This window comes from Brucella pecoris (genome assembly GCF_006376675.1).
Taxonomy (GTDB): Bacteria; Pseudomonadota; Alphaproteobacteria; order Rhizobiales; family Rhizobiaceae; genus Brucella; species Brucella pecoris.
In genome coordinates this window covers 1-42,281 of the sequence record NZ_VEWK01000018.1, presented here as the reverse complement: position 1 = coordinate 42,281, position 42,281 = coordinate 1, and the positions used below count along the sequence as shown (strand labels likewise).

Here is a 42,281-nt window from a genome sequence, read left to right as displayed (position 1 = left end):
TAAATCAACCCCTAAACCGAGCCGGAAACTCCAATCTTCAAAAGCACAAATAGTCTCAAATCATTCGACGACGGACAATCGACCCTTCGCTGCTGCCAACCCGTGCAACCGTGGGCGTTGCCGACTTAGGTGGGGATACCCTGATCGAAATCGTGATTTCCGCATATAAGTAGTCGATATTGAAACCACTCGTAGGGTTTTAGAAATGATGCCGTCGGCCGCATGACGGTCGGCGGCTTTTCTCGTCCCCAGTATCTTGCCTTTGCCCTTCCGCAGACCCGGGAGACCGATAAGACGCTCTGTTGCGGTGTGCTGCCGAATACGCAAGTATTCTCTCCCAGATCTCATCGGGCAAGCGATTTCATTGGTATTAGGATCAGTATCTGCAATTGCAAAGCTTGAAGTGCGGCTGCTTGAATGATTCCGGAATCTGTCTCGTTATTCAATCGCATCGCTCAAGTAAAACTGTCTAGTTTCCTAAAAGGAGAGACTGGTTTCGGGAGCGTGTGAACGTTGCTCCAATGACCGAATTGAAAGCGCAAAACAGTCCAGAGATCAGTCGCCCCTTCTCGCATTACTACTTGGCCACTTCCAATTCCCCCTGAGACAAAGAAAGGCTCGGACGACTAGGGGGAACTACCGCTGCTGGGCAAGAACGATGTGTAAACAGACAGGTTATATGAAGCCCTGATTTGGGAGTTATTTCACCAAGAGCTTCATACCCGCTTACCAAACAACATCGCTAACCCAAATAACGCCCCCGAAGCAGCGACGATGGCGAGTGCAATTGAAGGTTCACGCAGATTCACTGCCATTATGGCCGCGATAGCCCCCAAGGCCACAATCAGTGCACCTATTACGCGGGCACCCGTCGATCCGTAGAAATGAGTTCGGTGTACTGGTTTGTTAGCGTGCTGTTGCTTCTTTTGCCATTCTTGGAGCGCATTTCGAAACTCGCTGAACAGTCGTTTCCGGTTAGGCAAATCCAGCGGACTTACGAGCAGGGTTGGATAACCCGAGCGGACCAGCTTGAGGAGATTGTCATCACCCCAACTCGTCAAGTCAGAAAATGCAATTGGTGCACGGTGTGAAAACTCCAAACCATCGGAGGTGACCTTAATCAGATTGCGGGTTGGAAAGACTTTGAAGGTTATAAGCAATGGTACCAACAGGCCCAGCAGAGCAACTACTCCCGCGATGACCAGCGAACCACGATTGAAAATCACGAACAGAAAACTTCCCGCACTCAGCGCAAAGGCAACAGGCACCGCCAATTGATGCCATCGTGTATACACCGATACGCTAATTCCGTCCGCGCTATTCATGTTCAGGACCTTTCAGAAACGACTTTCGTAAAATTTCGGCACCTTAGATACCAAAAGCAACAATCATCAGGAGGAACACCTGCGCGCCAGTACCAGTCGTATATTTACGATGCCTATCGTTGGTTAGGGCCATCAATTCGCTTATTCATGTTTCAGCAACAGGTCGGGCCGCCGTCATACAACATGACAAGCACACCGACTATCGCTAGTAACTGAAATTAACCGTCTCAGACGAATTCAAACCAGTTCAAACTGGGCACTAGGTTTCTGTGAGATTGATCTGGATCATAGGTCTGTCATCGGGGTTTGGATCCACCACAGCTTGCACGGATTTCGTCCAGCCGACCAATGATCACTGCAATGCCGAAACAAACGGATCCAAGCCCAAATGATATCGTACCAAGTATCAGTCGTTGTACTGACGACGCTTCAACAATGAACAATAACCCAATCAGAATCTGAGCTACTCCGAGAATGAACACGACCATCTTCATTCTTTTTCATCCGGCCATGCTGGTTGGATACTGAACAATAACGGTACGACGGCTGCAAACAGCTCCATGCCCATCATTTAACAGCGGCGCAATCGAATTTAATGGCATCAATCTCTCCCGAAGCAACATTATATTCACTTACCTGAAGAAATGAGCACATATAAATCTTTTCTTCGTTCTGCAGAAACACATAGTTTCCAGTTGACGTTTTGATTTCATAGCCTTTCTCAACAAGATCAAGAATGGTTGGCTTTCGTTCAGCGATGGCTGTGGAAGTTATCGCAAGGACAACACCGAGTGTGGTGAACAAGATTCTCATTTTATTCCCATAGTAATACATTCGGAATGAACGGTCTTCAAAATTGACCCATAAAATACTTAAAGCCTGTCTTGATTCTGCACAACAGAAAAACAACCGTGCAACTCGAGTTCCAAACGCCGCATCCGCAAAACCAGCCCTGTTGGGCTGCCTTGCATGTTTGTAACGTACTTACGGATACCGAAAACAGCTATCCGATGGTTCGCCTGATATCGGATCGACAGCTTCCGGCTCCATTATTTCCGAGATCTGGACGAACGGCGTTGCGGTCAAATCCAGTTAATTGACTGACAATCCATCGCTCAGATGAGGTCGACCTCTCGGGCGATGGGTTCGTGTCAGAATAGCGGCGTTGACCCCATCAGACCCGTTCCATTGCCCATCAATTATAGCACCGTCCGACCCAAAGCACCTGAGAAGGAGAAGTTAGTGAAAATCTCGGCTGATGGGGAGAAATATGCCAATGCCAAAACCGCCCCCCACAACGCTGCTGACAATTGCAACATGGCCGTTCCGAAGCCGGACGAGAGCGACGGGCCCAGGAATGGTACGGCAACGAGCATGACGATGGTCGTACAGCCCCCCAGCCATCGCCCCCATTTCTTGAAAAAGAATAGAGATACTGGCGGGATGAGGATTGCAGCAAACGACACTGCTGCCAGAGCCAGGAAAACGGCGGGACTCAATACAAACGGAGGCAAAGCCTACTTGGCATATGTCGCTGCCAGTTCTTCCGAAACCTGCGCTGGAAAATACACTGCATCAACTGCTGTAGCCACAAGCGTCGCAATGTAGGAAAATATCAAAATGCGGAAACGCGTTTTTGTCATAACATAATCCATTGCAATCATCCTCATACCCTTGCAGGCATGCGTTTATGAGCCGGTTTTTTAAGTGAAAAATCCCTTTTGAACCAACGGCCTACCATCAGTCTGAAGTTGTAACCGAGGGAAAAGATCTTGCCGCTTTTATGAGCCTGCGATGTAAACGATCATCGACTGACTTCTCGTCCAATGCCGCTTTTATGGCTCCCTGGCCGGTCGTTCGCATCATCACGAGACCAAAGATTGCAGCCTCGCTTACCTTTTCGTCGTCAGTCCGCTTCAGGATGGCTATATAGGCGGAGGACAACCGTGGATCATTGTGAAAGCTACTGTTCGTGAGCCTCATTATATCAGTGATCTCTTCGGGATCGTTGGAAGCCTGCAGAACGGCAAATAACTGTTTTTCACCGGGCTCGCCGGTCGCCAGCAGTGCAGATACAAGTTCGGCTCTCTCCTCAATCCTATGTGCCCGGTTGAATGCATTGGCAAGCGCACTGGCGACGCGATCGCTGCCGTCGGTCTGTTTCCTGACTTTACCGGCGGCGAGGCTCAATTCGACTTCTGTTCGGGCGGAAGCGAGATCTTTCACGGCAGATTCCAGCAAAGCGTCATTTTTTAAGCCCGCCTTCCCGAGTGTTCGCGCAGCCGATTGACGTGCGCCGGCATTGTCGGATTTAAGCAAGTCCTTCATTTTGGCTATCGACCGTTCATTGAGTTCCGTATCGGCGAGCAAATGCGCGAGGTCACCGCTGAACCGGTCATTGGTGCTGGCGTAGAACGCGTTGTGTACAAGAGGTAGAACGTCTTCCCCCTGATAGACGATTGCTGCCGAAGTGGTGGCTCGCAAGGCTTCGTTTTCCGTTCGCTCCAGCAGGGTGAGTAATCCCGGACCGAATTCGGCGGGATGAGGAGCTACAACGGTGAAATTGGCAAGATTGGCTTCAAGTTGCAGATTTCTCGTTTCAAAAAGAAGTCTTCCGATAAGAGAGACTAGTTCAGGCGGCAACTCGATCGGCTCTCGCTTGAATTTCATCGGACCAACAATTCCGGCAAGGAGATAGGTGACCTCGATACGCTCATCGTCGTCCTTGGCTGCAGCTAGACGTTTTGTCAGACTCGGCAGAGCGTTAGGGCCAAGTGCAATAATGCTGCGCGTTGCAGCAAAGTATGCTTCTTCGCTTTGGGCAGACGCCATCGCTTCAAAAGCGTTCCGAACAGACGTTTCAACAGTGTCAGCCCAGGACGGAGCGCTCGCCGATAGAAATATCGCAATCAGACAGGCGGTTGAGAAGGGGGTCTTCATAGTTTTTCGGCGTTCCTAAATTTGAGTTTCCGAGAGCGGCTATGTGTAGCAAAAATCTCCGCATTCAATTCTGTAGTCCTGGCGGTAGAACTTTACGCTCATGGCGCTGCCACAAGGCGATAATCCAAAACAACCCCGCTACAACTGTGCCGTGGGTCGCCAGGAGAGCAAAGCCAAGGATTACTGAAAGCTGGCGGCCATGAAACCCATCGAAAGCAAGCATGAGCCCAGCGAGTATCCCAAGCCCCGCACCGCCTGAAAGTACAGCCTTCAAACTCAGCCAACCAAGATATCGAGCGATGAAGAATGCAGGTATTCCGAGAATTAATGCGACCGGGTAGCTGTACATGATGATTGGGAAGCCTCGAAAGCCTCCCATGACAAAGATTTGTAGTATTCCCGATGCAAGAGGTGACAAAGCAAATCCCAAAACGATCCTTGGGATAGCCATCATGTCCCTACCAGCGAACGCCCGCCAAGTGACCATCTGAGAGCCAGCATGACAGTAACGCAAACGATCAGCATCCCGCCGCTGGGAATGAACGAAAAAGATGTAGCCTGTTTCAGAATACCCATTCCTATGCATACCAGGATCTGAACGCCGGCGACCACCACTAGGATCGATCTGATTTCTCCACACGCTATCTCAGGCTGGACGATCGAAATGAGCCTATAATAGCCGTAGACGAAAAGCGGGACGAGGATGGTGGACAGTGCCAGAGCCGCCAGGTTCAGCAGCCAAGGCGTGTCGGAAAACAATTCCGGGGCGAAGACTAGCGGGACGATGAACAGATAGCCGGCAACGGTACTGGCGAGAAATGGTGGCCAGAGCAGAACCGTCAGCGAAAGTGTTGGCGCTGCTTCACCACCCTTTCCTGATAACAGTGCGTTGGCAACAACGATCATCCAAACGGCCAGAAGGATGACAGGGGTGGCGATCAGCCAGTCCATGGCGGGAACGGCGCCAAAGCGCGCCAGTTCGATTGATGTGACGAAATCAAGCGGTAACGCGCCGAGAAGTGGGATCGCCAGAAGCAACCAGACGCCATTGCCCAAATTGGGGAAGCGCGCCATGTCGTTTAGCCAGATCAACACTGCGGTAGTGCCGACGAATGAAACGATTCCGACACTTGTGGCTCCAGGAGATCCATCCACGACGTCCATGGCCGCCAGCGCGCTCATCATGCCGTATCCCTGGATGGCAGTAAGAAGGAGGACAATGAACTTGATGACTACGCTAATCCGAAAAGCATTTCCCGAAGAGGCAATCTGACAACGCGCCAAAGAGGGGAAGATCAGTTTCGCAATTTCCACATGGGCAAGCACAGTGAAGAGCGGCATGACCCCAAGCGCGAAGATGGAGAAACGCGCCAGCGCTCCGTTAGGAGAGTAAATCGCCTGCTCGGACAGTACAGACGTATCGATACCAGGCAAGGGGATTTGCGAGGCGACAAGAACGACGATGACTGCTGCTGTGACCGGTACAACTGATTGCCATAACAAGGTCGCCGATCTATCTGGCGGTAGAGAATCAATACTCATACAGATTATCTTACTCAATACTCGCCACATCTCAAAATGGGCCAGAATGTGTGAAGAGCCAGACGATCATTCTAGGCCGATATCTGCTTTGTCGCCCTATATTTGCTGGATTATTGTTGAATGCCGTTAACATCGTTCGGCAGAAATTGGCGTTTGTTTTTTCCAGTTCCCCATCTTACTTTGCAGATCAGCCAGTTTCGTCATGGATAGCGATTCAGGATATTGGAAGGCTGTGCAATATTGGTCGCTTCAAAATGAAGGATGGGACAATTGATGGAAGGAAATGAATGTCGAAACTATTGAGACCTTTCGTTTCTCTCGCAGTTTTTGGCGTTCTCACTGTCACTCCAGTTTTGGCCCAGGAACATCAGGAAAGCATCGTCTTATCCGTTTCACCGAAAATAGTACGGTGGGCCGACGTCTATAAAGTACGACCGGAGCGAGCAGATGATCCTTATTATCATGTACGGGTCATTGAGCGGCTAACGGACTGGAAAGTCTGGCAGTTCAATGAGCTGGCCTTTCATATGGCTGTAACCCCGAGAGCATTGGAAGCGAGCCGCATCGACAAGAAGGCGAAAATCTACAGTTATAAGGACGTGGAGATTCGTAGCGCGTATCATCGGTGGCTGGATGAGCCAGCAACGCGATCCGAAGTTCCCGTTTGCGATACGGACATTTTGAGCTGCATTAAAAAATTACCACCGCAATAAACGAGGAGCCGTCCATGCAAGGTTTGATCTATGGCACAGTTCTTTCCGCATTGCTCTGCAATGCGGCCACCGCCGCAGATACTGGCGGCGTTGCCTTTCAAAATGAACTGGCGGCATGCGTGACGGTCAAAGCCTCAGAAACTGAGACGAAAACGAACCTCGTTTCAGTCAAAACCAATTTTCAATTATCCAAGCCAATTGGTGACTGCGGGTGCTTTTCGGCGCGGGCAGCATATATGAGCAGCGTCAATATAGGAGGCGTGCGAGAAGTATTGCAGCAAGGCGTTATCGTGATCAGTAAGAATGCAACAAAGTCTCTCGTTCTTGCGAGCGAACCTGGACTGGCCGCCAATCGGGAAATCCAGATCCAGTTGACTTGCGCAAGTCCAACATAGGTCATCATTTCGATATCGACTATACGTCAGCACCGTACCGAAAGGGCCCACAGTGCTTAGAAAATTTTTTTGGCGATTTTACTTGCAACAACGTTCGGCGTTAGTGGGATGATTAACGGCTGGCCCATAACAGCAATAACTTGCGGCATCATCGTGTTAATATTGATTGTATTCTTCTTTATTTTCGAGAATATGGCGAAAGAGCATTATACCAACAGCGATAAATGAAGGGACAGGTCGTAATTACTTCAAACTATTTTGGCCGGATTTGCGATGTCTTCACATCTGACGGTGGAGGCGACGAACACATCAAATTTGCCACGCTTAGGCGCCAAGTTTGTCGGTGAAAGTCCATTCAAGACCAAAGCCATAGCACTTCATTAGCTCCGCCAGCATCCGCTTTGTCGCCTTCCATCCTCGTGCTATTAAAAACTCCTGACATAATAGTGGCGTTGCGCCAATGGCTCAATTCCGCTCCAGTGTACCGCGACCCCATGTGAATGGAAGTAACTCACGCTCATACCCTAATGGTTGAGGTGGTATGCGAATATAGCGTTCCAATCAGAATGGAAGGTGAGAACAATGGCGCGACATATTCGGGAAAACAGTTTTCCCAGGGCCAATTCTGGATGAATACGGTTGTGCGAACTGAAAAGCGAGATAAAAAGGCTCTGACCGATCGAGCTCAAGCTGCCGCGCAGAACGCGGGGTTTGGAGTTTGGGATCGTAGTTTGCGTGTCAATCGTCACCATGATCGCGTCTGGATGATTACCGGTCTGGTCGCCGTGTTCGTTGCCCCCTTGCCTTTTCTGGCTGCTGGTTTCTGTTTGTCTGGTCCCTGGTGGGGCAAGCTTTTGAGCCTGAGTGTCGGCCTTGCTGTACTGGCGTTCGGACTGTTCGTATCCGCAGGTGTCGCTGCTCAGATCATGTCAGGCACTGGGCTTGCGCATTTCTTTGAGACCGGCCTCGTGTTGGAGCGCACGAAAGGGGAAATGCATGCTTCCCACTATGACGAAGTGAGCGTGGATTATGTAACCTGGACAGAGAGCACAAATGATGCGCCGCGAAAGCAGATCCGACTTTGGGTTAAAATGGCAGAGAGTCGGGTGGTCATGCTCGATGCAGGAAATGCAGCTGAGCACGCGAATGCGTCATGGATCGCGATGAGATTGGGGCTTTCTCCAACACCGCAGACCATTGAAGAACCGCGCCACATGCACCCAATGTGGTGAACAGGAAAGCTTATTGTTGCGCGTGACAGCTGTGTTGGACAGTGTCTGGCCATCGGCAGCAATTTGAACTGAGTTCTCAAACCTGCCGGTCTGGCCCCTTCCCCGACAGTTAGCCAACTTGTGTCAAAAAGGCTGCTTTGAGGCGAGCGTCCAATCGAACGACAGAAATACAAGCCGCTCAGCTGCCACAGTTTGGTCCCAGCCAAAGATAACTTCCCGACGCAACCGCCCGAAGTTTGCTAGTCTGCTTCCTATGCGAGATAGTAATACGCCCGGATCCTGGGTTGGAAAAGGATTGAGGGAGACGGCGCTCGTTCAAGGAGATTCACGTTAGAAAAGGCATGATATCTACGCCGTCGCCCGGAAACACAGTGATGTGCGGATGGTCTTGAAACATCCTTGCGGCGGCATCAGCCGTTTCCGCTTCCACGACTAGATAGCCGCAGTACGGATTCACCGCTTCGGTGACACCGTCCTTTGTCACACGCGTCGTCTTGCCCACCATACCGCCGCGATCAAGGATGAAAGCGGCATTGCGTTCTTCCCATGCCACCCATTGTGGTATGCCGGCCGCATCGACAGCATCCTGCTCGGCTTTGGACAGGCTTCGAAACGAAGCGAGGTCTTCGGGCTTCATAGTGTAAACAGCGAGAAATCGGGGCACCGGCGTTTCCTCCCTCTCCATTGAACGCTGTCAGTTTACATACTGCGCGTTGAAAAGCACACCTGTTGTTCGGAGGTGGACGTATGATCACGGTTGCACGGCCGCAATGCGGACTTCGTATCAGTCATGAGGACGATCAGAATGGCCCATCGGCTGACATTTCCCGCATGAGAAAGCAGCGGATGATTGGAAGCAAGCAATTCTTCGAAATGTGCCTCCAGCAACTAATGGCCTGTCTCTTCCAGGTGCGGATCGCTCAATTGTGTCTGGACTGGATACGAACCGCAAAACATCTCCACGTGCCCGCGGGGGCTCCCGAAATTTCCGGGTCGAGAATGATCTTGCTACGCGTATGGTCTGGAATCTCAAAATTCCTCAATCAATCCTTCGTATGTCTTGTTTATCTCTTTCACATCCCGCCGATATTCATCTACGATCCAGTCGCAAATATCGTCAATGATGAATTCGTTCGATTTAACCGAAGTCACCAAATCACAACGTCTTCCGGTTGAAACCACAACTGAATGAGACGGAACCAGCGAACCATTAGCTAGCAACGTCGACACGACACTTAGCCAGCCGATAGCATTGCCTTGTCCCATAAGTGCGGCCTGGACAACGACATTGTAATCGGAGAACTGAAGCTCCCGCGCTATCTCTTTGAGTGCATCTCCAGAATACAAATCAGCCCATCTGAACTGCGACCCACTGAGAGTAATCACCTGATTCAAACCCGACCGGGATTGTGTAGAATTTAAGTCGAACGCAGGAGATCGCACAGGCATCAGAAGCTCAGGCATGAGAGGGTAAACTCGATGCCGATCATCCACTTTCGGATCGAACCGCATCGCGATATCGGCGTCGCTAACCGGACAATCGAGTGGACCAATGATCAATTGCCACTGAATCTCTACATCTGGAAATGCTACCTGAAACTTATTCATTCTCGGCATAAACCAATGCGTAGCGAAAGCTCCTGAGACCGATATTCGCACCGTCAGTCGCTTCGTTTGTGCGATTTGCCTTATCCCGGTTAAGACACGTTCTATATTGGAAAAGCTTTTAGAGACTTCAGCAAAGAGATCACCCCCATGTTCCGTTAGTTCTGCTCCCGTTGGAGTTCGCTTGAAAAGTTGCATACCTAGATGCAGCTCCAATCGTCCGATAGTCCGGCTAACGGCGGGACTTGTTACTCCGAGCTCGCGGGCTGCGTTTGCAAATGTTCCGCACCGGACCGCTGCCTCGAAAGCTACAAGTGCGTTGAGGGATGGAAGAAGCCTTCGAATGTGTGACATTACAAAATGTAACCTCCGAGATGACTATTATTAGAATTGATGAAGTTGTCCCCGGCATCCCAAAGTGGCCAGACAGCTGGCTTTTGCCCGGAACAGGAGAGACAATTTTCATGGCCTTCGAAAATTTTAAAGTTCTGACTTTTGATATTGTGGGAACGTGTATCGACTTCGAGAAAGGTATTCTGGACGGTTTCCGCTCCGCAGGAGGAGATGCAGCAAAGACACTGACTGACGAGCAGATTTTCCAGCCCTATCTCAAAGCAAGAGAAAGATTTCCGGGACGTGCAAGTGAAGTCATGCGCGACGTTTATCTCTGCGCTGCAAAGGAACTCGGACTGTCGGATGACAGCGCTGCGGGTGACAAGTTCCATAGCCATTTCTTTGACTTCCCCGCATTCGAGGATTCTGCTGAAGCGCTCAGACGATTGCGCAGACACTTCAGACTGGTTGCCATGACTAATTATGATCGCGTCGGCTTCAGCGCAAACGCGAACAAACTTGGCAATCCCTTTCATGACAGCGTCACTGCTGACGACGCCCAGTATCCGAAACCAGATCCGCGTTTCTTTTCCTACAACCTTGGGCGCCAATCGGCTTTCGGGTTTAAGCAGGATGAAATTCTGCATGTGGCCCAAAGCCAGTATCACGATATTGGCGTCGCTAAAGAGCTTGGGTACAAGGTTTGCTGGATCGAGCGTCGACAGGGCCTCGAGGGCTTTGGCGGAACACCAGTTCCCAAGGTTGTGACGAAGCCGGATTTCCATTTTTCGACTTTGAGGGAACTCGCAGATGCAGTCGAAGGTGAGAGACAATAACTTGTAAGCAAGCTCAGGGTTTTTCCAAATGCGAAAATTCGCCCCCCCTAGATCATTGTGGCGTGAGACTGCAACGCCACCCCTCGACTGCAATACACTGGAGGCGGATATTGCGGCCGATGTGGTCATCATCGGAGGTGGATATACCGGGTTATCTGCAGCGATAAGAGCAATCGAACGTGGGTTGAAGCCTGTCGTCCTTGAAGCACAAGAAGTCGGCTTCGGCGCCTCTGGAAGAAACGGCGGGGTGGTATCGACGAAGTATCGTGTATCGTTAAACACCATGGCGCAAGCTCACGGTAAGCAAGTCGCTCAACGCATGAACGCGCTGGGTCATGCGGCGATGGATTGCGTTGAAAATTATGTCGAGCAGTTTCAGATCCGAAAGGCAAATCTTTCCAAAACCGGAAACATTCGCTGTGCGCATAACGAGACCGCATTCGCGATGCTCGTGGAAGAAGCAAAGACGACCCGGGGCGTATTCGGCGATACGAGTATCACCGTACTTAATGCTAATGAAGTTGCGAATGAGACGGGAAGCACGCGCTTCTTCGGAGGTGTTTTGAACTCCCATGCCGGCATCATTCATCCTCTCAATTACTGCCGAGGTTTGGCCAATGCAGTGCTCTTGGGCGGAGGCCTGATTTACGAGAACAGTCCTGCTCTTCGTATCATCGAAGAAGGTTCGGAAAGACGTATTTATACGAAAGATGGATCGGTCAAATGCAAACAGCTTCTGATCGCAACCAATGCCTATTCTGACATCACCTCTGTTACCAATGAGGTGCGAAAGACCATCATTCCGTTCAGGAGCGCAATCATCTCGACCGAAGCGCTGCCTACCTCTGTTTTTGACGACATTCTTTGCAACAATCGGAGCTACAGCGAGACGCGCCGAATGATGCGCTGGTTCCGACGCAGCGGAGACTGCATTCTTTTTGGTGGGAGAGGCGCATTCGGCAAAAATGACTCTGCTGCCGCTTATTCCACCCTTGCCAAAGCAATGTATGACACCTTCCCGCAGTTGAACGGATACAGGGTCACCAATCGTTGGTCGGGGCTTGTAGCTATGACTATGGACAGCCTTCCTCAAACTGGACTGATCAACAAGAATGTTGCGTTTTCGCTCGGCTACAACGGAACCGGCATTGCAATGTCGAGTCTTCTTGGGCGCTACGCGATTGACCTGCTGCAAGGCGAAAAGCCCGATCTGGCGCTGGTGCAGCGCCAGAAGCCAGAAGACATTCCTTTTTTCTCGATGAGAGCGCCAGCCGTTCGGACAGTAGCAGCATGGTATCAGCTGCTGGATAAAATCGGACGCTAAACACGCTCTCCAAATTCTCAAAGCGGACTGCATATTCTTATTGCATCCAACATCGCAGAGTGAACGTTCCGACTGGCCAGAGCATCTCCTATCCGATGAAGCTCAAAACCGGGTCTGTCGCGGACAGGTTGAGGCTTTACGTCAACCATGGCACGCAGATCGGTCACACCGTTGTTTGAAGAACTGGATCGAAGAGCCTCAAAAACCTCGTTGGATGGCACGCTCCCCTGCTCCACAACAACATGATCAACCACAACCGTTTCTGTATCCCGGTTAATGTCGTTCACAAGCGTTGCGACCAAGCGGTTGTCCTGGCGATGGACTGCCGTCAAACGCGTTTCAGTTTTGGGATATAGACCGAATTTTAGGAAGAGCTTTTTCCAGCGAACCCGCTCGGCATAAGTCAGCTCTTCGCAAATTTGGGCATCAATCGTGATAAATTGGACCTTGGCTCCAAGACCAATCGCCTTCTCAGCTGCCAAGGGAGCTGGATGTCGTCCGGTACCATCGATGACCAGTACTTCACCCGATAACTTCGACTGACCAGCAAGGATATCCCAGGTCGAAACGCACAGATCGCTTCCATGCAGAAGATCGATTTGAGGCATGCCGCCCGTTGCCAACAAAACAACATCTGGATTCAGCGATCGAATCTCATTTTCATCGAGATAGGCGTTTGTTTGAAGCGACACACCAAGACGATGGAGTTCGGCTACCCGCCACTCCACGATGCCCATGAGGTCACCGCGCCACGATCCTTTCGCCCCAAGAAGAAGCTGACCGCCGAAATCGGACGCCGCTTCAAACAACGAGACCTCATGGCCACGTTCGGCGCATATTCTGGCAGCCTCAAGGCCTGCGGGCCCGCCGCCAACTACGACGATTTTACGTTTGCCATTCTCTGTTTTCGCAAAAACTTGAGACAGGACCGTCTCTCTTCCTGTTGCCGGATTATGAAGGCAAGCAGGACGATGCGGCGACTGGCAATGCGTGGCCCCTACGCATGGCCGGATTTCGCTTTCACGTCCCGACGCGATTTTACTAGCAAGGTATGGATCAGCGATCTGTGCTCTTGTCATGCCTGCCATATCCATTTTGCCTTCACGGATAGCGTACCGCGCGGAAGCCGCATCCGAAATGCGCGCAGCATGGAATACCGGAATGTCGAGTTCTTGGCGGAAGCGCCCAACCGGCTCGACCCACGGTGCGAGTGGCGACCCCATTCCAGGCATAGCATCTTCGGCAAGTCCACGGGTCGTGTCCATCATGCCGTAGATTGCATTGAAGAAATCAATCCCGCCAATATCGCGAAGTGCCTGAGCAACTTTCAGGGATTCCTCAAAACCCATCCCGCCATCGGGCCCCTCATCGACGGCCATGCGAATACCAACGACGAAATCATCACCTACGGCCTTCCTGATCGCCTCATGCACCATCAGCGGAAAGCGCATTCGGTTTTCAAGCGATCCACCGAAGCGATCGGTTCTGCGGTTTGAAATCGGTGACAGGAATTGTCCGATCATGTGACCACCGGCATGGGTCTCGATGCCGTCCAATCCCCCCTCCTTACATCGCAGTGCCGCCGTGGCAAATGCCTTCACAACACGATTAATATCGTTCTCATCCATTTCTCTGGGTATACTGCGATGAAGTGTCTCCCGGAGGGGGGATGGCGCAATCATCGCCAACCTGTCGCCTCCATAGCTTTCACCGCGTCGGCCCAGATGGGTGATCTGACACATGAGCGCTGCACCGTGGCGGTGCATACGCTCGGCAAATTGCTGAAAATGAGGAATGATGTCGTCTGTTCCCACATTCAATTGTCGAAAAACATTCGGTGAATCGATATCAATATTGGACGATCCACCGAACATCGACAGCGCAATTCCACCTTTGGCCTTTTCTTCATGATATCGTTGATAAGCTTCAAGCGGCATTCCATTGACTTCCAGTCCACACGCATGGCTGGTGCTCATGATGCGATTGCGAAGTTCAAGGTGCTTGAGTTTCAGCGGCTGTAACAGTGGGTCATTTTTGACACTGTTGGAGGCTTGCTGGTACATCGCTTTTCCCTTTAGCTAATAGAAACCCGTTCACACCAAGCGGCCGGCTTGGTATGTTCCAGATGCTACTGATGATTGTCGTGTCGTTTTAAGTTTAGAATATCTGACTTAAGAACTGCTGGGTCCGAGGATCCTTTGCTGAGGTAAAGAACTCTTTCGGCGGAGCATGTTCTACGATAACGCCTCGATCTGTGAAGTAGATGTGATCGGCTACTTCGCGCGCAAAGCCCATTTCATGGGTAACCAGGATACAAGTCATCCCATCGGATGCGAGTTCCTTTATAGTCGCCAACACTTCCTTTACAGTCTCGGGATCAAGCGCAGCGGTAACTTCGTCGAAAAGCATAACGTCCGGACGCATGGCCAGACTTCGCGCGATGGCCACACGTTGCTGCTGGCCACCTGACAACTGACCCGGATATTGGTTTTCCTTGCCGGTAAGTCGAACTTTTGCGATCAAGGAGCGCGCTCGTTCCTCAACTTCCTGTTTTGGTTCGCGCAGAACCTTGATCGGTGCCATCATTACGTTCTGCAAGACTGTCTTATGCGGAAACAGATTGTACTGCTGAAAGACTATTCCAACTTTTCGCCGCAATGCGAGTTTGTCGAGCTTCGGATCATTCACCTCCTGTCCGTCAACGATTATCGATCCCTTTTGCACTGAGCTTAGACCATTGATGCAACGAATAAGAGTGGATTTACCCGAACCAGACGGGCCTATGATGCAGATCACCTCACCTTTGCGAACGTCAAGGCTGATCCCCTTGATAACTTCCAGATCGCCATATGCCTTGTGCACGTCCTTTAAAGAAACCAGAGGGCGCGCATCGATGTTGTTTTTAGACAGCATATCTTTTCTCCAGTTTCCTTGTCAGGAGCGCGATTGGATAGATGTACGCGAAGAACAAACAGAGTAAGAACAGGTAGAACGGAAAGAGAAACTCCGGCCGTCCGCCAGACGCTTCCATTGCAGCCTGCGCATTGGCAACTGACTCTCTTACGCTGAAAATCGATGCCATCGGAGTAGAGAGCGTGAGAAGCGCATACCAGTTCATCCAAGGCGGAATTGAACGCCGGAAACTCTGCGGCAGAATGATATTCCAAAGCGTTTGAACACGGGTAAACCCAAGACTTTCGGCCGATTCCCATTGTCCTGACGGAATGGAACGAACCGCGCCGCGGACGATCTCGCTTATGTTACCCATTACTGGAAGTGCGAAAGCGACCGTTGCTTTCATCCAACCCGGGAACGGTATTACAATCCCGCCCGGTAGACGAAAATCCTCAGGCATCATGTACATGGTGATAAAGAGAATGACGAGCCAAGGCGAGTTTCTAAGCAGATGCGTTACCAGACGGGCAACGGCGCTTACCGGCCTTAACAAACTGATCTGCATAAGACCCAGAAAGATTCCGAGAACTGTCGCCAAGGCCATCGCTAGAAAACTCATATAGAGGTTCAGAAAAAAGCCACGCAAGATAAAGGGAATCCAACCGAAAAGTATCTCGACTGCTGTTGGCGTTTCGGCATTCGTTGTTTGTGCATAAGCGATGCACAGCGACCCAAAAAACACGGCGAAGAGAATAATTCCGTATCGCAAAGAGAACGCGGTAGAAAATGCCGCTACTCCAAATTGCGAAGGAACGATTGTGAAAGCGCGCCTATTCATGTTCATACCCCGGAAGGGCCAAACGGCGTTCGAGTGCATGCAGGAACCAGGCAAGAATACTCACAACGGCCACATAGAAAAGGAAAAGCACCAGAATCATCTCAGGAACGTTGATGTTGTCCGACCAAACCTGATTAAGGACATAGGTCATCTCTGGAACGGCGATAACATAGGCGAGCGAGGTTGTTTTGGCCAAGCTCACCAGATTATTCGTCAACGCTGGTAGGCTAATCCGAAAAGCCAGTGGGAGTGTTACATACATATAGATTTGCCAGTTCGAAAAGCTGAGGCTTTCAGCGGCCTCTTTTGTTGTTTCAGGAACGGCTTCCAGGCCTGCCCGGAATATCTCGACGTTGAATGCCCCGCCAAAGATACCGAGCGAGATTACTGCCCACCCAAAGGAAGAAATGATAGGCTCATAATATCCCCCCATGTCCACGGCCGGTGTGAACGCACCCAGACCGAAATAGAAGAACAAAAGCTGGATCATCGGAGGTGTATTTCGAAACGCCTGGATATAGGCATCGACCGCCACGCGAATAATTGCGCTTTTTGACGTTTGTGCCCAAGCCCCTAAAACGCCGATCACTAGCGACAACAAGATGGAAAACGCCATGAGCCGCAGTGAAATCAACGCTCCTTCGAGAAAGCGGCTGAACTCGTAGTCGTCATAGAAGACAATAAAGTTCAAGCCCGCAGTCTCGTTCAGATTGCGGAAGAAACTTGATATATATTCGATCATCATCACTCCGAGCTACTGCTGATCAGAAACTACGAGCCTCACTCTTTTGGCTCGAGGTAAGCGGTATCCCAATGGAGTTTCTTATTTTGCTCAGTGAACCATTCAGACGGTGCAACTTTCCATTTCTTGGCAAGTTCAATCAGCGTACCATCAGCTTGCCAACGGTATGCCATGCCGGCCATGAATACGCCCCAGCCCTTATCTCGTTCTTCAAGAGGGACAGCTGCAGCCCAAGGGTTGTTATAGAGTGCTTGAACTGGCATCTCGTAATCCTGCCACTCCGGTGTCTCCAGATCAGCCATAATGCTGACGTCATCGTAGACCCAGGCAATGCAACGTCCGGCGCGCAGAGCTTCCTTACCCTCGGCATTTCCGGTAAATGCAATCAGCTTAGCTTTCAATTGCCGCTCGACTTGTTGGTTATAATAGTTTCCCTGCTTTCCGCACACTGGCTTTCCGGCAATATCGTCCCAACTTTTGATGACACCTTTCTTGGCAAGCAAGGTTGGTCCCGACGCCCAGTAGGCAGGTTCAATGATGCCGATGACTTTGCGACGTTCCGCGGTATCGTACATACCACCGACAATCAGATCGATCCGGTTCTGTTGGAGGAACTGCATGCGGTTCGCAGATGTAATAATCACAGGCTCGAGTTTGACACCTAGTGCATCCGAGACGCTTTTGGCGAGATCAACTTCGATGCCTTGGAGATTGCCGTCTGCACCAGGAAAAGACCAGGGCTTAAACGCCCCTTGCAAACCAACACGGAGAGTACCGCGCTCCAGGATTTCCTTCAACCGCTCGCCTTCGGCATGAGCTTCACTTGCAAAAAGCGAAATCGCCATAGAAAGCGTGGAAACTGCCACCAAAGCAAGATTTTGATGTCTGCGCGTACCCATTTCAGTTCACTCCTCTTTTTTGTTTCGTTATGATTTTGCAGGTTCTCCCGAACGGTGAATTTCCCGTTGGAATTGAAGAAACCTGTCTACTTCCCGCTCGATCTGTTCGGGCTCCCATCCTAGCAGATCGGCAATTTCATTGGCTGCATCTGTGGCAGTGGCCCGGTCTATGTGCCGCCCCCAACCGATGCCGCTGCGTGTATAGAAGATACCTCTCAGATCATGGGCGTGTTCGTGCGATACGTAGTTTCGAAACGATGGTGTGATCGCATCCGTGCCCAGCGGCGCATGCGTGCGTTGCATTTGGCTTTTTTGCCGATGGCGCCGTACAGGAGTGTTTGCATCTACCGTGGCCAGGAGCTCTCTTCCTGCACTCAGATGGCTCATGACCGGCCCGGCGGTCATCGCAAAAATTCCTGGGTAGCCCCTTCCCTTCAAATCATGGATTTGCCTAACTCTATCGCCGTCGGGGTTTTGGGGATTGAAGGTCAACGGTCGCACACCAGCCCAGGTAAATTCGACATTCCGTCTCGTCAGGTTGAGAGCGGGGAGAAGAAAATTGATTTCATCGAGTAGAAACTCGATATCGTCGTCATCTGCGCTAACGTTACTGGCATCAGATTCGAAATAGGTTTCCGTCGGACCAATATGATAAAGGTCCTCCTTGAACGGCAGACAATAAATAGGCATCCCCAATCTGTTGAGCGCCGCCACCCCGTGCCCATGGTAATATTCAGGCAAGCGAACAACGATATGGGCGCCCTTCGTCCCATGAATTAGGCGATCATTCTCTCCTCTGAACACGGGCTTTAGAACGTCGTCTATCCATGTTCCGGCTAGATTGAGAATAATCGGTGCAAATACACTGCTTGTTTCACGATCTGCAGAGCTAAGATCAACCTGCCAAAAACCCTCAGCGTTTTTTTCCTTAATGCTGGCGATAGTGAACAAACGAATATCAGCGCCGAGTTCTTCAGCTTCAATAACTGCATCGACGCAAAGCCTATCAGGCCAGTCAATTATATATTCGCGGTAAGTCGCTATAGACCGCAGTTGATTTCGATCTCGTAGATCCTTTGCTAGGGGCACAGAGGTGTCAAAGTTGCGTTTGTGCCGTTGGTACTCCAGTGGCAGACGGCCCGACCCGAGGCGCTTCAAGAGCGAAAATCCAATATCCAGGTGCCATCCACGCAACTCATCTGCTTCGTATAAGGGAAAGCACATTTTAAAGGGTTTGCATCGTTCCGGCCGGAGGCGCACCAGTTCTTCTCGCGCGTTCATTGCAGCACGAGCCATGGAAACCGCATTCTTCAACTTATAAGGTGACGATGCGAAAGTGCGGACCGGCTGCTTGGTCTCAAAGTATCTGAGACCGCAGTGCAATATTCTGGACGACCTGCTCGATGCGCCATTTGCGAAATCACCCATTTCGACAAGCAGAACCTTATAGCCAGCGGCGCAGAGTTCGCGGACAGCGCTGGTACCGTTAATACCGCCACCTATGACGATCACGTCATAACTTTGGTCCCGCGCAGTCTCCATGTTCATTTAGCTGTTCCCCTCCTCTGTGTCCGACGAGTACAACAGCTAATTCGGAATGCTCAAAATAGAAAAATCGGCCTCCATTATGCGGTAAACGCATAATGATTAGGAGCGGGGAAATTCCTGACACTTAACAATTTTTGTCAGTTAGAAATGCGGCAACTTCGCCAAGACTGCGTCTCGTTCGCTGAACAAAAGGTCTAGAAGTGCTTCCGACACGCGACTTTGTGGACGGGAATAGGGACGAAGTAGCGCCACATTGAAAGGTATTTTCGGCAGAAATGGCACCAATTTTACACGCTCATCCAGTTGGTGAATGGCTGTGTAAGGGTCTATTAACGCTACGCCCAGTCCAATTTTGGCAAATTCGTATGCGGCAGCGGAAATTGTCGTTTCATAAGCTGGGTCGAGTTTTTCACCTGACGCGCGGAACGCTTGTGTAATGATCGGGCCGGCAGCGGTGAATGAGGCGAACGAAACAAACGGCACGTTCCGAAGATCCGGCGGTTCAATTTTGTCACGGTTGGCTAGATGATGGTCACACGGTACCGCAGCAATATATGGGGCATCGCTGAAAACTTCTGTTTGGAAGCCGGATCTGCGGAATGGGAGTTCAGCTAGACCGAAATCTAGTTGCTGTGACGCAGCCCACTCTTCGATCTTGGCAGAAAGACGTATATTCAGCTGAACACGTGTCTGCGGCCAGTTGGCTTTAAACTTCTTTAGCGCCTGGGGCATGAAACTTATCCCAAGGGCAGGCATAACAGCGGCAGTAACGCGACTGGTCTCACCTTCGGCAACCGTTGCCGCAAAATTTCTCAGAGAGTCGAGAGACGTATAGGCTCGATCGATTTCATCCAGAAGAAGGTGCGCAACCGATGTCGGGGTAATCAGTCCTTTTCTGCGCTCAAATAGAGTGACACCCAATTCGGTCTCAAGCTTATTCAGAAGCCGGCTGACGGCTGGTTGACTTCTCCCGATAAGTTCGGCAGCCGCACTCACCGTTCCAGTTAACATCACTGCCCGGAAGGCTGAAAAGTAGATGAGGTTCATCCCCACTTCCCAGTTCTGTTTCCCTGGCTTTTTCATCAGATATCATCCCGACATTTTAGTTGCGGCACACACTCGCCTACAACAGTGTCAAGGGCAAACGAAAATAGTGGTAATAACCACACTAAAAGCTTGGTCCCTGCGGCCAACTCAACGACAGCAGATCGCACCTCACCCCTCAGTATGCAGTATGACGCCGTTTAACCGATAACCGCCCAAAGATGTTCCTTCATTTTAGCTTCATTCAGTTCAACTCCAAACCCAATCTGTTCGGAGACTGGAAGACTCCCATTCCTGGCTTTTTCTTCAAAGGATACGGTAGCCACTTCGATATATCCGGGTATGTCAGCCCAGTAAGGGAAATGTTCCTGAATATAAAAATTGGGCAAGCATGCGCTCAGGTGGGTTGCGATGTTTGCCGCAACAGAACTTCCACACACATGCGGTTGAACCTTCAATCCGTAAGCGTCAGCCATCGCCGCAATTTTATGAACCTCAGCAAAACCGCCTGCATTACCTATGTCCGGCTGTAATATGCTGATCACGCGCTTCTCAAGAAGATCACGGAAACCATGTCTGAGATAGTGCCTTTCCCCGGCCGCAATCGGAATATCAATTAATGGAGCGACTTGAGACAATGCACCGAGATCACCCGGATCAGTGATTTCCTCCACAAACTCGATATCATATTCTTTGGTGCGCTCGCAAAACCGCACAGTATCTGCGACAGAAATTCCACCACCGAAGTCAAGCATCAGTCTTATATCTGGTCCCACCGCTTTTCGCACATCGCGCACTAACTCGATTCCAGCAGTAACGGCATCGAAATTGTCAGAATATCGTCCACGTGGATGTCGCAACGTCCCGTTCGGCTGTATTTGAGCCAGCGGATACATTTTCAGGGCATAATGACCATCGTCGACTGCATCAGCAGCTTTCCTGATCAGATCTAACTTAGATTTAGCTCCGAAGTACCAACCGTTCGCATAATAGTTCAACTCATCGCGAATTTTCCCGCCAAAAAGTTCGTATACAGGCACATTCAAGGCCTTGCCACGAATATCCCATAAGGCTTGCTCAATGGCGCTCATCCCTGCACATGCTATTCCGCCGGGGTTCTTTAGCCAGAACGTCTGGTCATATATATCCGAAACGATCCGGTTGATGGCCAGCGGATCGCCCCCCAGCAAAAACCGTTCGCTCAGGTCTGTAATCATGCCAGCTGCGGCTGTACCGCCACTTCCATATGAAATGGCGGCCTCACCTAATCCTGATATGCCTTCATCTGTGTGAACTTGCACCAGAACCGGCTTCAGGCCCTGTCCACGCACATAGTAAACGTTGACTGACGTGATTTTCATTTTCCATATCCACTGCAAGAGAAACCCGTGTCGCACGCGTCTTCAGTTTCAAGCCTGTGTGACCATCAAGTGGAGGAATCCCTAACGCCTATTCCGCCGGGACACCGGCTCGTCGCAGTTTCAACCTGAATTCCTCCAGCGTTCCTTTATATTCCCAGGTCTGCACTGTGTTGTGAGGACATTCGATAAAAATATAATCTTCAGTAACAGATAGAATTCTAGAGACATTGATAAGTTTCTTTACAAATTCACCTCCGTCTAAATCATCGACAACAGGTTTCCTATCCTCATCGTATCCATGATATACTTTCGAAGATTTTATTTCTGCCGTTATATATGCCATCAATTTATATCCAATTTTTGCTTATTGCACTCTGCAGATGAATGATACTTCGTCATACATGCGCGATGTCGAAAACAGAAATCGAAAGTATGCTTTCCGGTATGTCTAATTTGCATACCCACTCTCCAGCGGGAAGCCGTCTGGGGTTTAGTTCAAGAGTTAAGAATTTTGGCTCTCCCCCCACTGAACACAGTCCTCTCACATTGAAAGGGATCGAACCTGCGACAGCCCATTGCTTGGCGATCTGAATGGGGCCAGAAAGAGACTGGAAGCTTTCGAGTACATCCCATTGCAGAACTGCCTTTTGTTTTTTCCCGGCAGTTAGTTGGGATCTAGAAACCGACCAGCAGGTACTGGCTCTTGTTAACCCTCTTTGCAGGTAGCTTTATTCGATTCAGATAAGCAGGCAGAAGTTGCGTCTTGGTAAACTTCATTGGTATCTGTCAAAGCCTCCCGGCAAATCGAAATTTAGGTGTGGGGCTGAAGTTTAAGCGCAATGATAAAGACACTGACTTATGCAATTCGGCACCAAGGTCCATGGAAAGATACGCTTCCGCTACATTTTCGGTTAACCGAGTGACCTTAATCGCAAAACCATCATCTAGCTCATGGTGTTCTGCGGTTTGAGATAGCCAAGCTGTGATTGGTACGCTTCTCGTCCGCAGCAGCGCGGCTGCATTTTATCATTCAACCACATAACAAGGCGTCGATTACTGGCATCGGTTCTGCATGTTTAAAGCGGCCATCAACATAGGCTTGATCGTGAAAGCACCATTAGCGGCCTTTTCAATCAGAATTCGAAGATACCCACCAGCGGAGTGGATTTGTTCATAGCGCTGCAGAATATAGGCAATTACAATCGATGCGTTATGGATTCCGAGCGTTTTCTTTGCGAGATCGTAGAGCTTTCCATCGATACCGAGGAAGGCGCGTACTTTCTCTGCTGTATCGGATAAATCTTGCCAGTGTCGGATAGATGAGATGGCATAGGCGGTGATTTCCGGACATGAACGAAGCACCATGTCGAGCGAGATGACAGGTTCAACGGTTACGCTAGTGATTTCAGTTACGCGCTGGTCGATAAATTCAGACGTTGTCTTTTCAAGATGGGAATCTGGATTTGATTCAATTTGCTGCCGCTCATTTTGAGATTCATTGCCGCTCAAAATTTGAACATTTTCATGAAGTTTCAATGTGTTATCGATATTCATACGAATATTCCGCAATGCCTCAACGAGCATGGCGAGCTCTTCACGGTCTGCACGGCGCGGAATGCTTTCTACAATGGAGCGGAAGCGATGATTAATGTCGCGCCAGTCTCCGGCAAGTTTCTCCTGAACGGCAAATTCGACGAGCTTTGTAATATCGCGGCGCAGCAATGTCAGGCGTTCACGCATTTCGCGTAATGCGGACTTTTCAGCCCTCACCCGTTCGGCTGCTGTTTCCAGTTCGGAAGCACGTACCAAGAGCGGTGCCAGTGAGAAACCGAACGCGATTTGCACTTCTCCACCCTTGGCACGGCGCGCATAGCGTTTACCATTTGGGCTATCCTGACGGTGAATAAAACCGGCATCGACGAGTGCTGCCAGGTGACGGCGCAGGGTAGCGTCCGCCATTCCGTGGGCGCGTAGTGCCAGTTGTTTATTTGACGGGAATACGATCAAGCTGCTTTGTTCGCTCAGCTCTGTTTCCGGATAGAATGACATCAGCGCGGAAAGAACCGCGAGAGAACGGTCATTTAGACCGAAACAGGCCTTTGCTTCACATAACCAGCGATGCAGCTGCCATTTATCGACAACTGTCCCCGGCGCAATCTGTTTTGTGTTCTGCTGACTTGCCAACAAGGCAAGCGTCATCGATCGACTGCCAAACGGCGTCGAGGCTAACTGAATCTCCATTTTCCTTCACCTTCCACAAGGCAAAAGAAATCAACCCGCCGAAATGACGCTAATTACACTTGACAGTGATTCGTGGATTTGCGATTCTCTAGCTGCTAAACCAATGAGAAGGGCTTCCATACGGCGACGTTTGGGGGCCTTTTCTTTTGCTGTCTCGTTCCTCTTCCTGAACAGTTTCGACGCAAATACGCTTACTATTTGTTTTTACGCATGTCTTAATTCCGACTTTGATTACTCTTTCGGAATTAGGGCTACACAATTGAACCGCAGCAAAAGCTTTTGGTCCGTACGCTTACTCACTTACTTCTCCTCGTTCTGAAACGACGCATAAAGCTGGTCCAGATTGCGAGAAATCCAATCGGCAAAACGAGGCCCGTTGGCTGCACCAAGCGCCAATGTAGCTGATTTGCCATTCTGTTTGATAATAGCGCTGACCGACTTGTCCGAGGCCGTCCAGTTGGCTCCGGGACGCAGAGCCGCTTTGGTGACAGGCTTCTTCTGCCTTCCGCCTTTCAGATAGCCGTAAAGCTGTTCAAAACGGTCACCTGACGATGCATTTTCAAATGCCTGCGTCGCCAGAAGTTCTTCTGCAGCATCCTTTTTGCCGGGTATCTCGATCAGCTTGCGCAGTTCCAGCCAGCGGTCACGTCCGATACCTTTTGCTGGTCCAATTGCCAGAAGAATGTGTTCGGGGATGGCTTTTGGAATGGTCAGCATTTTCGATAGAGTCTGATAATCGACTGTCAATGCCGCCTGTATGGCGTCACGTTCGAAGCCGAGCATTTCAAGGCGTGCTGCAAAGAAAACGCGCTCGATGAAGCTCAGATTTGCACGTGCAGAGTTTTCCTGACCTTGGCTGAGAATATGTTCCAAATTGGCGAGAGGCTTGATGACAGCCTTAACCTTGAGACCAAGTTCGCTGGCAACCCGTGCTCGGCGATGACCAAAGACGATCATATAGCGGTTACTGGTCTCGGGATGCGGACGAACTAGAATAGGGGTGTCCTGACCGCGCTCGCGAATGGCTTCCAGAAGCTCCAGATAATCTTCGTCATTTGCATCAGGCAAACGATCAGCCACGAAGGAAGCATCCAGATCATTTGGATCAAGCTCGACAATTGTTTCACCATCAAGCTTCTGGGCGGCCTGCTTTGCCAGTTCGTCAATTGATGCGGAAAGAGACTTGGCGGCACCGAACCGACGCGATACGTTGTCGACCGGCTGCGAGGTCTGTTCGGCCGCCGGTTCGTCCCGCATAACGCTTTCGAATATGTTCTTTCTTGCCATTCTCTCGTCCTCAACCGGTCAGAGACCTGATTTTATTCAATATTCGCCGCTTTAGACGGCAGTCTAGCGCCCCCATGCCTCGTGAATGAGGCTGCGAATTTCAGCATTGACCGCTTCCATGGCTTCCATGGCGCGATCATAGGTACCGCGATTCATCGATGAACGATCGACCTCATAAAGCGTTTGCTTGGTAAGGCCGGCATCAGAAATCGCAGTTGATTTCAGCATCTGGTGCTTCAGCATATGTGAGGCGAGCATGCTCTGCATGAAGCCTACCATTTGAGCCTGGGGAACATCGGTCGGCTCGTAACGAGTGATCAGATAACGAAACCAATCGAGTTGCACTGCGCCGCCTGCTTGGCGAACTGTTTTCAGAATATCGCCGAGCATGAGCAGAAACTGTGACATCGACATAAGGTCGAGCATCTGCGGATGGACGGTAATGAGCACTGAGGTTGCCGCCGAGAGTGCTGTAAGTGTGAGATAACCGAGCTGGGGAGGGCAGTCGATAACTACGACATCATAATCGCTGTCTACGTCAGACAGAGCCTGCGCGATACGGTTCCAGAATGTTTTCCCCTCACCGCCATTTTGCATAGCAAGCGGTGTATCATACTCATACTCCTGCAACTCCAGCATCGCTGGAATAATATCAAGCCCTGGGAAGTTAGTCCGGCGAATAACTTCACGAATAGGCTTCTTTTCGGAGTCGTAACGAATTGCTTCATACAGCGACGGAAAATCATCGAGTTCTGGCTGAATACCATGGAGAGCCGAAAGTGAAGCTTGCGGATCGAGATCGATTGCAAGTACGCGATGGCCTGTCAGTGCCATATGTTGGGCCAGATGCGCAGCCGTCGTAGTTTTACCGGACCCGCCCTTGAAGTTGACGACTCCGATGATCTGAAGTTTTTCATTGCCGCGACGATGCGGAACATAGCGCTTTACCTCGGCGCGGCCATTCTGATCGAGCCACTGGCGCAGTTCCTGGATCTGTTCGACACTATAAGCCCGGCGACCGCCTGACAGAATTGTAGGCTCGACGCCTTTGCCTTCCAGATGTAGTTTCTTGAGATTGCTGGGAGAAACACCAAGGAAATATGCAGCCTCGGCCATAGAAAACTGACGCAGCATGCTCTTGCGTGCATCCGGCGGAAAGTTTTCGTGACGCAGCAGATTGAGCTTGCGAGAAATTTCGCGCCCTTGCGATAGTATCATGTCGTCAAACGACAAAGCTGCTGCTGAATTTGCGGTATTCATTACTTGGGATCCCTAGTGACGGCACTGGAACTGATACCGCCTAAATACCGTCATTATGTCCGATTCTTATTCTACTGCAAGAGGCAGGCTAATTAACAAAGAGTTAGTGCCAGCATTAAAATTAAACAAAATTTTATCGATTCGCCGGATGGTGCTCTATCTATTTGTTTTTGTGTCGTTTTCTGGAAAATAGACGGCCGTCTAAAAAGTAGAGGCTTTGTCTATATGGGAATTTCAATCGAGAAGAGTCTGTTTCAACAAGAGAATGAGGCCATTTTCCAGTGGAGTAGGGTGTCTGAACTGATTCTCAGAAAGTGCATTCGCGGCCATCATTGCGATACCGAAATGATGGCGATCTTAGCCTCAGTTCTCTAAAAAATGGCCGCCGTATTGTTTCGGTCCCGTAAGAGGTCGAGATGGTTTGGATATGAAGATAGGGTTCAGACGTCAATTGTTGGCGAAATGAAGCCCGATGCGTTGTCGCGTGCTCAGTGCTCTTTCGCGTGATGTAAGCGGAAGCTTGCTCTCGGTCTTTGACTGCAGCGTATGCGTTTGAACAGTTTGCCTGGTTGGAGATCAGCTTTGGACAGCCAATTATGCGGGTTGCTTACGCATTGTACGCCAGTGCAACTTAACAGCCGCATACTGGCCCAAGCTCACGATGCAGCTCTCATTTGTACGAAGTCGCACGAGTTACGAAGTTGAAGTAGCGTGACGGAAGCGCGTGCAATGCGTTCTAATACTCATACTGTGAGGGCTAGGGGCGCCTCTCGAAAAAAGGTCCAAAGAACCTCTTTTACAGAAGGGAGAAGCCGAGTTATGCTCGGCTCGTTATCGAGTCTAATGCCGATTCTTTTTTACTTGCCGATTTCGTTAGTGCGGGGCAGGACTGTCTAGAAGGCTGCGCAACTATATGAGCCTGTTGGTTGTCGGGGCGTCCTATCCTTAGGGGATGGATTTCTTAACCAAATTAGGGTAGCATCGAAAATGTAAAAAGGTTTCGCTAACGCTGCTGCATCGGAACCTTCCCTCGCACCAAATACTCCTCCCGATAGCGAATTCTAGTTGTCAGCCAGACGAAAGCTAAAGCTTGCTTTGCTTTAGTTTCGCCGAAAACGACTATGTTTTTCAATGTAATAATAGGGGCAATCTCGAGGTTCCGCGAAGGGTGCAGAAGTAAGCGGGGCATATCCGTTGGCGGTGCCATTTTGTTGTGCAGTTGCACGGTGAGTTGCAATCTACCATAATTCCTTTTGCCCAAGAAGGTCGTATAGATTGCACGATGAAGAAGACGCCGATTACCGAGCTCGATATTGATAGTCTTGATGAAGCCACGCTGATGGAATTGAACCGGCACATCGTTGAACGATTGCAGTTTCTCCATCAACAAAAGACAGCCGCTGTGCTGCAGGAGATCAAGATCGGCAGTGGCGTGATGTTTGAAGGGCCAGATGGTACGATGGTTCGAGGCTTTGTTATTCGTCGCAATCGCAAGACGGTGACGGTGCACACGGATGACGACAAACAGTGGAATGTTTCACCATCATTACTGAGCGTGACAGGTGGTCATATTATGGATGAAGCACCAGCAAGAGCAGGTCGGGTGGTGCCTTTCTCAAAGCCTGGCCGTCGTAAGTAAGTGGGATCAGGCCTTGGCGATAATGAGGCCTGCAAGCTCCGGAATGGCTGTTTGTTGACTGGATATACCAAGCCGGTCGCCGAGATAATGCCAGAAGGAAAGCCGAAGCTTTTTGCAGGTCTTCATAAGGCCCAGCATGGTATCGCGGGCAATGCGCCCCTCTTTGCTCATTGTGCCACCCGAGATCTTGCGTTTGGTGACGCAGCTGCGCAGATCGCTCTCGGACGCGTTGGTGTGCAACGGAATTTCCGGGCGTTCGAGAACCTTGAGCAGTTCTTCCTTGCGGCGTAGCAGGCGTGCCAACAGCTTGTCCAGCTCCACACAACCCGTCCGGATAGAGAAGATGCGGTCAAACCGTTGCCGGAAAGCGCTGATTGATCCTGGTGAGGGGCTCTTCTGCCTGAATGCCTTGAGCGCCTTGTAGAAGCTCCAAATGAGATCGCGTATATTTTCCACCCACCGGACGTGCTGTGGCGTCGCCGGCATCAGCTTTTGCAGCAGTCGCTCCGCATGCACCCAGCACAGCGCATGATTGCCAACCCGGAACTGGCCGGCATCGTCGGAGATAATGACGGCATTGCCCAGCAGGCCGTGGTGGCGAACAGAACCCCAGATGCCCGCTTCCGCGACGGCCCGAACCATGTCCTTATCGAAGATGTCGACACCTTTTTGCGCCAGGTGTTCCAGAAAGGGGACCTGGTTGCAAAAGCGTTGAGGTGTGCGTGTTTGCAGCCTGGCGATGACTGTCGGATCCACGCCATGTCGCGTCTTCAGATAATCAGAAGCAGCATCGTTAAGCACATAATCCTGGTAATTGCCGCGCAAGAGCGACAGGAAGTTCAGGCGGGATTTTGTTTTCGTGGTGCGAAAGACGGTAAAATGCTCGCCGCCAATATGGGTGGTATAGAAGTTATCACGCGCATGACGGGCCCCGGTGTCATCGACCGTTACATAGGCTTCCGACACCAGGCCAGCATGCAGAACGGCAGCATCCTCAGCAACAAAGCCATCCAGCCCCCTAGTGAGCAAACGCACAACCTGGCGTTTGGAGATGTCCATGCCGATGTCATTAAGCAGGGTCGACAACCGTTGCGCTGTGACCTGACCTTGCGCATGCAGCATCAGGCAGAGCCGCCTGAGGTTTGGGCCATAACCACCGACGATTCCGGCAGGTAGCGGCGCAAGAATAGTCTTACCGTTCGGAGCAACCCAGCATTCGCGCCGGTAGTGAATAACCTCAGCGCGCAAAACTATATCGCGCACGTAATAGCTCTTGTAGCCCTTGAAGCGTGAACCGTCCGGAACACGGGCATGAAAAACCACATCCCGATCAACGCGCTCGACATCCAGTTTCGGTCCACGCGGCTTCTTCTTGCCCGCCTGCTTGTCCTGAGCTTTCGCGTCCGTTGCCTTATCCATGCCCGACGGTTTGAACGGCGGCCGTGGCGGCAGGTTTTTCAGCCGAGCAATCTCATCGCGAAGCAGTTGGTTCTCGACTTTAAGCTGGGTGTTTTCCAGACGAAGCTCGGCATTCTCCTTACGGAGTGCTGCATTCTCAGCTTCCAGTCTCTCAAGCCGAGCCTCTGCATGTTCTGCTTTCTCAACCAGACCTGTGACCAGACTGCGCAACGCATTCAGTGAAAGCGTATCAGCATGCTTGGGCGAGGGAAGCGTTCTCTTCGGCATCGCAAAAGAGAATCATGATTTGCCAAAATCAGGAATCCCATAGGCATGAAATATCGATGCGAAACTCGCGATATGCACAGTGTTTGATATTTCTGACTTCGACTCAAAATCAAAAGAACTGCCAACAAATATGCCCCGGTTACGGTGCAGAATACGTTGGTCGCTCGTCATTGTTTTGCGAATGTTCCTGTCCAGTTGGCAGAAGTGCTTCCCAACTTTATGAGAAAACCCGTGTAATGCGACGATCGGATGCCATCAACCGACGCAACCGCAACCGAATTGCGCATACTCAGTTACCAAGAGCGCCAAAGCCCTACGTAGATTGGATCAAAGCTCAAGAGGCGGGACTGAACTGCGAGTTTTGAGGGCGGGATGTTGATATTCCCTGCTCAGATCACAGTGACGGGCTGGTGACGCGACGTCACTGTGATTATGCAAAGTAACCGGTACGTTAAATGAGCAGCTATACCGCGGTCCTGGGGCTATTTCTCACCATATGTCGGTTTGCCGTCCAGGCCTTTGGTCCATTCATAGACAACATAATCTGGTCGGGTAATATCGCCTTTCTCATCATAGCTGATCAGGCCGATAACCGTTGGCCAGGGGCCACTTGATTTAATTGTCTCGGCAACTTTCTGCGCATCGTCGGCAGAGCCAAGTTTGGTGATGGCCTGTGTGATGATCTGCATCGCGGCATAAGAATAGAGCGTATAAGCTTCCGGTTCAAAGCCCTGAACGCGATACTTTTCAACAAGGTCTTTTGCTGCCGGGTTCTTACGTGGATCGGGCGCAAATGTATTTAATGTGCCTATAACCGCGTCGCCAGCAATCGAAGCAAGCTCATTGGAGACCATGCCGTCGCCCGAAAACAGGGTGGCCTTTAGCCCCTGATCCGCAGACTGACGCATAATAAGTCCGGCTTCAGTATGGAGACCGCCGAAATAGATCAGCGAAACGCCGGACTGTTTCATCTTGCTGATAAGAGCTGAGAAGTCCTTGTCACCCATGTTGATGCCCTCATAAAGGACTTCCTTGATACCAGCATCGTTCAGTACCTTCTTGGCAACATCGACGAGCCCGACGCCGTAAGGCGTCTTGTCGTGAATGATCGCAATTTTGGCATCTTTGAAATGACTGGCGATATAGTCGCCGGCGACTTTGCCCTGCTGATCATCGCGACCGCAGGTGCGAAATGTGTTCCAAAGCTCGCGTTCGGTATACTGCGGATTGGTGGATGCCGGAGAAAATTCGAGTACACCATTCTCGGCATAGACCTCAGAAGCAGGGATGGAAACGCCGGAATTATAGTGACCGATTACGTATTTGACACCGTCGGCAGCAAACTTGTTGGCGACGGAGATGCCCTGCTTAGGGTCGGAAACATCATCGCCGATCTCAACCTTGATTTTGTGGCCGAGTATGCCGCCTTTTGCATTGATATCGTTCGCCGCCTGTTCCGCGCCTTTTTGAAACTGGGCCCCGAAAGCGGCATTTGGGCCGGTGATCGGGCCAGCTACACCAACCACGATGTCGGCCGAAGCGACGCCAACCAGAGAAAGTACGACTGACAAACTTATTGCCGGAAGCAGTAACCGTTTCATGCAAGTCTCCCATTAAATTCGTGGGCATCAACAATGTCCCTGCCTGCGCTGCCCGCATGCGCAGATTTCCCTTGTTTTCAGGACCTTTGGGCCGGGTGGCGCGGGTTAGCGCGTCCCCCGGTCAAATGCTTCCGCAGTTACCCCCCTTTTTTTAAGTTCGCTGCGGGCAATCTTTTCCGTTGGTGTCCGCGGCAACGGTCCGTCTGTAAGTTCGATATAACGCGGGGTCATATGGCGCGGTGCCTGAGCACGAAAATGCTCCACCAGTTCCGCTGGTGTCAGTGCCGATCCCGGTCGGCGCATGGCCACCAACATGATGTCTTCTTCGGTAAATTCGGAGGGAACGCCATAAGCGGCGCTTTCGACAATGTCAGAATGCGCCTCAGCTACTGTCTCAACCTCGAAAGCGGAGATGTTTTCGCCGCGTCGGCGAATTGCCTCGTTCAGGCGATGCTTGAAATAGAACCAGCCGTCTTCATCCCGATAACCGGCATCGCCCGAGTGATACCAGAGATTCCGCAGCGTCTGGAGGGTTCTGGCTTCCGCCCGATAATAACCGGAGAACATATACCAGTTCTGTTTCGGTCGCGAAACGATTTCCCCCACCACACCAGGCCCAACTGGCCGGTCGTGCTCATCTACAATTGCTACCTCCCAATCGGGGTGAGGTTTGCCGCATGAACCTTCGCGGGTTGTATCGGGGGTATCGAGCGTCACGAAACTGGTTTCGGTCTGGCCGTAACCGGTAACCAGTTTGATAGCAAAGCGTTGCTCGAACGCGGTTTTGTCAGGAACCATCGGAATACATTGACAGACCCGAAGGGGATTACTGCCATCATCGGCGTTTGGTTCTGCCCGGGCCAAAATGACACCCATGGCACCGAGTAAGTTCGTTGCAGTGGCACCGCTGGATCGGACCTGATCCCAGAAGCGAGATGCACTGAAACTTTCAACCAGCGTGGTCTGTGTTCCGAATATGAGCGGTAGATAGACGCCAAACATCTGGGCATCAGTATGGAAAAGAGGCAATGCGCAGAAATAGCTGTCGACGGCGGTATACCCAAGATTGAGTGCCATCGCCATGGTCCAGCAATAGCAATGATGGTGCGACATCAAAACGCCCTTGGCAGGACCGGTTGTGCCTGACGTATAAAGGATCGACATAGGATCAGAATAGTGGATATCGACTGGTTCGAATTGTTCCGGTTGGTCCAAGCACTCGTCAAAAGTGACAATATGCTTGATTGTCACGCCAGCCGTCCGTGCCGCCTCAGCGTTCGCATTTATCAGAATGAGTGTCTCGATTGCGGGCAGCTCGTCTTGTATTTGGGCGATGTAGCTGAGCCGCTTTGCATCGATAACCAGCACCTTCGCGCCGCAATTGTTCAGATTGTGACTGAGCAGTTCGCCTTTGAGTTCGGGATTGTTGGGCGCTTCGATTGCACCCAGTTTTGCAACTGCAAACCAGACAGCTATAAATTCCAAACAATTGGGTAGCGAAAGCGCTACGCGGTCCGAACGCTCGACGCCAAGTGCGCGCAGACCATTGGCAAGCTGGTTCGAAATGCGGTGTATATCCCGAAAACTGGCTTTTCGGCCACAGATGTCGATAAAGGGTTTGTCGCCGAGCATCTCTGCTTGATGTGCTAGAATTTTGTGTAGAACCCGCATCTCGATATTGCTGTCGCACTGGCTGGGAAAGTCCGCCTGAATAGGGGTATGATCCATCGTCAACCCCATCTGCTCGCGCGTATCTGCGCGTCAGGGGATAGAAAGCCAGAAACCGTAGCGCGTGTCTCGCGTGCCATGGCCTGCTCGAGCGATGAGTGGAAACCTTCGTTGATTGCCTCTTTGATCGCGGCTACCGAAACTGATGGGCGGTCAGCGATTTTTAACGCAAGCGCCCGCGCTTCCATGAGAAGTTCTTCGTCTCGAACGACTTTCCAGGCAATGCCCACCTGAAGTGCCTTGGCAGCATCGTGACGCTCACCAAGAATAATGAGTTCCTTTGCGGCTTGAGGGCCAATGTGCTTGGTCAACAAGGCGGTTACGCCACCGGTGACAAAGAACCCATAAGTGACTTCAGGAAAAAACCAGCGCGCCGTTTCTGCAAAGATCCGGAAATCGCAATTGATTGCCCATTCGAGTGCGCCTCCGACGCACCAGCCGTGAATAGCAGCGATGACTATTTTTCTCGATCCCATGATCTTTAAAGTGATCGCCTGAATGGATTCGACCCACGCTTGCGTAGCACCAGCTGAGGCAGTCTGATTGTCGAGTTCCCGAAGATCATCGCCTGAACAAAATGCACGCCCTTCACCGTGCAAAATGATAACGCGTATCTTTTCATCTGGCTCAATGCGATCCAGAGCCGCCGCAAGATCATTGACCAGTGACTGATTCATAGCGTTTAGCCTGTCGGGTCGATTGAGCTTGACCCAGGCAATGGCGCCATCCACATGAACGACAACAGTATTTCCCATTTTGTTTCTCATACGATCATTGGTTCGTCGTAGGCGCCCCAGGTGTCACGCAATGCGTGGCAGATCTCGCCCAGCGATGCCTTGGCCTTCACAAGCTCAATGGTTATTGGCAAAAGGTTCACGTCGTCGGATTGCGCTTGCGCAACCAGTTCCGTCAGCAGGGCATGAATGCGGGTATTGTCACGGCTTGCGCGCACGACATTGAGACGGTCAATCTGAACCTGGGTGCATTGTTCATCATAGGGATGAATGTCGACATCGGCGCTGGTGGCGTTATCATCGACATAACGATTGACGCCGACCGAAACTTTTTGGCCTGTTTCGATTTTCTTGAACGTAGCATACGCGGAATCGGCCAACTGCTGCTGGAACCAGCCTTCTTCGACGAGCTTAATCGCGCCGCCGCGTTCATCAACCTTGGCTAGAACCTTCCAGATTTCTTCTTCCATATCGTTTGTTAGACGTTCAACGAAATAGGATCCGCCCAGAGGGTCAACCACTGAAGTTACATTGATCTCATCGCGAATGATCTGCTGCGTGCGGATCGCGAGTTTCATTGCTTCCTCGGTCGGAATGGCGAAAGCTTCATCCAGACCGTTGGTATGCATGCTTTGGCAGCCGCCCAGAACTGCGCCCAGCGCCTGAATTGCTGTGCGCACCAAGTTGTTCTGGTGTTCGACTTTTGTCAGGCTCATGGCGGCTGTTTGCACATGTACACGCAACCGCATTGATTCAGCTTTCTTTGCGCCGAAGCGTTCAGCCATCAGTTTGGCATAGACGCGTCTTGCTGCGCGGAACTTGCAAATCTGTTCGAAGAAATCCTGCTGGCTGATGAAGAAGAAAGAAAGGCGCGGCGCGAAATCATCGATGTCCATGCCGGCGGCAATCACTTCTTCGCAATAGGCTGTGGTGAAGGCCATGATGAAGGCGATCTCCTGGATCGCATTGCCGCCGACGTCCGAAAGGTGATAACCGCTGAGACTAATCGGATTGAGCTTGGGCGTAGTCTTGGCGCTATACATGATCAGATCGCGCAGGAGCCTTACGGCCGGTCGGACGGGATAAATCCACTCCTTTTGCGCGACATACTCTTTCAGGGGATCAGCCTGCAGTGTACCGGAAAGCTTTATCAGGTCGTAACCACGATTTTCGGCAACAGCCACATACATGGCGTAGATGACCCAGGCCGATGGATTGATCGTCAGGGACACCGAGATCTTTTCCAGATCGATACCGTCGAACAGGCGGTCGACATCATCGATGGTGTCAATGGCGACGCCACAACGGCCCACTTCGCCAAATGCCATGGGGTCGTCTGAATCAAGTCCGAGCAGTGTGGGTAGATCGAAATCGGTAGAGAGACCGGTCTGCCCCGTCTGAACCATATATTTGTAGCGCTGGTTGGTAGCTTCGGGATTGCCGAACCCGGCAACTTGCCGGATCGTCCAAGGCCGTCCCCGATACATGGTGGGATATGGTCCCCGGGTAAATGGATAAGCTCCAGGAAAGCCGAGTGCGTCGTCTGGAATGTCGGCGACATCTGCTGCCGTATAGACCCGCTTCAGCGGAATACCGCATTCGGTTTCATATTCGTTTTTTTCTTCCGAACGGGTGGCAAGCGTGGCCGCAAGTTCATTGGCTTCCCAGGCGGCCTGAGCTGCGCTGATGCTCGCGATTGCATCTTCCCGATATAGTTTTGTCATTTAAAAGCCTCTTGGCGGCTGAGTAGAGTGCGCGCTGCTGTCTCTGGGTCATCCCGTCGCTCCAAAACCGATTGCAGCAGGGCCTCGATCTCGGTAGCGCCGGTCACGAAACGCTGGTGAAACAAGCGTCTTGCCGCACCTAAAATTCGCGTCATACAGATTTTTCGCTGGCGGGATGCAAGTTCGGCGCTGTCATTGAGGTGAAGCCAGTGTTGCTGGATTAGCTCCTTGAGTTTGTTCACGTGGTCACCCGTAATCGGGCTGACCGCGAAAACGGGGACCGACCACGATGTCTGTTGTGGTGGTGCACCAAGTGTCATCATGGCTTTTAGTGCCGCCAGTGTGGCGGCTGCCTCGGGCTTGTCTGCCTTGCTGACCGTATGGATATCGGCGATTTCCAGAATGCCTGCCTTGATTGCCTGAACATCGTCGCCAAGACCGGGCGCGGAAAGCACGACAACCGTATGTGCTGCCGAAACGACTTCAACTTCATCCTGGCCGACGCCGACTGTCTCGATGATAATTGGTGAATAGCCACCGGCATCGAGAACATCGACGGCTTGCAAGGTGGCCGGCGCAAGTCCGCCCAGATGACCTCGGGTGGCCATACTACGGACGAATGCGTTGTTCGCCTGCGCGTTCTCGCTCATACGAACGCGGTCGCCGAGGATCGCACCACCTGAATAGGGACTACTGGGGTCGACGGCAACGACACCGACTTTATGGCCATCAGCGGCAAATGCCTTGATCAACGCAGAAACGAGGGTCGATTTTCCGGCGCCCGGTACGCCGGTGATGCCGATGATGTGGGCCTTGCCTGCATGTTGGTAGATATCCGCCAGTGCAGGGCCTGCCTCAGCAATTCCTGTTTCAGCACGCGTAATCATACGTGCGATAGCCAAAATGTCGCCGGAGAGAACATCAGCAACGAAATCCCGCGATGGCTTATAAGCAGGTTTCTTTCGCGAGGGGGCCTGAGCGACAGCTGTCATATGCGGCCACGGGACGTTACAAGATCGGTGATGGTAGTGACGATTGTTTCTACACGCGCTTCCTGTGGCACTATCGCATCGACACCGCCATCGATCAAAGCTTCATAGTCCTGCTCTGGAATCACGCCACCGGCAACGACGAAGATGTGTCCGGCGCGTTGTTCTTGTAGGCAGCGCCCGAGTTCTCGAAACAACGGCACATGAGAGCCCGAAAGCAGGCTGACGCCAATAACGTCAACATCCTCCTGAATTGCCGCCTGAACGACTTGAAGAGGCGTTTTGTAAAGCCCGGTATAGATAACCTCCATACCAGCGTCGCGGAGAACGCGAGCCACGACTTTCGCTCCCCGGTCGTGGCCGTCGAGGCCAAGTTTTGCCACCAATACGCGGATTGTCTGCGGCTGTTTTTGTTGCGCAGGATTTGACGTCGCCGCGTTCATCATTCTGCTGCTGCCTTTTGATCAGTCATAAGTTCGTGTTCGATGGATTGGGCAATAATATCGAGGCCGAGATCGATTTCTTCTTCGGCGATGATCAATGGAGGTGCGATACGGAAGACAGCGCCCATACCCGGCAGCTTGACGATGTTCATGTTCAAACCGCGGTTGAACGCTTCTTTCGCAATGCGCGCACCTAATTCGTGGTCCGGTTGCCGGCTGGTGCGGTTCTTGACAATCTCCATGCCCACGAACAGACCGCGTCCGCGAACATCGCCGACACATTCGTAGCGCTGCTTGATTGCATTGAGACCGTCGATCAGCTTTTTGCCGAGGTGCCGTGCTCGTGCGACTAGATTCTGCTCCTCGACAACATCCAGCACTGCCAGACCGACCGCTGCTGGCAGCGGGTCCGAGACGTGGGTTGTATAGAAGAGGAACCCGCGCTCAAAGGCCTCCTGCTCGATCTTGGTAGTCGTCAGCACTGCCGACAGTGGCAAACCCGCACCAATCGTTTTGGAAATGGTCAGAATGTCCGGTGTGACACCATCGCGCTGATAAGCAAACATTTCCCCGGTGCGACCAATTCCCGTCTGAGCCTCATCGAGAATAAGAAGCATGCCGCGTTCGTGGCATTTATCTTTGAGAGCGCTGAGATAGCCTTCCGGCAGTTCCAGCATACCACCGCTGGAGAGGATTGGTTCGGCGATGAATGCGGCGAGGCTTCCGGTTGATTGGGCATCGACCAAGGCGAAAGCGTCATCAAGTTCAGCATGCCAGTCAATTGAGCCGTCGACCCTCTTGAAGCGAGGACGGAATGTGTTGGGTGCGGGAACCGTGATCGATCCGGCCATTGCTGGACCGTAACCTTTTCGTCCAGCCGAATAAGTCGCGGAGGCAGCAGCTCCGGTCATGCCATGCCAGCTCTTGGAAAACGCTACGATTTCGTGATTGCCAGTTACGAGCTTTGCCATGCGAATGGCAGCTTCGTTCGATTCAGCGCCCGTAGAGAGAAGCAGTACTTTGTCGAGGCCGGGAGCCAGAAGTGCCAATCGTCGTGCGAGTTCAACGACGGGTCGTGAAAGCATGCCGCTAAACAGATGTGCGACCGTTTCAACCTGTCCTTTTACTCTCTCCACGATCGCCGGGTGAGAATGGCCGAGGAGCGCGCTCATTTGCCCGGAGGTGAAGTCAAGAATGGGTCTGTCGTCGGCATCGTAAACGAAGCAGCCTTCTGCGCGCTCGATGATCGCCGGGTCGAATACACCTCCGTATCGGATCAAGTGTTTGTCGACATTTACCCAGAATTCGGGCTCGAGGTTATTTGACATGACGGTTCTCCGGCCAAATTTTGATCAACCATTGCAGCTGGATACTTCCAAGTAAATTTGATAATAATGGCGCTTGATTATCAGGAAAATTGATATGCAGGCATCGTTAGACCCTCGATTGTTGCAGACATTTGTTCGCGCTGCGCAAACCGGCTCACTCAGCACGGCAGCACTACAGGTGGGGCGAACGCAATCGGCTGTGACCATGCAGATGCAACGGTTGGAAGAGGCGCTGGGGCAAACGCTTATGCATCGCAGCGGGAGCGGTGTTCGGTTAACGAGTGCTGGCGAAAAATTCCTCACCTATGCAGAACGCATTCTGAAAGCGCATGAGGAGGCCCTCGCTGCATTCTCTGATCACGGTCTAAAGGGGTCCATCGTTTTCGGCTGCCCGGAAGACTATCTACTGGCTTTCTTTCCGAAGATTTTCAGGAGTTTTGGCGTCAACCACAGCAATGTTGACATCAAAGTTGTCGCTGCGCCGACAGTCGAATTGCGCAGCCTGCTCCATTCCGGCCAGGTTGATCTCGCTCTGATCTCGACACTCAATCCGAACGAAGTCAACGATATCATCCGAACCGAAGCGATGGTCTGGGTTGGTGCGAAGGCAACGCTCGAAGAACATGAGTTTGGCGACAAAATACCGCTTGCATTACCTGCCTCCAACGCGATGGATCACCGGGCTGCCTGTGACGCTATGGCGAAAGCCGGATTACAGTATAGTGTCTCCTATGCCAGCAATAGCATTGCCGGTCTTATCGCCGTTTCGCGATCCGGGTTGGCCATAAGTGTCATGACCAAGAATGCTGTGCCAAGAGATCTTCATATCATTCATGAGCCCTTGCCTTCGCTGCCTTTGCTCGGAATGAAACTGGTCCTTGCAAAAGATGAAGTATCGGCGGAAACTCAGGTTTTCATGCAACATATCAGAACGAGCCTTGGTGCCATTCGTTTGTAGCCGAACGAATTGCAGCCACTGGCTCGTCAAACCTGCGCCAACAATATCTGGGTCAGAGCCTCTGGTTCCAGGCGTGCTACGTTGTGCCCGCAATTGAGCGAAAAGGTCGACCATTCCGGTTCTTGGCTCAACCGTCGGTAGAGGTCAAGGAACGGGCTTCCTTCCCAACCATGCGCGCCAACGAATGTCTTGCGCGGTACTTCACGCCAACGTCCGGTGAGAGTAATTGACTGGAGGAACGTCCCGATCGGATGCGGGCGGCATCTCGGGTCAAGATTGGAAGGCGGGGAGCAATTCAGCCCGTCAGCTTTTACACCGGTGACGAACATGTCCCGAAAACGGGGCGTTGTCAGCGACCATACAGAGTCTCCTGAACTAGGCACGTAAGCATCAACGTAAACCAATGCCAGGATCCGCGATGGATCAACGTCCGCTACGCCGCTCACGATCATCCCACCGTAGGATTGCCCGACAAGGACAAGATCGTCGCCTTGCGCTTGCACGAGATCAGCGACCTCGCGGATATGGATTCCAAGATTGGCCGTTGGGGCAGGAACATCACCGAGTCCCGAAAGCGTTACTGGCACGACATTGTGCCCGTGAGTGGTGAGTATATCTGCTACGTTCCGGTAGACCCACTCGCCCTGCCATCCTCCGGCTATCAGAATAAAAGTGGCCATAATAGTTATTCCTCATTTTGACGCAGAAAACGTAGTCAAGAACAGCTTGAATTCCAGATAGATACTCAGCGCATTGCCGATTAAGTCGCAATTGGCGACGGGGTAGTGGGCCTATTTCTACTCTGCCATTTGGGTGGACACTGTCAACGTAACTGGAACCAATAGCTACCCCAAGGTCAAATGAGAAAGTTGGCAGCCTGTTTGAATTGGAACATTGGATGCGCGATGAATCTAGAAAATTGTGCACAGACGAGTCTGTTCTTTTGTATGCGATCCAGTTTTTCGCGGGATGAAGGAGTCTTTATGAGGCATTTAAGCAAAACTTGTGGTTCTTATGGCATTAACCGCGTTGTCAGCCACGAATGTGTCCGCCGTAAAGGAAGTTGCAATAGCACACACGTCAATCGCAGCTGGACCGCCTCAATGGGTTGGGCTGTCCCTGGTTGCCAACGTCTGGCCCCTGTGTATTGCCATATCATAACGGCCTGTTTCGGATGGCTTTGATTAGCCGGAACACAGCGAAGGCGACGGAAGCGACATATATAAAACCGCCAATGAACATAATGCCGTATACGCCGGCGAACAGTTCGCGATCCCCCTTGTACCTGTCCGACGGACTGGTTACGGGGTAGACGTAAGCCGCGATGATTTCCCCTATCCCGTACCCGACAAAGATGCAGATCGGTACGAGCAGGAGAAGACTGATGAAGAAAACGATGATCGGTTTCAGCATTACCATTAACTCCTGACCTCCGCTAGCTTGTCGAGTGAAAAGCGTTGGGAATTGGTGGCGCAGCGGTGCCAGTCCATCTGTGCGGTTGCTTCAAAGCGATGCCCATAGCACCAGTCCCTTTCGTTGAGCCCAAGCCATATATAGACGACCACATTTACGTCATGACTGCGGTTATGGAGGCAGCTTTCACCTGCCTCATTGAACAGCTGCTTAAGCTGGTCGTCGGTCTCGGTGGCTTTGCCAATCAGTTTGTTATTGGCTTAGGCGGGAGGGCTGATATGACAACCGACAATCAACAGAGAATAGGCGACTAGGCAAAGAATTTCATCAGAAAGTTCGGCATTTCTCACCTTGGTGTCGCAATTGATGAAAGAGGGCTCTCAAAAAACATGCACCATGATCGCAGCACTGAGTCCGACCAGGATAGTGCCACTGACCCTTGAAACCCAAATCCTGGAGCCGGATGCGGAAACAAACGGCGAGGCAAAAGAAGCAATGCCAATCGAGGCAAGGTCGCCAAGCGAAAATGCACCGTTGACGATAGTGCCCAGCAACAGGAACTGAAGCCAGCTTGGCATCGGTGCTTGCGGGTCCACAAACTGGGGCAGGAACGTCAGGAAAAACAACGCAGTCTTCGGATTGAGCACTTCGACCACTATGCTGTCGCGCAGAATGCCTCTGTGCTGTATCGGAGCTTTAGTTTCTTGCTCGGTGCCCGGAAAGATCATCCTTCCACCAAGCCATAACATATAGAGTGCTCCCGCCATCCGGACGAACGAGTAGAGCACAGGCGCATTGTCGAGCAGCACCGCCAATCCGACAGCTGCCGCCACTATATGGATGTAGCACCCGAGATGGATGCCGAGGGCTGCCATCAAACCTGCCCTGTGACCGTAGGCCAGGGTCTGTGCCGACATATACAGAATGGCCGGGCCCGGCATGAATGCAAAAGCCAGTGTGGCAAGAAAGAACGGTATCCAGGTTTCCAGCAACATACTGCCGACCTCCGATCTCCCGCCAAGGCAGAGTCAACCAAACTTTATTGATCATGAGAAACGATTTATCATCATGCTATTAATCATGATCCGAGGTGAAACAATGTTCGATATCGTGCTGTTGCGGACCTTTGAGGCAGTCGCTGGCGCATCGAGTTTTACGAGGGCAGGGCAGCAACTGAACCTGACGCAATCCGCCGTCAGCGCACATATCAAGCGGCTAGAGGAGCAGGCGGGAAACGTCCTTTTCGAACGTAGTACCCGTACGGTTGCGCTGACCCCGCAGGGGCAGTCGCTGTTGGGTTATGCAAAGGCGATCTTGCGCTTGAGCGAGGAAGCGCGGACCCTTATGAAAGGAAGCACCAACGCGTTTCATTTGCGGATAGGTGCATCCGATGATCTGACGAGCACATGGCTGCCCTCGGTGCTGAAAAGGTTTCAGGACTCTCGTTCAAAGCGAACGCTGGAAATCCAGATTTCTAATACCGCCTCTTTGCTGGAAACAATGGAGAAAGGCGAACTCGATCTGGCCGTGGGCTGTCGGTGTCGGGGTGACCAGTCTGGTATCCATCTATGGAATGAGCCACTCAAATGGGTAGTCGGAAAGTGTCCGACATCAGGGCCTTTGAGACAAAACTGGTTTAATTAAGAAGAGAGGATTTTCGGCTCATCATAGCTTTATC

The 42,281-nt window shown here is 51.5% G+C and carries 39 protein-coding genes and 1 pseudogene; 9 read left to right on the top strand and 31 right to left on the bottom strand.

The window, feature by feature from the left end; genetic code table 11:
* Window positions 1-92 precede the first annotated feature (92 nt).
* Window positions 93-173 (top strand): annotated as a pseudogene (locus FIB18_RS25265) (RidA family protein); the annotation flags it as partial.
* 543 nt (window positions 174-716) lie between these two features.
* Here the strand turns inward: FIB18_RS25265 and FIB18_RS22605 are convergent.
* From FIB18_RS22605 to FIB18_RS22585, 6 genes are all read right to left on the bottom strand, one after another.
* Window positions 717-1,325 (bottom strand): hypothetical protein, encoded by a 609-nt coding sequence (locus tag FIB18_RS22605; RefSeq protein ID WP_140022964.1) that lies wholly within the window; start codon window positions 1,323-1,325, stop codon window positions 717-719.
* A 567-nt stretch (window positions 1,326-1,892) separates the two neighbouring features.
* Window positions 1,893-2,129, bottom strand: a complete 237-nt coding sequence (locus FIB18_RS22600; RefSeq protein ID WP_407921872.1) for a hypothetical protein — start codon at window positions 2,127-2,129, stop codon at window positions 1,893-1,895.
* A 713-nt stretch (window positions 2,130-2,842) separates the two neighbouring features.
* Window positions 2,843-2,980 (bottom strand): hypothetical protein, encoded by a 138-nt coding sequence (locus tag FIB18_RS24885; protein WP_158295732.1) that lies wholly within the window; start codon window positions 2,978-2,980, stop codon window positions 2,843-2,845.
* Between the two features lie 85 nt (window positions 2,981-3,065).
* Window positions 3,066-4,265, bottom strand: coding sequence for a hypothetical protein (locus FIB18_RS22595; RefSeq protein ID WP_140022960.1), 1,200 nt, complete (start codon window positions 4,263-4,265; stop codon window positions 3,066-3,068).
* A gap of 64 nt (window positions 4,266-4,329) precedes the next feature.
* Window positions 4,330-4,719, bottom strand: a complete 390-nt coding sequence (locus tag FIB18_RS22590; protein WP_210296191.1) for a hypothetical protein — start codon at window positions 4,717-4,719, stop codon at window positions 4,330-4,332.
* The gene (locus FIB18_RS22585; protein ID WP_235894954.1) at window positions 4,716-5,807 is read right to left on the bottom strand and encodes a preprotein translocase subunit SecY; all 1,092 of its coding nucleotides are present in this window, start codon (window positions 5,805-5,807) and stop codon (window positions 4,716-4,718) included. Before FIB18_RS22585 ends, FIB18_RS22590 begins: the two co-directional genes overlap by 4 nt.
* 287 nt (window positions 5,808-6,094) lie before the next feature.
* Between FIB18_RS22585 and FIB18_RS22580 the strand changes: the two genes are divergently transcribed.
* From FIB18_RS22580 to FIB18_RS22570, 3 genes are all read left to right on the top strand, one after another.
* The gene (locus FIB18_RS22580) at window positions 6,095-6,520 is read left to right on the top strand and encodes a DUF5086 domain-containing protein (protein ID WP_140022956.1); all 426 of its coding nucleotides are present in this window, start codon (window positions 6,095-6,097) and stop codon (window positions 6,518-6,520) included.
* A 14-nt stretch (window positions 6,521-6,534) separates the two neighbouring features.
* Complete coding sequence (locus tag FIB18_RS22575; protein WP_140022955.1) at window positions 6,535-6,915, top strand: DUF2195 family protein; 381 nt, start codon at window positions 6,535-6,537, stop codon at window positions 6,913-6,915.
* A 566-nt stretch (window positions 6,916-7,481) separates the two neighbouring features.
* Entirely contained in the window at window positions 7,482-8,147 is a 666-nt protein-coding gene (locus tag FIB18_RS22570) for a hypothetical protein (protein WP_140022953.1), read from the top strand.
* Window positions 8,148-8,472: 325 nt separating this feature from the next.
* On the opposite strand, the gene FIB18_RS22565 is transcribed toward FIB18_RS22570, so the two are convergent.
* Both FIB18_RS22565 and FIB18_RS22560 read right to left on the bottom strand, forming a co-directional pair.
* A complete protein-coding gene (locus FIB18_RS22565) occupies window positions 8,473-8,811 on the bottom strand; it encodes a hypothetical protein (protein WP_168436680.1) in 339 nt (112 codons plus the stop codon).
* Window positions 8,812-9,176: 365 nt separating this feature from the next.
* Complete coding sequence (locus FIB18_RS22560) at window positions 9,177-10,106, bottom strand: LysR family transcriptional regulator (RefSeq protein WP_140022951.1); 930 nt, start codon at window positions 10,104-10,106, stop codon at window positions 9,177-9,179.
* Between the two features lie 110 nt (window positions 10,107-10,216).
* Between FIB18_RS22560 and FIB18_RS22555 the strand changes: the two genes are divergently transcribed.
* Together FIB18_RS22555 and FIB18_RS22550 are read left to right on the top strand one after the other, a co-directional pair.
* The gene (locus FIB18_RS22555) at window positions 10,217-10,921 is read left to right on the top strand and encodes an HAD-IA family hydrolase (RefSeq protein WP_140022972.1); all 705 of its coding nucleotides are present in this window, start codon (window positions 10,217-10,219) and stop codon (window positions 10,919-10,921) included.
* Between the two features lie 28 nt (window positions 10,922-10,949).
* A complete protein-coding gene (locus tag FIB18_RS22550; RefSeq protein ID WP_140022949.1) occupies window positions 10,950-12,245 on the top strand; it encodes an NAD(P)/FAD-dependent oxidoreductase in 1,296 nt (431 codons plus the stop codon).
* A gap of 17 nt (window positions 12,246-12,262) precedes the next feature.
* Here the strand turns inward: FIB18_RS22550 and FIB18_RS22545 are convergent, their stop codons facing one another.
* From FIB18_RS22545 to repA, 12 genes are all read right to left on the bottom strand, one after another.
* Entirely contained in the window at window positions 12,263-14,308 is a 2,046-nt protein-coding gene (locus FIB18_RS22545) for an NADH:flavin oxidoreductase (protein WP_140022947.1), read from the bottom strand.
* A 94-nt stretch (window positions 14,309-14,402) separates the two neighbouring features.
* Window positions 14,403-15,158 (bottom strand): amino acid ABC transporter ATP-binding protein, encoded by a 756-nt coding sequence (locus tag FIB18_RS22540; protein ID WP_140022945.1) that lies wholly within the window; start codon window positions 15,156-15,158, stop codon window positions 14,403-14,405.
* On the bottom strand, window positions 15,148-15,978 hold the full coding sequence (locus FIB18_RS22535; RefSeq protein WP_140022943.1) for an amino acid ABC transporter permease: 831 nt from the start codon (window positions 15,976-15,978) through the stop codon (window positions 15,148-15,150). Before FIB18_RS22535 ends, FIB18_RS22540 begins: the two co-directional genes overlap by 11 nt.
* Entirely contained in the window at window positions 15,971-16,720 is a 750-nt protein-coding gene (locus FIB18_RS22530) for an amino acid ABC transporter permease (RefSeq protein ID WP_140022970.1), read from the bottom strand. Before FIB18_RS22530 ends, FIB18_RS22535 begins: the two co-directional genes overlap by 8 nt.
* Before the next feature lie 38 nt (window positions 16,721-16,758).
* Window positions 16,759-17,619: a transporter substrate-binding domain-containing protein gene (locus FIB18_RS22525; protein ID WP_328596264.1), complete on the bottom strand. Its 861-nt coding sequence runs from the start codon at window positions 17,617-17,619 to the stop codon at window positions 16,759-16,761.
* 27 nt (window positions 17,620-17,646) lie between these two features.
* On the bottom strand, window positions 17,647-19,167 hold the full coding sequence (locus FIB18_RS22520; RefSeq protein WP_140022941.1) for an FAD-dependent oxidoreductase: 1,521 nt from the start codon (window positions 19,165-19,167) through the stop codon (window positions 17,647-17,649).
* 141 nt (window positions 19,168-19,308) lie between these two features.
* The gene (locus FIB18_RS22515) at window positions 19,309-20,250 is read right to left on the bottom strand and encodes a LysR substrate-binding domain-containing protein (protein WP_235894953.1); all 942 of its coding nucleotides are present in this window, start codon (window positions 20,248-20,250) and stop codon (window positions 19,309-19,311) included.
* 161 nt (window positions 20,251-20,411) lie between these two features.
* Entirely contained in the window at window positions 20,412-21,572 is a 1,161-nt protein-coding gene (locus tag FIB18_RS22510; protein ID WP_140022940.1) for a mandelate racemase/muconate lactonizing enzyme family protein, read from the bottom strand.
* 88 nt (window positions 21,573-21,660) lie between these two features.
* Entirely contained in the window at window positions 21,661-21,915 is a 255-nt protein-coding gene (locus FIB18_RS22505) for a hypothetical protein (RefSeq protein ID WP_140022938.1), read from the bottom strand.
* A 710-nt stretch (window positions 21,916-22,625) separates the two neighbouring features.
* On the bottom strand, window positions 22,626-23,813 hold the full coding sequence (gene repC, locus FIB18_RS22500; protein ID WP_140022936.1) for a plasmid replication protein RepC: 1,188 nt from the start codon (window positions 23,811-23,813) through the stop codon (window positions 22,626-22,628).
* A gap of 300 nt (window positions 23,814-24,113) precedes the next feature.
* Window positions 24,114-25,100, bottom strand: a complete 987-nt coding sequence (gene repB, locus FIB18_RS22495) for a plasmid partitioning protein RepB (RefSeq protein WP_140022934.1) — start codon at window positions 25,098-25,100, stop codon at window positions 24,114-24,116.
* Window positions 25,101-25,163: 63 nt separating this feature from the next.
* The gene (gene repA, locus FIB18_RS22490) at window positions 25,164-26,360 is read right to left on the bottom strand and encodes a plasmid partitioning protein RepA (RefSeq protein ID WP_105543487.1); all 1,197 of its coding nucleotides are present in this window, start codon (window positions 26,358-26,360) and stop codon (window positions 25,164-25,166) included.
* A gap of 1,282 nt (window positions 26,361-27,642) precedes the next feature.
* Here repA and FIB18_RS22485 point away from each other — a divergent pair.
* The gene (locus tag FIB18_RS22485) at window positions 27,643-27,999 is read left to right on the top strand and encodes a hypothetical protein (protein ID WP_094574737.1); all 357 of its coding nucleotides are present in this window, start codon (window positions 27,643-27,645) and stop codon (window positions 27,997-27,999) included.
* Window positions 28,000-28,005: 6 nt separating this feature from the next.
* Here FIB18_RS22485 and FIB18_RS22480 read toward each other — a convergent pair whose 3' ends face one another.
* The 8 genes from FIB18_RS22480 to FIB18_RS22445 all read right to left on the bottom strand — a co-directional run bounded on the left by FIB18_RS22480 (window position 28,006) and on the right by FIB18_RS22445 (window position 38,232).
* Entirely contained in the window at window positions 28,006-29,685 is a 1,680-nt protein-coding gene (locus FIB18_RS22480; protein ID WP_140022933.1) for an IS66 family transposase, read from the bottom strand.
* Window positions 29,686-30,167: 482 nt separating this feature from the next.
* Window positions 30,168-31,286 (bottom strand): branched-chain amino acid ABC transporter substrate-binding protein, encoded by a 1,119-nt coding sequence (locus FIB18_RS22475; RefSeq protein WP_140022931.1) that lies wholly within the window; start codon window positions 31,284-31,286, stop codon window positions 30,168-30,170.
* Window positions 31,287-31,391: 105 nt separating this feature from the next.
* Entirely contained in the window at window positions 31,392-33,014 is a 1,623-nt protein-coding gene (locus FIB18_RS22470) for an AMP-binding protein (RefSeq protein WP_140022929.1), read from the bottom strand.
* Between the two features lie 2 nt (window positions 33,015-33,016).
* Window positions 33,017-33,769, bottom strand: a complete 753-nt coding sequence (locus FIB18_RS22465) for an enoyl-CoA hydratase/isomerase family protein (RefSeq protein ID WP_140022927.1) — start codon at window positions 33,767-33,769, stop codon at window positions 33,017-33,019.
* An 8-nt stretch (window positions 33,770-33,777) separates the two neighbouring features.
* Window positions 33,778-35,472 (bottom strand): methylmalonyl-CoA mutase family protein, encoded by a 1,695-nt coding sequence (locus tag FIB18_RS22460; RefSeq protein ID WP_140022925.1) that lies wholly within the window; start codon window positions 35,470-35,472, stop codon window positions 33,778-33,780.
* Complete coding sequence (meaB, locus tag FIB18_RS22455) at window positions 35,469-36,464, bottom strand: methylmalonyl Co-A mutase-associated GTPase MeaB (protein ID WP_140022923.1); 996 nt, start codon at window positions 36,462-36,464, stop codon at window positions 35,469-35,471. The genes FIB18_RS22460 and meaB overlap by 4 nt, the downstream gene beginning before the upstream one ends.
* Window positions 36,461-36,907 carry a cobalamin B12-binding domain-containing protein gene (locus FIB18_RS22450; protein ID WP_140022921.1) on the bottom strand — a complete coding sequence of 149 codons (447 nt, stop codon included), beginning with the start codon at window positions 36,905-36,907 and terminating at the stop codon, window positions 36,461-36,463. Before FIB18_RS22450 ends, meaB begins: the two co-directional genes overlap by 4 nt.
* A complete protein-coding gene (locus FIB18_RS22445) occupies window positions 36,904-38,232 on the bottom strand; it encodes an aspartate aminotransferase family protein (RefSeq protein ID WP_140022919.1) in 1,329 nt (442 codons plus the stop codon). The genes FIB18_RS22450 and FIB18_RS22445 overlap by 4 nt, the downstream gene beginning before the upstream one ends.
* 94 nt (window positions 38,233-38,326) lie before the next feature.
* On the opposite strand from FIB18_RS22445, the gene FIB18_RS22440 reads away from it, so the two are divergent.
* On the top strand, window positions 38,327-39,190 hold the full coding sequence (locus FIB18_RS22440; protein ID WP_140022918.1) for a LysR family transcriptional regulator: 864 nt from the start codon (window positions 38,327-38,329) through the stop codon (window positions 39,188-39,190).
* 26 nt (window positions 39,191-39,216) lie between these two features.
* Here the strand turns inward: FIB18_RS22440 and FIB18_RS22435 are convergent, their stop codons facing one another.
* The 3 genes from FIB18_RS22435 to FIB18_RS22425 form a co-directional block, all read right to left on the bottom strand.
* A complete protein-coding gene (locus tag FIB18_RS22435) occupies window positions 39,217-39,870 on the bottom strand; it encodes an alpha/beta hydrolase (protein WP_140022916.1) in 654 nt (217 codons plus the stop codon).
* Window positions 39,871-40,345: 475 nt separating this feature from the next.
* Complete coding sequence (locus tag FIB18_RS22430; RefSeq protein ID WP_140022914.1) at window positions 40,346-40,603, bottom strand: hypothetical protein; 258 nt, start codon at window positions 40,601-40,603, stop codon at window positions 40,346-40,348.
* A gap of 380 nt (window positions 40,604-40,983) precedes the next feature.
* The gene (locus tag FIB18_RS22425) at window positions 40,984-41,598 is read right to left on the bottom strand and encodes a LysE family translocator (RefSeq protein ID WP_140022912.1); all 615 of its coding nucleotides are present in this window, start codon (window positions 41,596-41,598) and stop codon (window positions 40,984-40,986) included.
* A 103-nt stretch (window positions 41,599-41,701) separates the two neighbouring features.
* On the opposite strand from FIB18_RS22425, the gene FIB18_RS22420 reads away from it, so the two are divergent.
* Entirely contained in the window at window positions 41,702-42,247 is a 546-nt protein-coding gene (locus tag FIB18_RS22420) for a LysR family transcriptional regulator (protein ID WP_158295731.1), read from the top strand.
* The last annotated feature ends 34 nt before the right edge of the window (window positions 42,248-42,281 follow it).

What these genes read in the sequence shown, in the direction of transcription:
- FIB18_RS22605 (WP_140022964.1), bottom strand. Translation starts at nt 1,325, where the DNA reads ATGAATAGCGCGGACGGAATTAGCGTATCGGTGTATACACGATGGCAT.
- FIB18_RS24885 (WP_158295732.1), bottom strand. Translation starts at nt 2,980, where the DNA reads ATGGATTATGTTATGACAAAAACGCGTTTCCGCATTTTGATATTTTCC.
- FIB18_RS22595 (WP_140022960.1), bottom strand. Translation starts at nt 4,265, where the DNA reads ATGAAGACCCCCTTCTCAACCGCCTGTCTGATTGCGATATTTCTATCG.
- FIB18_RS22590 (WP_210296191.1), bottom strand. Translation starts at nt 4,719, where the DNA reads ATGATGGCTATCCCAAGGATCGTTTTGGGATTTGCTTTGTCACCTCTT.
- FIB18_RS22585 (WP_235894954.1), bottom strand. Translation starts at nt 5,807, where the DNA reads ATGAGTATTGATTCTCTACCGCCAGATAGATCGGCGACCTTGTTATGG.
- FIB18_RS22580 (WP_140022956.1), top strand. Translation starts at nt 6,095, where the DNA reads ATGTCGAAACTATTGAGACCTTTCGTTTCTCTCGCAGTTTTTGGCGTT.
- FIB18_RS22575 (WP_140022955.1), top strand. Translation starts at nt 6,535, where the DNA reads ATGCAAGGTTTGATCTATGGCACAGTTCTTTCCGCATTGCTCTGCAAT.
- FIB18_RS22570 (WP_140022953.1), top strand. Translation starts at nt 7,482, where the DNA reads ATGGAAGGTGAGAACAATGGCGCGACATATTCGGGAAAACAGTTTTCC.
- FIB18_RS22560 (WP_140022951.1), bottom strand. Translation starts at nt 10,106, where the DNA reads ATGTCACACATTCGAAGGCTTCTTCCATCCCTCAACGCACTTGTAGCT.
- FIB18_RS22555 (WP_140022972.1), top strand. Translation starts at nt 10,217, where the DNA reads ATGGCCTTCGAAAATTTTAAAGTTCTGACTTTTGATATTGTGGGAACG.
- FIB18_RS22550 (WP_140022949.1), top strand. Translation starts at nt 10,950, where the DNA reads ATGCGAAAATTCGCCCCCCCTAGATCATTGTGGCGTGAGACTGCAACG.
- FIB18_RS22545 (WP_140022947.1), bottom strand. Translation starts at nt 14,308, where the DNA reads ATGTACCAGCAAGCCTCCAACAGTGTCAAAAATGACCCACTGTTACAG.
- FIB18_RS22540 (WP_140022945.1), bottom strand. Translation starts at nt 15,158, where the DNA reads ATGCTGTCTAAAAACAACATCGATGCGCGCCCTCTGGTTTCTTTAAAG.
- FIB18_RS22535 (WP_140022943.1), bottom strand. Translation starts at nt 15,978, where the DNA reads ATGAATAGGCGCGCTTTCACAATCGTTCCTTCGCAATTTGGAGTAGCG.
- FIB18_RS22530 (WP_140022970.1), bottom strand. Translation starts at nt 16,720, where the DNA reads ATGATCGAATATATATCAAGTTTCTTCCGCAATCTGAACGAGACTGCG.
- FIB18_RS22525 (WP_328596264.1), bottom strand. Translation starts at nt 17,619, where the DNA reads ATGGGTACGCGCAGACATCAAAATCTTGCTTTGGTGGCAGTTTCCACG.
- FIB18_RS22520 (WP_140022941.1), bottom strand. Translation starts at nt 19,167, where the DNA reads ATGAACATGGAGACTGCGCGGGACCAAAGTTATGACGTGATCGTCATA.
- FIB18_RS22515 (WP_235894953.1), bottom strand. Translation starts at nt 20,250, where the DNA reads ATGAAAAAGCCAGGGAAACAGAACTGGGAAGTGGGGATGAACCTCATC.
- FIB18_RS22510 (WP_140022940.1), bottom strand. Translation starts at nt 21,572, where the DNA reads ATGAAAATCACGTCAGTCAACGTTTACTATGTGCGTGGACAGGGCCTG.
- FIB18_RS22505 (WP_140022938.1), bottom strand. Translation starts at nt 21,915, where the DNA reads ATGGCATATATAACGGCAGAAATAAAATCTTCGAAAGTATATCATGGA.
- repC (WP_140022936.1), bottom strand. Translation starts at nt 23,813, where the DNA reads ATGGAGATTCAGTTAGCCTCGACGCCGTTTGGCAGTCGATCGATGACG.
- repB (WP_140022934.1), bottom strand. Translation starts at nt 25,100, where the DNA reads ATGGCAAGAAAGAACATATTCGAAAGCGTTATGCGGGACGAACCGGCG.
- repA (WP_105543487.1), bottom strand. Translation starts at nt 26,360, where the DNA reads ATGAATACCGCAAATTCAGCAGCAGCTTTGTCGTTTGACGACATGATA.
- FIB18_RS22485 (WP_094574737.1), top strand. Translation starts at nt 27,643, where the DNA reads ATGAAGAAGACGCCGATTACCGAGCTCGATATTGATAGTCTTGATGAA.
- FIB18_RS22480 (WP_140022933.1), bottom strand. Translation starts at nt 29,685, where the DNA reads ATGCCGAAGAGAACGCTTCCCTCGCCCAAGCATGCTGATACGCTTTCA.
- FIB18_RS22475 (WP_140022931.1), bottom strand. Translation starts at nt 31,286, where the DNA reads ATGAAACGGTTACTGCTTCCGGCAATAAGTTTGTCAGTCGTACTTTCT.
- FIB18_RS22470 (WP_140022929.1), bottom strand. Translation starts at nt 33,014, where the DNA reads ATGGATCATACCCCTATTCAGGCGGACTTTCCCAGCCAGTGCGACAGC.
- FIB18_RS22465 (WP_140022927.1), bottom strand. Translation starts at nt 33,769, where the DNA reads ATGGGAAATACTGTTGTCGTTCATGTGGATGGCGCCATTGCCTGGGTC.
- FIB18_RS22460 (WP_140022925.1), bottom strand. Translation starts at nt 35,472, where the DNA reads ATGACAAAACTATATCGGGAAGATGCAATCGCGAGCATCAGCGCAGCT.
- meaB (WP_140022923.1), bottom strand. Translation starts at nt 36,464, where the DNA reads ATGACAGCTGTCGCTCAGGCCCCCTCGCGAAAGAAACCTGCTTATAAG.
- FIB18_RS22450 (WP_140022921.1), bottom strand. Translation starts at nt 36,907, where the DNA reads ATGATGAACGCGGCGACGTCAAATCCTGCGCAACAAAAACAGCCGCAG.
- FIB18_RS22445 (WP_140022919.1), bottom strand. Translation starts at nt 38,232, where the DNA reads ATGTCAAATAACCTCGAGCCCGAATTCTGGGTAAATGTCGACAAACAC.
- FIB18_RS22440 (WP_140022918.1), top strand. Translation starts at nt 38,327, where the DNA reads ATGCAGGCATCGTTAGACCCTCGATTGTTGCAGACATTTGTTCGCGCT.
- FIB18_RS22435 (WP_140022916.1), bottom strand. Translation starts at nt 39,870, where the DNA reads ATGGCCACTTTTATTCTGATAGCCGGAGGATGGCAGGGCGAGTGGGTC.
- FIB18_RS22430 (WP_140022914.1), bottom strand. Translation starts at nt 40,603, where the DNA reads ATGCTGAAACCGATCATCGTTTTCTTCATCAGTCTTCTCCTGCTCGTA.
- FIB18_RS22425 (WP_140022912.1), bottom strand. Translation starts at nt 41,598, where the DNA reads ATGTTGCTGGAAACCTGGATACCGTTCTTTCTTGCCACACTGGCTTTT.
- FIB18_RS22420 (WP_158295731.1), top strand. Translation starts at nt 41,702, where the DNA reads ATGTTCGATATCGTGCTGTTGCGGACCTTTGAGGCAGTCGCTGGCGCA.